Annotated in this window: 51 protein-coding genes, 3 tRNA genes and 1 pseudogene (1 of these 55 running past the window's edge); 30 read left to right on the plus strand and 25 right to left on the minus strand. The window is 71.4% G+C overall.

The annotated features are described in order from the left end of the window. The 11 genes and pseudogenes from dnaA to ACQPYE_RS00055 all read left to right on the plus strand — a co-directional run bounded on the left by dnaA (position 1) and on the right by ACQPYE_RS00055 (position 14,006). On the plus strand, positions 1-1,551 hold the full coding sequence (gene dnaA / locus ACQPYE_RS00005; RefSeq protein WP_498718434.1) for a chromosomal replication initiator protein DnaA: 1,551 nt from the start codon (positions 1-3) through the stop codon (positions 1,549-1,551). A gap of 1,169 nt (positions 1,552-2,720) precedes the next feature. After that, positions 2,721-3,857, plus strand: coding sequence for a DNA polymerase III subunit beta (gene dnaN, locus ACQPYE_RS00010; RefSeq protein ID WP_498718435.1), 1,137 nt, complete (start codon positions 2,721-2,723; stop codon positions 3,855-3,857). A 41-nt stretch (positions 3,858-3,898) separates the two neighbouring features. Then, positions 3,899-4,813 (plus strand): phosphogluconate dehydrogenase (NAD(+)-dependent, decarboxylating), encoded by a 915-nt coding sequence (gene gnd, locus ACQPYE_RS00015; protein WP_498718436.1) that lies wholly within the window; start codon positions 3,899-3,901, stop codon positions 4,811-4,813. 4 nt (positions 4,814-4,817) lie between these two features. Beyond that, entirely contained in the window at positions 4,818-5,933 is a 1,116-nt protein-coding gene (recF, locus tag ACQPYE_RS00020; RefSeq protein ID WP_498718437.1) for a DNA replication/repair protein RecF, read from the plus strand. 118 nt (positions 5,934-6,051) lie between these two features. Further along, a complete protein-coding gene (locus tag ACQPYE_RS00025; protein ID WP_498718438.1) occupies positions 6,052-6,552 on the plus strand; it encodes a DciA family protein in 501 nt (166 codons plus the stop codon). A 236-nt stretch (positions 6,553-6,788) separates the two neighbouring features. After that, the gene (gene gyrB / locus ACQPYE_RS00030; RefSeq protein ID WP_498718439.1) at positions 6,789-8,759 is read left to right on the plus strand and encodes a DNA topoisomerase (ATP-hydrolyzing) subunit B; all 1,971 of its coding nucleotides are present in this window, start codon (positions 6,789-6,791) and stop codon (positions 8,757-8,759) included. 103 nt (positions 8,760-8,862) lie between these two features. Next, positions 8,863-12,729, plus strand: a complete 3,867-nt coding sequence (gene gyrA, locus ACQPYE_RS00035) for an intein-containing DNA gyrase subunit A (RefSeq protein WP_498723091.1) — start codon at positions 8,863-8,865, stop codon at positions 12,727-12,729. Positions 12,730-12,757: 28 nt separating this feature from the next. Continuing rightward, a complete protein-coding gene (locus tag ACQPYE_RS00040; RefSeq protein WP_498718441.1) occupies positions 12,758-13,609 on the plus strand; it encodes a DUF3566 domain-containing protein in 852 nt (283 codons plus the stop codon). A gap of 63 nt (positions 13,610-13,672) precedes the next feature. Continuing rightward, a tRNA-Ile gene (locus ACQPYE_RS00045) sits at positions 13,673-13,746 on the plus strand. 35 nt (positions 13,747-13,781) lie between these two features. After that, positions 13,782-13,895: pseudogene (locus tag ACQPYE_RS00050) on the plus strand (DLW-39 family protein); the annotation flags it as partial. A gap of 38 nt (positions 13,896-13,933) precedes the next feature. Continuing rightward, positions 13,934-14,006 (plus strand) — tRNA-Ala (locus tag ACQPYE_RS00055). 363 nt (positions 14,007-14,369) lie between these two features. Here the strand turns inward: ACQPYE_RS00055 and ACQPYE_RS00060 are convergent. Next, the gene (locus ACQPYE_RS00060; protein ID WP_498718442.1) at positions 14,370-14,786 is read right to left on the minus strand and encodes a DoxX family protein; all 417 of its coding nucleotides are present in this window, start codon (positions 14,784-14,786) and stop codon (positions 14,370-14,372) included. Between the two features lie 126 nt (positions 14,787-14,912). Here ACQPYE_RS00060 and ACQPYE_RS00065 point away from each other — a divergent pair, with 126 nt between their 5' ends. Then, positions 14,913-15,467 carry a DUF2020 domain-containing protein gene (locus ACQPYE_RS00065; RefSeq protein WP_498718443.1) on the plus strand — a complete coding sequence of 185 codons (555 nt, stop codon included), beginning with the start codon at positions 14,913-14,915 and terminating at the stop codon, positions 15,465-15,467. 57 nt (positions 15,468-15,524) lie between these two features. Here the strand turns inward: ACQPYE_RS00065 and ACQPYE_RS00070 are convergent, their stop codons facing one another. After that, positions 15,525-16,121 carry a hypothetical protein gene (locus ACQPYE_RS00070; RefSeq protein ID WP_498718444.1) on the minus strand — a complete coding sequence of 199 codons (597 nt, stop codon included), beginning with the start codon at positions 16,119-16,121 and terminating at the stop codon, positions 15,525-15,527. A gap of 96 nt (positions 16,122-16,217) precedes the next feature. Here ACQPYE_RS00070 and ACQPYE_RS00075 point away from each other — a divergent pair, with 96 nt between their 5' ends. Next, positions 16,218-16,766: a peptidylprolyl isomerase gene (locus ACQPYE_RS00075; protein ID WP_498718445.1), complete on the plus strand. Its 549-nt coding sequence runs from the start codon at positions 16,218-16,220 to the stop codon at positions 16,764-16,766. Further along, on the plus strand, positions 16,767-17,651 hold the full coding sequence (locus tag ACQPYE_RS00080; protein WP_498718446.1) for a rhomboid family intramembrane serine protease: 885 nt from the start codon (positions 16,767-16,769) through the stop codon (positions 17,649-17,651). Positions 17,652-17,745: 94 nt separating this feature from the next. Here the strand turns inward: ACQPYE_RS00080 and ACQPYE_RS00085 are convergent, their stop codons facing one another. Further along, positions 17,746-18,159, minus strand: a complete 414-nt coding sequence (locus ACQPYE_RS00085; RefSeq protein ID WP_498718447.1) for a PH domain-containing protein — start codon at positions 18,157-18,159, stop codon at positions 17,746-17,748. Positions 18,160-18,375: 216 nt separating this feature from the next. Next, on the minus strand, positions 18,376-18,642 hold the full coding sequence (crgA, locus tag ACQPYE_RS00090) for a cell division protein CrgA (RefSeq protein WP_053714567.1): 267 nt from the start codon (positions 18,640-18,642) through the stop codon (positions 18,376-18,378). 138 nt (positions 18,643-18,780) lie between these two features. On the opposite strand from crgA, the gene ACQPYE_RS00095 reads away from it, so the two are divergent. Both ACQPYE_RS00095 and ACQPYE_RS00100 read left to right on the plus strand, forming a co-directional pair. After that, a complete protein-coding gene (locus tag ACQPYE_RS00095) occupies positions 18,781-20,856 on the plus strand; it encodes a class E sortase (protein ID WP_498718448.1) in 2,076 nt (691 codons plus the stop codon). Then, positions 20,856-21,014 carry a hypothetical protein gene (locus ACQPYE_RS00100; protein ID WP_170185175.1) on the plus strand — a complete coding sequence of 53 codons (159 nt, stop codon included), beginning with the start codon at positions 20,856-20,858 and terminating at the stop codon, positions 21,012-21,014. The genes ACQPYE_RS00095 and ACQPYE_RS00100 overlap by 1 nt, the downstream gene beginning before the upstream one ends. A gap of 35 nt (positions 21,015-21,049) precedes the next feature. Here ACQPYE_RS00100 and ACQPYE_RS00105 read toward each other — a convergent pair whose 3' ends face one another. Further along, complete coding sequence (locus ACQPYE_RS00105) at positions 21,050-22,405, minus strand: FAD-dependent oxidoreductase (RefSeq protein WP_498718449.1); 1,356 nt, start codon at positions 22,403-22,405, stop codon at positions 21,050-21,052. A 65-nt stretch (positions 22,406-22,470) separates the two neighbouring features. On the opposite strand from ACQPYE_RS00105, the gene ACQPYE_RS00110 reads away from it, so the two are divergent. After that, complete coding sequence (locus tag ACQPYE_RS00110) at positions 22,471-23,115, plus strand: aminodeoxychorismate/anthranilate synthase component II (RefSeq protein WP_498718450.1); 645 nt, start codon at positions 22,471-22,473, stop codon at positions 23,113-23,115. A gap of 63 nt (positions 23,116-23,178) precedes the next feature. Here the strand turns inward: ACQPYE_RS00110 and pknB are convergent, their stop codons facing one another. From pknB to ACQPYE_RS00145, 7 genes are all read right to left on the minus strand, one after another. Next, positions 23,179-25,191, minus strand: a complete 2,013-nt coding sequence (gene pknB / locus ACQPYE_RS00115) for a Stk1 family PASTA domain-containing Ser/Thr kinase (RefSeq protein WP_498718451.1) — start codon at positions 25,189-25,191, stop codon at positions 23,179-23,181. 71 nt (positions 25,192-25,262) lie between these two features. Continuing rightward, positions 25,263-26,708: a serine/threonine-protein kinase gene (locus ACQPYE_RS00120; protein WP_498718452.1), complete on the minus strand. Its 1,446-nt coding sequence runs from the start codon at positions 26,706-26,708 to the stop codon at positions 25,263-25,265. Then, positions 26,708-28,171: a peptidoglycan D,D-transpeptidase FtsI family protein gene (locus ACQPYE_RS00125; RefSeq protein WP_498718453.1), complete on the minus strand. Its 1,464-nt coding sequence runs from the start codon at positions 28,169-28,171 to the stop codon at positions 26,708-26,710. Before ACQPYE_RS00125 ends, ACQPYE_RS00120 begins: the two co-directional genes overlap by 1 nt. After that, positions 28,168-29,631 (minus strand): FtsW/RodA/SpoVE family cell cycle protein, encoded by a 1,464-nt coding sequence (locus tag ACQPYE_RS00130; protein WP_498718454.1) that lies wholly within the window; start codon positions 29,629-29,631, stop codon positions 28,168-28,170. The genes ACQPYE_RS00125 and ACQPYE_RS00130 overlap by 4 nt, the downstream gene beginning before the upstream one ends. 4 nt (positions 29,632-29,635) lie before the next feature. Continuing rightward, on the minus strand, positions 29,636-31,036 hold the full coding sequence (locus ACQPYE_RS00135) for a PP2C family protein-serine/threonine phosphatase (RefSeq protein ID WP_498718455.1): 1,401 nt from the start codon (positions 31,034-31,036) through the stop codon (positions 29,636-29,638). Continuing rightward, positions 31,033-31,494 carry an FHA domain-containing protein FhaB/FipA gene (locus tag ACQPYE_RS00140; protein ID WP_073897742.1) on the minus strand — a complete coding sequence of 154 codons (462 nt, stop codon included), beginning with the start codon at positions 31,492-31,494 and terminating at the stop codon, positions 31,033-31,035. Before ACQPYE_RS00140 ends, ACQPYE_RS00135 begins: the two co-directional genes overlap by 4 nt. Positions 31,495-31,568: 74 nt before the next feature. After that, the gene (locus tag ACQPYE_RS00145; protein ID WP_498718456.1) at positions 31,569-32,762 is read right to left on the minus strand and encodes an FHA domain-containing protein; all 1,194 of its coding nucleotides are present in this window, start codon (positions 32,760-32,762) and stop codon (positions 31,569-31,571) included. Between the two features lie 116 nt (positions 32,763-32,878). On the opposite strand from ACQPYE_RS00145, the gene ACQPYE_RS00150 reads away from it, so the two are divergent. From ACQPYE_RS00150 to ACQPYE_RS00160, 3 genes are all read left to right on the plus strand, one after another. Beyond that, a tRNA-Leu gene (locus tag ACQPYE_RS00150) sits at positions 32,879-32,964 on the plus strand. A gap of 445 nt (positions 32,965-33,409) precedes the next feature. Continuing rightward, complete coding sequence (locus ACQPYE_RS00155; protein ID WP_123744805.1) at positions 33,410-34,027, plus strand: hypothetical protein; 618 nt, start codon at positions 33,410-33,412, stop codon at positions 34,025-34,027. Positions 34,028-34,041: 14 nt separating this feature from the next. After that, positions 34,042-34,674, plus strand: a complete 633-nt coding sequence (locus ACQPYE_RS00160; RefSeq protein ID WP_498718457.1) for an SDR family oxidoreductase — start codon at positions 34,042-34,044, stop codon at positions 34,672-34,674. Here ACQPYE_RS00160 and ACQPYE_RS00165 read toward each other — a convergent pair. Genes ACQPYE_RS00165 through ACQPYE_RS00175 form a run of 3 tightly spaced genes read right to left on the minus strand, consistent with a single transcriptional unit; the run spans position 34,629 to position 37,154 of the window. Continuing rightward, positions 34,629-35,171, minus strand: coding sequence for an anthrone oxygenase family protein (locus tag ACQPYE_RS00165; RefSeq protein ID WP_498718458.1), 543 nt, complete (start codon positions 35,169-35,171; stop codon positions 34,629-34,631). The genes ACQPYE_RS00160 and ACQPYE_RS00165 overlap by 46 nt on opposite strands. A gap of 46 nt (positions 35,172-35,217) precedes the next feature. Then, the gene (locus ACQPYE_RS00170; RefSeq protein WP_498718459.1) at positions 35,218-35,835 is read right to left on the minus strand and encodes a TetR/AcrR family transcriptional regulator; all 618 of its coding nucleotides are present in this window, start codon (positions 35,833-35,835) and stop codon (positions 35,218-35,220) included. Positions 35,836-35,876: 41 nt separating this feature from the next. Then, a complete protein-coding gene (locus ACQPYE_RS00175) occupies positions 35,877-37,154 on the minus strand; it encodes a D-arabinono-1,4-lactone oxidase (RefSeq protein ID WP_498718460.1) in 1,278 nt (425 codons plus the stop codon). 73 nt (positions 37,155-37,227) lie between these two features. Here ACQPYE_RS00175 and ACQPYE_RS00180 point away from each other — a divergent pair, with 73 nt between their 5' ends. After that, positions 37,228-38,415: an amino acid deaminase/aldolase gene (locus ACQPYE_RS00180; protein WP_498718461.1), complete on the plus strand. Its 1,188-nt coding sequence runs from the start codon at positions 37,228-37,230 to the stop codon at positions 38,413-38,415. 28 nt (positions 38,416-38,443) lie between these two features. On the opposite strand, the gene ACQPYE_RS00185 is transcribed toward ACQPYE_RS00180, so the two are convergent. Further along, the gene (locus ACQPYE_RS00185; RefSeq protein WP_498718462.1) at positions 38,444-39,358 is read right to left on the minus strand and encodes an IS982 family transposase; all 915 of its coding nucleotides are present in this window, start codon (positions 39,356-39,358) and stop codon (positions 38,444-38,446) included. 61 nt (positions 39,359-39,419) lie between these two features. Further along, a complete protein-coding gene (locus ACQPYE_RS00190; RefSeq protein WP_498718463.1) occupies positions 39,420-40,034 on the minus strand; it encodes a TetR/AcrR family transcriptional regulator in 615 nt (204 codons plus the stop codon). 119 nt (positions 40,035-40,153) lie between these two features. Between ACQPYE_RS00190 and ACQPYE_RS00195 the strand changes: the two genes are divergently transcribed. The 3 genes from ACQPYE_RS00195 to ACQPYE_RS00205 are packed head-to-tail and all read left to right on the plus strand — an operon-like array spanning position 40,154 to position 43,435. After that, positions 40,154-41,413, plus strand: a complete 1,260-nt coding sequence (locus ACQPYE_RS00195; RefSeq protein ID WP_498718464.1) for a family 1 glycosylhydrolase — start codon at positions 40,154-40,156, stop codon at positions 41,411-41,413. Positions 41,414-41,460: 47 nt separating this feature from the next. Then, positions 41,461-42,633, plus strand: coding sequence for an MFS transporter (locus ACQPYE_RS00200; RefSeq protein ID WP_498723092.1), 1,173 nt, complete (start codon positions 41,461-41,463; stop codon positions 42,631-42,633). Positions 42,634-42,643: 10 nt separating this feature from the next. Continuing rightward, positions 42,644-43,435 carry an SDR family NAD(P)-dependent oxidoreductase gene (locus ACQPYE_RS00205; protein WP_498718465.1) on the plus strand — a complete coding sequence of 264 codons (792 nt, stop codon included), beginning with the start codon at positions 42,644-42,646 and terminating at the stop codon, positions 43,433-43,435. Between the two features lie 268 nt (positions 43,436-43,703). Here ACQPYE_RS00205 and ACQPYE_RS00210 read toward each other — a convergent pair whose 3' ends face one another. Together ACQPYE_RS00210 and ACQPYE_RS00215 are read right to left on the minus strand one after the other, a co-directional pair. After that, positions 43,704-44,066, minus strand: coding sequence for a hypothetical protein (locus tag ACQPYE_RS00210; protein ID WP_053714584.1), 363 nt, complete (start codon positions 44,064-44,066; stop codon positions 43,704-43,706). 13 nt (positions 44,067-44,079) lie between these two features. Next, the gene (locus ACQPYE_RS00215) at positions 44,080-44,427 is read right to left on the minus strand and encodes a hypothetical protein (protein WP_498718466.1); all 348 of its coding nucleotides are present in this window, start codon (positions 44,425-44,427) and stop codon (positions 44,080-44,082) included. Positions 44,428-44,679: 252 nt separating this feature from the next. On the opposite strand from ACQPYE_RS00215, the gene ACQPYE_RS00220 reads away from it, so the two are divergent. From ACQPYE_RS00220 to ACQPYE_RS00230, 3 genes are all read left to right on the plus strand, one after another. Beyond that, on the plus strand, positions 44,680-46,002 hold the full coding sequence (locus ACQPYE_RS00220; RefSeq protein WP_498718467.1) for an NsdA family TPR-like regulatory protein: 1,323 nt from the start codon (positions 44,680-44,682) through the stop codon (positions 46,000-46,002). Continuing rightward, positions 45,968-46,912: an aminoglycoside phosphotransferase family protein gene (locus ACQPYE_RS00225; protein ID WP_498718468.1), complete on the plus strand. Its 945-nt coding sequence runs from the start codon at positions 45,968-45,970 to the stop codon at positions 46,910-46,912. The genes ACQPYE_RS00220 and ACQPYE_RS00225 overlap by 35 nt, the downstream gene beginning before the upstream one ends. Positions 46,913-47,008: 96 nt before the next feature. Beyond that, complete coding sequence (locus tag ACQPYE_RS00230; RefSeq protein WP_498718469.1) at positions 47,009-47,293, plus strand: hypothetical protein; 285 nt, start codon at positions 47,009-47,011, stop codon at positions 47,291-47,293. Between the two features lie 132 nt (positions 47,294-47,425). Here the strand turns inward: ACQPYE_RS00230 and ACQPYE_RS00235 are convergent, their stop codons facing one another. From ACQPYE_RS00235 to ACQPYE_RS00255, 5 genes are all read right to left on the minus strand, one after another. Further along, positions 47,426-48,448 (minus strand): CopD family protein, encoded by a 1,023-nt coding sequence (locus ACQPYE_RS00235; RefSeq protein ID WP_498718470.1) that lies wholly within the window; start codon positions 48,446-48,448, stop codon positions 47,426-47,428. Then, positions 48,445-49,005 carry a copper resistance CopC family protein gene (locus tag ACQPYE_RS00240; protein ID WP_498718471.1) on the minus strand — a complete coding sequence of 187 codons (561 nt, stop codon included), beginning with the start codon at positions 49,003-49,005 and terminating at the stop codon, positions 48,445-48,447. The genes ACQPYE_RS00235 and ACQPYE_RS00240 overlap by 4 nt, the downstream gene beginning before the upstream one ends. Next, positions 49,002-49,757, minus strand: a complete 756-nt coding sequence (locus ACQPYE_RS00245) for a YcnI family copper-binding membrane protein (RefSeq protein WP_498718472.1) — start codon at positions 49,755-49,757, stop codon at positions 49,002-49,004. The genes ACQPYE_RS00240 and ACQPYE_RS00245 overlap by 4 nt, the downstream gene beginning before the upstream one ends. 49 nt (positions 49,758-49,806) lie before the next feature. After that, positions 49,807-50,331 (minus strand): hypothetical protein, encoded by a 525-nt coding sequence (locus ACQPYE_RS00250; RefSeq protein WP_498718473.1) that lies wholly within the window; start codon positions 50,329-50,331, stop codon positions 49,807-49,809. A 256-nt stretch (positions 50,332-50,587) separates the two neighbouring features. Next, positions 50,588-51,019: a DUF6474 family protein gene (locus tag ACQPYE_RS00255; protein WP_498718474.1), complete on the minus strand. Its 432-nt coding sequence runs from the start codon at positions 51,017-51,019 to the stop codon at positions 50,588-50,590. Between the two features lie 106 nt (positions 51,020-51,125). Here ACQPYE_RS00255 and ACQPYE_RS00260 point away from each other — a divergent pair, with 106 nt between their 5' ends. Next, entirely contained in the window at positions 51,126-52,760 is a 1,635-nt protein-coding gene (locus tag ACQPYE_RS00260; protein ID WP_498718475.1) for a TM0106 family RecB-like putative nuclease, read from the plus strand. A gap of 75 nt (positions 52,761-52,835) precedes the next feature. On the opposite strand, the gene ACQPYE_RS00265 is transcribed toward ACQPYE_RS00260, so the two are convergent. Beyond that, on the minus strand, positions 52,836-53,588 hold the full coding sequence (locus ACQPYE_RS00265) for an SDR family NAD(P)-dependent oxidoreductase (protein ID WP_498718476.1): 753 nt from the start codon (positions 53,586-53,588) through the stop codon (positions 52,836-52,838). Between the two features lie 281 nt (positions 53,589-53,869). Here ACQPYE_RS00265 and ACQPYE_RS00270 point away from each other — a divergent pair, with 281 nt between their 5' ends. Continuing rightward, positions 53,870-55,168, plus strand: coding sequence for a UDP-glucose dehydrogenase family protein (locus ACQPYE_RS00270; protein WP_498718477.1), 1,299 nt, complete (start codon positions 53,870-53,872; stop codon positions 55,166-55,168). 85 nt (positions 55,169-55,253) lie between these two features. Beyond that, on the plus strand, positions 55,254-56,681 hold the 5' portion of the coding sequence (locus ACQPYE_RS00275) for a gamma-glutamyltransferase family protein (protein WP_498718478.1). The gene runs 369 nt beyond the window's last position; 1,428 of the gene's 1,797 nt are visible here — the first part of the coding sequence; the start codon lies at positions 55,254-55,256; its stop codon lies beyond the right edge, outside the window.

Below are 56,681 nucleotides of genomic sequence, written 5' to 3' on the forward strand. Positions count from 1 at the left end.
GTGTCCGACCACCAGACCGATCTGGGTCTCGTGTGGGAACAGGTCGTGCAGGAGCTCGCAGCCAGCACGTTGTCCCCCCAACAGCGCGCGTGGATGCGCGTGACCCGACCCATCGGGCTGCTCGACGGGACCGCGCTGCTCGCCGCGCCGAGTGACTTCGCCAAGGAAGCCATCGAGCGCGCGCTGCGCGAGCCCATCACCGCGGCCCTGTCCCGCCGGCTGGGCCGAGCCGTCTCGCTGGCCGTGAAGGTCGACTCGCCCGATCCTCCGACGGCGCAGATCCCGGTGCCGGTGCCGATGCCCGCACCTGTTCCCGGACCGCCGCCGGGCGCGATCTCCCTCAACGGCAGCCTCGCCGTCGAGGCGGAGACCGAGGGCGACACCGAGGACGAGGTCGACGAGGAGGGCGAGGCGCTCGCCGCCGTCACCGAGATCTGGCCGACGTACGGCGGTGGTCACGCCGCGCCGAGCGGCATGCCCTACACCCGGCCGGCCAACCCGGTGGCCTCGCAGACCAGGCTGAACGAGAAGTACAACTTCGACACGTTCGTCATCGGCGCGTCCAACCGCTTCGCGCACGCCGCCGCGGTGGCCGTCGCCGAGGCGCCCGCCCGCGCGTACAACCCCCTGTTCATCTGGGGCGAGTCCGGGCTCGGCAAGACGCACCTGCTGCACGCGGTCGGGCACTACGCCCAGCGGCTGTTCCCCGGCATGCGGGTGCGGTACGTGTCGACCGAGGAGTTCACCAACGACTTCATCAACTCCCTGCGCGACGACCGCAAGGTCGCCTTCCAGCGCCGGTACCGGGACATCGACGTGCTGCTGGTCGACGACATCCAGTTCCTGGAGGGCAAGGAAGGCACGCAGGAGGAGTTCTTCCACACGTTCAACACGCTGCACAACGCGAACAAGCAGATCGTGGTGTCCTCCGACCGGCCGCCCAAGCGGCTGGAGACGTTGGAGGACCGGCTGCGGACGCGGTTCGAGTGGGGCCTGATCACCGACATCCAGCCGCCCGAGCTGGAGACGCGCATCGCCATCCTGCGCAAGAAGGCCGCGCAGGACCGGCTGGCCGCGCCCGCCGAGGTGCTGGAGTTCATCGCGGCCCGGATCGAGCGCAACATCCGCGAGCTGGAGGGCGCGCTCATCCGCGTCACCGCGTTCGCCTCGCTCAACCGGCAACCGGTCGACGTGCAGCTGGCCGAGATAGTGCTGCGGGACCTGATCCCGGACTCGCACGCCCCGGAGATCACCGCGCCCACGATCATGGCGGTCACCGCGGAGTTCTTCTCCGTGTCCATAGACGATCTGTGCGGCCCCGGCAAGACGAAGGTCCTGGCCCAGGCGCGGCAGATCTCCATGTACCTGTGCCGCGAGCTGACCGACCTGTCGCTGCCGAAGATCGGCCAGACGTTCGGCGGACGTGACCACACGACGGTCATGCACGCGGACAAGAAGATCCGCAAGGAGATGGCCGAGCGCCGCCGCGTGTACGAGCAGGTGCAGGAGCTGACGTCGCGCATCAAGCAGCGCGCCCGCCACACCCCCTGACCCGCAAACGCTTGCGCCTTCGCCAACGCCGCGCCCGGCATCGTCCGGGCGCGGCGTTCGACGTTCCCCGGCTCGAACGGCCGGGCACCTACGCCGCCGCCGACAACGCCGCCGCCGGGCTGGTTCGGCGACCCCTGCACCCCCGGCTCCGGTTCCTCACTCAGTTCCGCCATTTCCGGCACCCGCACTCCGGCGCGCCCGGTACCTCACGCCCGGCATCCCGGCACCTGGCGCCCGGCATCCCCGGCCGGCCGTCGCTCGCACGGCCGCGCCGGCACCCCACGGCGTCCCGGCGCGGCATCCGGCACACACCCGGACGAAGGGGCGGCCGAGCGCAGCCGCCGTCGGAGCGCGCCTCCGGTCGACCCGGGACCCGCTCCTCCCCGCACCCGGGTGCCGCCGCCGGCACCCGGGTGCGACCCGCGCCGCACCCGGGTGCGATCCGGCCCCGCCGCCGGCACCCGGGTGCCGCGCCCGCGCCGGCCCACCCGCACGTGCTCAGGCGGCCGCATCACCCGGGCGTGGCGCCCGGGGCCGGCGGGGGTCGTTTCGCATCACCCGTATGAGGTACCCCCGCCCCACGTGGACCGGGAAGAGGGCGTTCCCGGTGCGGCCCAACGGTCCCGTCGCACGTCCCGACGCTGGTGGACAGCGGGCCACGAGTTGTCCACAGCCTCAGAAAAGTGGCCCCTCAGGGGAGATTCGGCCCACCGTCACCCTGTGCAGCACCCGGGTACAACTCGGCCCACACCCGGGGATTAACCCGGGGACAACTCGGCCTTCCTGTGGACCGAACGGAGGAGCCCGCGAGTTGTACCCGGGTGCGCCGAGTTGTCCCCGGGTGACACCCCCCCTTCATCCACAGCTCCGGACGGGCGGCACGCTGCGAAAACCGGGGTTGTCCACACAATCCACAGGCCCTACTGCTGTTGCTGTTGTCTTTCCTTGAAGAGAAGAACAAAGAAAAAACAGCCGGCGGTCGAGCCCGGGGACGAGCGCTCGGCAGCGCCTCGTCCCCGGGCAGCCCCGACGTGACGAAGTCCGCCCCGACGCTCTACGGTGGGGAGCCTCCGCGCCGAGGGTCGGAAGATCCGGCGAGGCCGCGGCTCCCCAACCCCCACCGCAACGCATGCTGTTGTTGGTCATGCCGACTTGAGGAAGGACGCCTCATGAAGATCCGCGTCGAGCGCGACGGCCTGGCCGACGCCGTCGCCTGGGTCGCCCGCAGCCTGCCGTCCAGGCCGCCTGTCGCGGTGCTCGGCGGCATCCTGCTCGACGCCGGGGCGGAGGACGGCTCCGGCGAGGCGCTGACCGTCTCCGGCTTCGACTACGAGGTGTCCGCCCAGTGCGGCGTCCCGGCCACGATCGCCGACGGCGGCAAGGCGCTCGTCAGCGGCCGGCTCCTGGCCGACATCACCAAAGCCCTGCCGAACCACCCGGTCGAGATCGCGGTCGACGGCTCCCGGATGACGATCTCCTGCGGCAGCGCCCGGTTCAGCCTGCCGACCATGCCGGTCGAGGACTACCCGCAGCTGCCGTCCATGCCGCAGCTCGCCGGCGAGCTCCCGGGCGAGCTCTTCGCCGAGGCCGTGACCCAGGTCGCCGTCGCGGCGGGCAAGGACGACACGCTCCCGATGCTGACCGGCGTCCGGCTGGAGATCGGCGAGGGCAAGGTGACCCTGGTCGCCACCGACCGCTTCCGGCTCGCCATGCGCGAGTTCCCGTGGGAGCCGAACGAGTCCCTCGGCGAGGTCGCCGTGCTCGTCCCGGCCAAGACCCTCAACGACTCGGCGAAGACGCTCGGCGCGTCCGGCGCGAAGGTCGAGCTGTCCCTCGCCGCGAACGACGGCCTGCTCGGGCTGTCCGGCAGGGCCCGCCGCACGACCACCCGCCTGCTCGACGCCGACTTCCCCAAGTACCGCCAGCTGCTGCCCACCGAGCACTCGGCCGCCGCGATCATCGAGGTCGACGCGCTGGTGCAGGCGATCAAGCGCGTGTCGCTGGTCGCCGAGCGGGGCACGCAGGTCCGGCTGGAGTTCGTGGACAACAGCCTGCGCCTGTCCGCGGGCGGCGACGACGAGGGCAGCGCCGAGGAAGAGCTCCCGGTCGAGTACACCGGCGACGCGGTCACCATCGCGTTCAACCCGACGTACCTGCACGAAGGCCTCCAGGCCGTCCGCACGTCGCGGGCGCACTTGTCCTTCACCACACCCAGTCGACCCGCGCTCCTCAAGCCGGTGGACGAGGATGGGAACGTGGCGCCGGGCTACCTCTACCTGCTGATGCCCGTGCGCCTGCCCGGCTGATCCACCACGCCATCCACAGACGCTAGGGAAGAGGAACGACCGTGCAGCTCGGACTCGTCGGCCTCGGCAAGATGGGCTTCAACATGCGCGAGCGGATCCGCCGCGCGGGGCACGAGGTGGTCGGCTACGACCGCAACCCCGAAGTCTCCGACGCCGACTCGCTCGCCGACATGGTCGGCAGGCTCGCCGCACCGCGCCTGGTGTGGGTGATGGTGCCCGCCGGTGACATCACCCGGCAGACGATCGCCGAACTCGGCGACCTGCTCCAGCCGGGCGACCTGGTGATCGACGGCGGCAACTCGCGCTTCACCGACGACGAGATCAACGCCAAGGCGCTGGGCGACAAGGGCGTCGGCTACCTGGACGCCGGCGTGTCCGGCGGCGTGTGGGGCCTGGAGAACGGCTACGGGCTGATGGTCGGCGGCGACGCCGAGCACGTCGAGCGCGCCATGCCGATCTTCGACGCGCTGCGCCCGGAGGGTCCGCGCGAGGAGGGCTTCGCGCACGCGGGCTCCGTCGGCGCCGGCCACTTCGCCAAGATGGTGCACAACGGCATCGAGTACGGCCTGATGCAGGCCTACGCCGAGGGCTTCGAACTGCTGGAGGCCTCGAAGCTGGTGGAGAACGTGCCCGCCACGATCAAGGCGTGGCAGCGGGGCACCGTGGTCCGCTCCTGGCTGCTGGACCTGCTGGTGCGCGCGCTGGACTCGGACCCGGAGCTGGACGACCTGCGCGGTCACGTCGAGGACTCCGGCGAGGGCCGGTGGACCGTCGAGGAGGCGATCAAGCACGCGGTGCCCGCGCCGGTGATCTCCGCCGCGCTGTTCGCCCGGTTCGCGTCCCGGCAGGACGACTCGCCGGCGATGCGCGCGGTCGCGGCGCTGCGCAACCAGTTCGGCGGTCACGCCGTGCAGACCGCGGGTCCTTCGTCCGGTTCCGGCTCGACCCAGAGCTGACGAGTTGTACGTCCGGCACCTGCAAGTCGCGGACTTCAGGTCGTGGGAGCACGCGGACCTGGCGTTCGAGCCGGGCGTGAGCGTGCTGGTGGGGCGCAACGGCCAGGGCAAGACGAACCTGGTCGAGGCGCTGGGGTACGTGGCCACCCTCGGTTCGCACCGGGTGGCCACGGACGCGCCGCTGGTCCGGCACGGCGCCGCGCGCGCGGTGGTCCGCACGGCGGTGGTGAACGAGGGGCGCGAGCTGCTGGTCGAGCTGGAGATCACGCCGGGCAAGGCGAACCGGGCGCGGATCAACCGCGGCCCGGTCCCCCGCCCGCGCGACGTGCTCGGCATCCTGCGCACGGTGCTGTTCGCGCCGGAGGACCTGGCGCTGGTGCGCGGCGACCCCGGTGAGCGCCGGCGGTTCCTCGACGAGCTGCTGACGACGCGCGCCCCGCGGTACGCCGGGGTGCGCGGCGACTACGAGCGCGTGCTCAAGCAGCGCGGCGCGTTGCTCAAGAGCGTGCGCGCCGCGCGCAACGCCGACATCAGCACCCTCGACGTGTGGGACGGGCACCTGGCCCGGCACGGCGCGGAGCTGCTGGCCGCGCGGCTCGACCTGGTCGCGGACATCGCGCCGCACGTGGCCGCGGCGTACGCGGAGGTGGCGCCGGAGTCGCGGCCCGCGCGGATCGCGTACCGGTCGAGCCTCGGCGAGGCGTTCCCGGGGTCGCACGACCGGGACGTGCTGGAGGACGCGCTGCTCGCCGAGCTGCACCGGGTGCGCCCGCAGGAGGTCGACCGGGGCGTGTGCCTGGTCGGGCCGCACCGCGACGACCTCGACCTGGCGCTCGGCGACCTGCCCGCGAAGGGCTACGCCAGTCACGGAGAGTCATGGTCCTTCGCGTTGGCCCTGCGGCTCGGCGGGTACGAGCTGCTGCGTGTCGAGGGGGCCGAACCGGTCCTCGTGCTGGACGATGTGTTCGCCGAGCTGGACCGCGGCAGGCGTCGCCAGTTGGCGAAGGTGGCCGCCGGCGCGGAGCAGGTGCTGATCACGGCGGCGGTCGCGGAGGACGTGCCCGAGGAGCTGGACGGGCTGCGGTTCGACGTTCGCCACGGGGAGGTGCGTCGTGTCTGAGGAGATGCCCCGAATGGGTGTGACCCGACACACAGCTGGGGATAACCCTGTGGATGGTGTGGATAACTCGTCTCACGAAGCGGACATATCCACAGTCGGTGCCACTCAAGAGGGTGGATTGCGGGGATCGGACCTCGCTCGCGCCGCCCTGGAGGCCGCCCGCGCCTCCGCCAAGGAACGCGGTGTGCGGGGTGTGCGCAAGGGCGCGGCGGGTGCGACCGGCCGTCGCCGGCGTCGCCGCTGGTCCGGTCCCGGGCCCGACGACCGCGACCCGCAGCCGCTCGGCAGGCTCGCGTCGAGGATGGCCGCCGATCGCGGCTGGATCGAGCGGCTGGCGGGTGGCCAGGTGTTCGCCCGGTGGCCGAAGCTGGTCGGCGAGGACGTGGCCGAGCACGCGCGGCCGGTAGCGCTGAGTGACGGTGAACTGACCGTCCAAGCCGACTCGACGGCCTGGGCCACGCAGCTGCGGCTGCTCCAGCGCGACCTGCTCAAGCGGATCGCGGCGGGTGTCGGCCACGGCGTGGTGAAGCAGTTGAAGGTGCAGGGCCCGGCGGCGCCCAGTTGGCGCTACGGCCCCAGGCACGCTCCGGGTCGCGGACCACGTGACACCTACGGGTGACGAGCGACAGGGCCGCAGCGGCGATCCTGTGGCGCGGTGAGCGCTCACCAGTCGATTTTGATCCGGTGACCAGCGGTCCGGCCACGACCGCGTTCACTTCGGGCCGCCTGTGAGCAAACCAGGGGTGTCCTAAGTGGGTTTCTGTCGGTCTGCCCCGGTAGAATCGTGGGGTAGCGCAACCCAGCGTCGCCCGGCGACGGTCCCAGTCGCGTGAAGTCCGAGGAGACACCAGGCCCGTGGCAGCCAAGAAGAATGAGTACAACGCGTCCTCGATCACCGTCCTGGAGGGTCTGGAAGCGGTCCGCAAGCGGCCAGGCATGTACATCGGTTCCACCGGCGAGCGCGGTCTGCACCACCTGATCCAGGAGGTCGTGGACAACTCGGTCGACGAGGCCATGGCCGGCTACGCGACGGTGGTGGACGTGACGCTGCTGGCCAACGGCGGCGTCCGGGTCATCGACGACGGCCGCGGCATCCCGGTCGGCATGCACCCGGTCGAGAAGCGGCCCACGCTGGAAGTGGTGCTGACCAAGCTGCACGCGGGCGGCAAGTTCGACAGCGACTCCTACGCGGTGTCCGGCGGTCTGCACGGCGTCGGCATCTCCGTGGTGAACGCGCTGTCGACCGCCGTCGACGTCGAGGTCAAGACCGAGGGTTTCACGTGGAACCAGCGGTTCGAGAACACCAAGCCCGCGCACGAGCTGACCAAGGGCGAGCCGACCGACGAGACCGGCACGGCCATCACGTTCTGGGCCGACCCGACGATCTTCGAGACCACCGACTACAACATCGAGACGATCTCCCGCCGGTTGCAGGAGATGGCGTTCCTCAACAAGGGCCTCACCATCATCCTGCGCGACGAGCGCGTCCAGGAAGGTGACGAGGAGGCCGACGCCGAGGGGCACGTCGCGGCCGTGCGCGAGCGCACGTTCCACTACCCCGGCGGCCTGGAGGACTTCGTCCGCCACATCAACCACACCCGCGAGGCCGTGCACCAGAAGGTCGTCTCCTTCGAGGCCAAGGGCGAGGACCTCGAGGTCGAGGTGGCGATGCAGTGGAACACCGGCTACACGCCGTCGGTGTACACGTTCGCCAACACGATCAACACCCACGAGGGCGGCACGCACGAGGAGGGCTTCCGCGCCGCGCTGACCCGCGTGGTCAACGAGTACGCGCGCGAGAAGAAGCTGCTCAAGGAGAAGGACACCAACCTCACCGGCGACGACATCCGCGAGGGCCTGGCCGCGATCATCTCGGTCAAGCTCAAGGAGCCGCAGTTCGAGGGCCAGACCAAGACCAAGCTGGGCAACAGCGAGGCCAAGTCGTTCGTGCAGAAGTCGACCAACGAGCACCTGGCCGACTGGTTCGAGCGCCACCCCAACGAGGCCAGGGCGATCGTCACCAAGTCGGTGTCGTCGGCGCAGGCCCGCATCGCCGCCCGCAAGGCCCGCGAACTCGTCCGCCGCAAGGGCGCCCTCGACATCGGCGGCCTGCCCGGCAAGCTCAAGGACTGCCGCTCCACCAACCCGGAGGACTGCGAGATCTACGTCGTGGAGGGCGACTCCGCGGGCGGCTCGGCCAAGGAGGGCCGCGACTCCATGTTCCAGGCGATCCTGCCGATCCGCGGCAAGATCATCAACGTGGAGAAGGCGCGCATCGACCGCGTGCTGAAGAACAACGAGGTCCAGGCGCTGATCACCGCGTTCGGCACCGGCATCCACGAGGACTTCGACCTCAGCAAGCTGCGCTACCACAAGATCGTGCTGATGGCCGACGCCGACGTGGACGGCCAGCACATCCGGACCCTGCTGCTGACCCTGCTGTTCCGGTTCATGCGCCCGCTGATCGAGCACGGCCACGTGTACCTCGCGCAGCCGCCGCTCTACAAGATCAAGTGGCAGCGGCAGGAGCCGGAGTACGCCTACTCCGACCGCGAGCGCGACGGCCTCATGAAGGCCGGGCTGGCCGCGGGCAAGAAGATCGGCAAGGAAGACAACATCCAGCGCTACAAGGGCCTGGGCGAGATGAACGCCTCCGAGCTGTGGGAGACCACGATGGACCCGGCCCACCGGGTGCTGCTGCAGGTGACGATGGACGACGCCGCGACGGCCGACGAGCTGTTCAGCGTGCTGATGGGGGAGGACGTGGAAGCCCGCCGGTCCTTCATCACCCGCAACGCCAAGGGCGTGCGGTTCCTCGACGTCTGATCCCCGCCCGGCCCTTTCCTAAGGAAGTAGAACTGTGAGCGAGACGACGCTGCCCCCGGCCGGTGGTGGAGACCGCACCGAGCCGCGCGACATCCAGCAGGAGATGCAGAACTCGTACATCGACTACGCGATGAGCGTGATCGTCGGACGAGCCCTGCCCGACGTGCGCGACGGCCTGAAGCCCGTGCACGTCCGCGTGCTGTACTCGATGTTCGACTCCGGCTTCCGCCCGGACCGCAGCTACAACAAGTGCGCCCGCGTGGTCGGCGACGTGATGGGCAACTACCACCCGCACGGCGACTCGGCCATCTACGACGCCCTCGTCCGCCTCGCCCAGCCGTGGTCGCAGCGCTACCCGCTGATCGACGGCCAGGGCAACTTCGGCTCCCCGGGCAACGACCCGGCAGCCGCGATGCGTTACTGTCTGTCACCGGACAGTCGCATTCGGTTGGCAGATGGCTCGACGCCGCGCATCGGCGACATCGTGCCGGACGCCAAGCCGAACAGCGACAACCCGATCGACCTCAAGGTGCTCGACCGCAACGGCAACCCGGTGCGCGCCGACATGCTGTTCCACTCCGGCGAGCACCCCACGCTGAAGCTGCGCACCAAGAACGGCTACGAGCTGACCGGCACGCACAACCACCCGGTCCTGTGCCTGGTGACCGTGCTCGGCGTGCCGACCCTGCTGTGGAAGCTGCTGGAGGAGATCCAGCCGGGTGACCGCGTGGTCATGCAGCGCACGCCGCAGGAGCAAGAAGAGCCACTGCACCCGGAGAGCTATGCGGCCGCGATCCTTGCTGGTGGCCTGATTTCCGAGGGGTACCTCTCCGAGAGAGTCGTCCAGTTCGCCAACACCGACACCGAGTACTTCGAGTCGGTGCTGGTCGCCTACAAGTTGCTGGTCGGCCCGAAGGTGCGTCGGTACGCCGAGGTCACCAGCACCGGTAAGACCCTGCACAAGTTCAGTGCTTACCCCAAGGGGCTCCGACGAACCGGGCTGGCGAAGTCCCTCGGCGTGCTCAGCGCGGCCAAGTGCGTGCCCGAGTTCGTGTGGCAGGGCGATCCGACGATCAAGCGGGCGTTCCTGTCCTCGTTGTTCACCGGTGACGGCTCAGCCTCGGCGCTGCCGCGCAACTCCGTGCAGGTCAGCTACTCCACGCGCAGCGCGCAGCTGGCCCGTGAGGTGCAGCAGTTGCTGCTGGAGTTCGGCGTGGTCAGCACGCTGGTGGACTACGAGGACGGCGAGATCAAGGTCGTCATCACCAACCGGCGTGACGCGCGCCTGTTCGCCCGCAACGTGGGCTTCCTCGGCGCCAAGCAGGACAAGCTGGACGCGATCCTGGCCGCCGTCCCGCTCGAGAGCCGGGCGATGAGCAGCGACCACGTGCCGTTCGTCGGCGACTACATCCGTGCCCACGGCGCGACCCGCTGGACCGAGCGCGACTGGCTGCGCCGGCACAACGTGGACCGCGTCGAGCGGTGGGAGCGGGACTACGAGGAGATCGCCGCGCGGATCACGAACCGCGAAGTGCTCGACGTGGTCGAGCCGCTGGTCGACGGCCGGTTCTACTACGCGTCCGTCGAGTCGGTCACCGACGCGGGTGTGCGGCCGGTGTTCAGCCTGCGGGTCGACACCGACGACCACGCGTTCGTCACCGACGGCTTCGTCAGCCACAACACGGAGTGCCGGCTCACGCCGTTGGCCATGCAGATGCTGGCCGACATCGAGGAAGACACGGTCGACTTCCGCGACAACTACGACGGTCGCATCCAGGAGCCGACGGTCCTGCCGTCGCGCGTGCCGAACCTGCTGATCAACGGCAGCTCGGGCATCGCGGTCGGCATGGCGACCAACATCCCGCCGCACAACCTGCGCGAGGTCGCGGACGGTGTGGTGTGGGCGTTGGACAACTGGGAGGCGTCCGACGAAGAGACCCTTGAGGCGATGATCCAGCGCATCAAGGGGCCCGACTTCCCGACCCACGGCCAGATCCTGGGCACGGTGGGCATCGAGGACGCGTACCGCACCGGGCGCGGCTCGGTGAAGATGCGCGCGGTCGTGGAGATCGACGAGGACGCCAAGGGGCGGACCATCCTGGTCGTCACCGAGCTGCCCTACCAGGTGAACCCGGACAACCTGGTGGAGAACATCGCCACCCTGGTCCGCGACCAGAAGCTCACCGGCATCGCGAACATCGCCGACGAGTCCAACCGCCGCTCGGGCATGCGCATCGTGGTCACGCTCAAGCGCGACGCGGTGGCCAAGGTGGTGCTGAACAACCTCTACAAGCACACCCAGCTGCAGTACTCGTTCGGCGTGAACATGCTGTCGCTGGTCGACGGCGTGCCGCGCACGTTGCGCCTGGACCAGATGATCCGGCACTACGTGAAGCACCAGATCGAGGTCATCGTCCGGCGCACGCGCTTCCGGCTGCGCAAGGCCGAGGAACGCGCCCACGTGCTGCGCGGCCTGGTCAAGGCGCTCGACCAGCTCGACGAGGTGATCGCGCTGATCCGCCGGTCGGACACGCCCGACGTGGCGCGCACCGGCCTGATGGAGCTGCTCGACGTCGACGAGATCCAGGCCAACGCGATCCTGGAGATGCAGCTGCGCCGGCTGGCCGCCCTGGAGCGGCAGAAGATCGTCGACCAGTTGGCCGAGATCGAGCTGGAGATCGCCGACTACCGGGACATCCTGGCGAAGCCGGAGCGGCAGCGCGCGATCGTGCGCGAAGAGCTGCTGGCGATCGTCGACAAGCACGGTGACGACCGGCGCACCAAGATCGTGCCGTTCGACGGCGACGTGTCGATGGAAGACCTGATCGCGGTCGAGGACGTCGTCGTCACGATCACCCGGACGGGTTACGCGAAGCGCACGAAGACGGACCTGTACCGCTCGCAGAAGCGCGGCGGCAAGGGCGTGCAGGGCGCCCAGCTCAAGCAGGACGACATCGTGCAGCACTTCTTCGTGTGCTCCACGCACGACTGGATCCTGTTCTTCACGAACAAGGGCCGGGTGTACCGGGCGAAGGCGTACGAGCTGCCCGAGGCCAACCGCAACGCGCGCGGCCAGCACGTGGCGAACCTCCTGGCGTTCCAGCCGGAGGAGGAGATCGCCCAGGTCATCCAGATCAAGAACTACGAGGTCGCGCCGTACCTGGTGCTCGCCACGAAGAAGGGCCTGGTCAAGAAGTCGAAGCTGTCCGACTTCGACTCCAACCGGTCCGGCGGCCTGATCGGCATCAACCTGCGCGACGACGACGAGCTGGTCGGCGCGGTGCTGTGCTCGGCGGAGGACGACCTCCAGCTGATCTCGGCCGACGGCCAGTCGATCCGGTTCCACGCCAGCGACGAGGCGCTGCGCCCGATGGGCCGGGCGACCTCGGGCGTGCTGGGCATGCGCTTCAACACCGGCGACGAGCTGCTGTCGGTGGGGGTCGTCCAAGAGGGTCTGTTTGTTTTGGTCGCCACCGACGGTGGGTACGCCAAGCGCACGCCGATCGAGGACTACCCCGTCCAGGGTCGTGGTGGCAAGGGTGTGCTCACCATCCAGCACGACCGCAGGCGTGGCAGGCTGGTCGGCGCGCTCATCGTCGACGTCGACGACGAGCTGTACGCGATCACCTCCTCGGGCGGGGTCATCAGGACCAGCGCCAAGGAGGTGCGCAAGGCAGGGCGGCAGACGAAGGGCGTCCGGTTGATGAACCTCGGCGAAGGGACCACCTTGATCGCGGTGGCGCGCAACGCCGACGAGCCCGCGGACGTCACCAGTGATGACGGCGGTGTCGTGGTCGACCCCACCGACGTGGGTCAGGTCGTCGACTCCGCCGAAGCGGGTCAGGTCGCCGACTCCGCCGAGGAGGGTTCGACCGTCGACTCCGCCGACGCGGATCCGGTTGTCGACTCCGTCGACGCCGATCCGGTTGTCGACTCCGTCGACGGTGACCAGGCTGAGCCTGCCAACTAGCGCGCGAACGAGAGGTTGAGGACTGCTCGTGACTCCACCCGAGAAGCCAGAGGACAAGACCGCGGTGATCACCCGGCCCGGCGCCGAGCCGACACCGAAGGCCGGCGATGAGCCCACCGGCGCCGAGAAGCCGGCGGTCGACGCCTCGGGGGCGTCCGAGCAGCCCGAGACGCCCGCCGCCGAGGCGGCGCCGGCCGACGGCAGGACCGAGAAGGTCGAGCGGCCGGCCGCCGAGAGTGACGGTCACCACGCCGCGGCGCCCCCGCCGTGGCAACGGGTGACGAGCGACACGCAGTACGGCGAGGCGCAGCAGGTCGGTCCGGCGGACCTGATGTCCGCGCCGGAGCCGGCCGAGGCGTCGCAGCCCGCGTACCCGGCCAGCGACCCGGACACGGTGGCGGTGGCCCGTCCCGTGGCGCCGGGCGCGGCGCCGTCGGGTGCCCGGACGCAGGTGAACCTGGGTGCGGCGAACGGTCGTCCGGCGGCCTCCGCGCCGTCGGCCCGCCGTCCGGGGCGCGGGCCGCGCCGGGCGAGCCTGCAGGTGAAGCGGGTCGACCCGTGGTCGGTGCTCAAGCTCGCCCTGGTGCTGAGCGTGGCGCTGTTCTTCGTGTGGCTCGTGGCGGTCGGCGTGCTGTACGGCGTGCTGAACGGCATGGGCGTGTGGGACAAGATCAACAACACCGCCAGCGACCTGTTGCAGGGCAACGAGACCGGCAGCGACCCGCTGATCAGCGCCGGTCGCGTGTTCGGCGTGGCGGCGATCGTGGGCGCGGTGAACATCGTGTTGTTCACCGCCCTGGCGACCGTCGGCTCGTTCGTCTACAACGTCTCGGCCGACCTCGCCGGGGGCCTGGAAGTGACCTTGTCCGAGCGCGAGTGATCCACTACCAGCCGATTTGGGGCGACGACGGCAGGTGCTGTAGTCTTGCCGTCGTTGCCCCGAGGGCCTATAGCTCAGACGGTTAGAGCGCTTCGCTGATAACGAAGAGGTCGGAGGTTCGAGTCCTCCTAGGCCCACCGGAAGTTCACAGGTGTTGCAGAGGGGAATCGCCGTGAAGAAGATCATCGCACTTGTCGCAGTCGCTGGTGCGGTTCTGTTCTTCGTCAAGCGCAGCCGCTCGGCCAAGGTCGACGCGGACCTGTGGCGCGAGGCCACTGCTCCCACCGTCTGACCCGCGAGGGCGGTAGGTCTGCCGCCCCGTGAGGGGACGTAGCTCAATTGGCAGAGCACCGCCTTTGCAAGGCGGGGGTTAGGGGTTCGATTCCCCTCGTCTCCACTCGCTCTGGGCGAGGTGTGCCGACGGAAGGCGTCGGCCGCCTCGCTCGTCGTGTTTGTGGGGGTGCGACCCCCACGCCCCGCCCGGGTGGCTTCGCCCCCGGACCCCCATTCGGGGCCGCGGGCCCCGGACCCCGCGGGGATCGTGCCACCCGCCTGGTGATCGAGTCGCAGAGCGCTATGTGCCCGTGAGTCTGGATTGTCGGGGTTGGGGTTGGGGTGCGAAAGTTTCGCTTTTCGTGTTTTACTGGGTGGTGACTGCGGGATCATCCGATGGGTGGTCCGGTGGTGGCTTTCGCGGTAAGGCGACAAGTGAGGGCCCGCACCCAATGCCGCTGGGTGCGGGCCCTCGTCTTGCCCACTGCTATGCGTTGACGAGCGCTTGTTCCTGCTTCCGTGCGGCGAGCACCTTGTCCACGGCCCAAGCGCCGGGGCCGGTGAACGCCAACAGCAGGAACACCCACGCGTACACCGCGGCCAGCTCGCCCTTGTTCTGGATGGGCAGGAGCCCGGCGGGCTGGTGGACCACGAAGTACGCATAGGCCATCGCACCGGACGAGATCAGCGCGGCGATCCTGGTGCCGAGGCCGATGATGATCAACACACCACCGACGAACTCGATCAGGCCGGCTGGGCCGGACGGCCAGTCGGTGATCGACACGGCACCCTTGGAGCCCAGCACGCCGAACAACTTCTGCGCGCCGTGGCACACGAACAACACGCCGATGACAATCCGGAACACAGCGATGGCATGGTCTCGACCGCGGTCGAAGATGTTCATCTTGACTGAGTCCTCACATTGCAGGGGCGGCCGGCAGGGTGAGACAACCGTAATGCGGATTACGTTGCGTGCCTAGGTGGTCACCATGTCGATTCGCTGTCTGCCATCTGATTGACTGGCTGCCCTATGAACCGAGTGCTGCTCACCGCCCTGCCCTCCCTGCTGGTCCTCGGCGCGCTGACCGCCTGCGCCGCCGCCGAACCCGCCTCGGCCCCCGCCGCCGGGACCACCACCAGCGCAGTGGCGAAGACGACGACGACCACGCCCGCCGGGCCGCCGCCCGTGCCGGAACCCGCCACCGACGGCCAGTGCCCGTACCTGGCGTCCTCGGTGGTGCAGGAGGCGAACGGGCAGCTGGTGCGGAAGGTTCGGCTGTCCGCAGACCAGCCGGACCCCGCCTGCTTCTTCTACGCCGACGCCACGGACGTGCAGCTGTCCGTCTGGGTGTTCCGGGGTGAGCCGGCGACCGCGAAGGCGGTGGTCGACCGGGCCGCGCCGGTGGCCGACTCCAGCCCGGCGTCCGTGCCCGCCGGGTGGAGCGGCGGCTCGCTGACCACGGGGACGGGCGCGGTGTACGCCGTGGCCAAGGGCGGTGACGCGGTGGTCGTGACCAGCAACCAGAAGCAGACGATCAAGACCCGTCGGATCGCCGAGACCGTGGTCGGCAACCTCGGGCTGTGAGCGCGCACGACTTCGCGCCCGTCCCCTGGAGGGGCGGGCGCGAAGCGCTTCTTCCGGTCAGCTGCGGCTGTGCTGGTCGGAGACCTGGCCGTTGCGGGCCGCCTGCGGGCGGATGGGCTCGGCGGTGCCGTTGGTGGTGGTGGTGGTGGTGGACTCGGGCGTGATCTCCACGTCGTCCTCCTCCAGGTGCACCTCCTGCGGCCGCTTGGTCAGCGCGATGTACCCCGCCACCGCGGCGGCGGCGAACACGCCGAGCACCCACGGCCAGCGACGGCTCTTGGGGTGCCGGCTCGCGGCCATCTCCTTGCGCGCCTGCTTCGCACGTGCCTTGGCCTCCTTGCGCGCCCGCTCGGCGGCCTTCACCACGTCCTTGCGGACGCCCTTGGCCCTCTTCGCGAGCTGCTTGCGGCCGCGCCGGGTGGACTTCTCGTACGCCTCGGCCTTCTCCACCAGCGTGCCCGCCTTGTCGGCGACGACACCTCGGACGTAGTCCCTGGTGACGCCGCGCTCGGCGAGCTTGCCCTCGGCGCGCTCCGCGAGTTGAACAGCCGCGTCCGCACCGACGTGACCAGCGCGGACGGCGTTGCGGCGAACAGCCCGCACCGCCTTGCCGACCGACTCCCCGGCCCGGGTCATGGCGTCTACCTCATCCATATCGCGCTCCAGAAGCTGTCGGTCAGTCACGTTCCGAGCAATACCCATCGTGCCCCTTCCCCAACCCCCTCGCCCGGTGATGGCACGATGGGTGGTGTGGCAGACAGCAACGAATCGTTCGTCGGGACCAAGGTGACGGCGACCCTGCACACCTCGCAGGGCGACATCCGCATCAACCTCTTCCCCGACCACGCACCCAAGACGGTGGCCAACTTCGTCGGCCTCGCCGAGGGCACGAAGAGCTACTCCGATGCCAACGCGAAGGGCGAGCCGACCGGTCCGTTCTACGACGGCGCGATCTTCCACCGGGTGATCCCGGGTTTCATGCTCCAGGGCGGTGACCCCACGGGCACCGGGCGCGGCGGCCCGGGCTACAAGTTCGCCGACGAGTTCCACCCGGAGCTGCAGTTCAACAAGCCCTACCTGCTGGCGATGGCCAACGCCGGGCCCAACAGCAACGGCTCGCAGTTCTTCATCACGGTCGCGCCGACCACCTGGCTGAACTTCAAGCACACGATCTTCGGCGAGGTCGCCGACCAGGACTCGCGCAACGTGGTGGACGCGATCGGCGCCGCACCCACCGGTGCCGGTGACCGCCCGGTCACCGACGTGGTGATCGAGAAGGTCTCGGTGGAGCGGGCCTGAGTGGCCGACTCGCCGATCTCCCCGCCGCCCGGTGAGCCGATCGGGGCGCGACCAGACCTGCCGGTCTGCGTGCGCCACCCCGACCGGGCCACCGGGCTGCGGTGCGTCCGCTGCGACCGGCCGGCGTGCCCGGAGTGCCTGCGCGAGGCCTCCGTCGGCCACCAGTGCGTCGACTGCGTGAACGAGGGCCGGGCCGCGGTGCGCCGGCCGCGCACGTTCGTCGGCGCGGAGTTCTCCCAGCGCATGGTGGTCACACCGGTGCTGATCGCGGTGAACGTGCTGATGTTCGCGATCACCGCCGCCCAGGCGGGCAGCGTGTCGACCAACCAGCGGTCGGCGCTGTTCCTCGACCTGGTGATGTACACGCCGGCGGTCGCCGGGAACGGCGAGTGGTGGCGGCTGGTGACGTCGGGGTTCCTGCACTTCGGGCCCGTGCACCTGGCGTTGAACATGATCGCGCTCTACGTGCTCGGCCGTGACCTGGAACCCGTGTTCGGCAAGCTGCGGTTCTCCGCGGTGTACGGGGTGTCGCTGCTCGGCGGCGGCCTCGCGGTGTACCTGTTCGGCGGGATCGGCACGCTGGTGGCCGGCGCGTCCGGCGCGGTGTACGGCCTGATGGGCGCGATGCTGGTGGCCGTGCTGCGGCTCAAGCTCAACCCCGGTCCCGCCCTGGGCGTGATCGGCTTGAACGTCGTGCTCAGCTTCACCCTGCCGGGCATCTCGCTGCTCGGGCACTTCGGCGGGCTGGTGATCGGCGCGGCGCTGACCGCCGGGCTGGTCTACGCGCCGGCCGCGAAGCGGGACACCTGGCAGCTGACGGCCGTGATCGGCGCGGTCGTGCTGCTCGTGGTGCTGGCGGTCGTGCGGACCGGGCAACTGGTCTGAGGTGCGGCGCCCGGGACCGCCGAGCCGACCTCGACCCGTTGCTTCGGGCCCGTGCGCCCGCTCCTTCGGTCCCACGGGCCTGCGGGCCCGGTGGTCACGGGCGCAGGGCGTGCAGGACGTCGACCACGTCGCGGGGGTCCGTGCCGAGGTCCAGCGGGGTGAGGACGAACAGCTGCTCGTCCTCACCCCGGTGCCAGTCCAGCTCCAGCGTGGCCGTCTCGCGGCCGAGCCGGCGGGTGCGGGCCAGGCGCACCTTCACCTCGTGCCACGGCAGCTGCCGCGCGCCGTTGAGGGTGCGCACGGTGAGCCCTGAGTCGTCCACCAGCAGCCTGGGGCGCACGAAGGTGCCGTAAGCGCCCAGCGCGAGCTGGATGAGCGTGGCGAGGCCCAGGAAGGCCCGGCTCACCGGGTCCGAACTGAGGATCGTGACCAGCAGGAACACGGCGGCCAAGCCCCAGGCGAGGCCGACGAGGCCGGGCTGGGGCGACCAGGTGCGCGGTGGGTTCACGCTTTCGAGTCTGCCGCACTTGTGGACAACTGGGGCCTCCGACCGGGGCTTGTGCAAATTGGCGCAAAGTTGTCCACAGGAGTTGTCCCCATTGGGGATGACTTACAGCCGTGTGCTTCGGTGACCGTCGGGTGAACCCGGTGAACTACCGGGTAACGCGGAACGACCCGGACGTGGAGCACGTCCGGGCCGTCGGCCACTTGGCGTAGCGCGTGGTCAGCGCCATTTCATGGTCATCAGCAAGCCGACGATCATCAGGGCGAATCCGATGCCGAAGTTCCAGGACCCGAGGTCCATCATCACCGGGACCTTCTCGCCCGCGATGTAGTTGACCACCAGCCACGCCAGCCCCAACAGCATCATGCCGAGCATCACGGCGACGTAGACGGGGTGCGACGGCCCCGCAGCCTTGACCTTGACCGGGGTGCGGCGATCGGCAGGCGCCGTGTAGACGGCCTTCTTGCGGACCTTGGACTTGGGCATGCTGTCCTCGCCTGACGGGTGGATAGGCCTCCAGTGGCCGCGAGTTCACGTCCACTGCTGGATGAACACGTTAACGTAACCGAGCAGGTCCCTGAAGCACCGTGTAGTCCTGGAACGTTCGGCTTGGGAGGTTTTCCGGTGAGCTACGACCCGCCCCCGCCGCAAGGCGGCCCGCCGGGCCGACCGCCACGACCCAGGCCACAACCGCCCCAGGTCACCGGCGAACCGCCGCTCACCGGCCACCGCCCGCCCACGCCGCCCGGCGGTTTCAGCAGGCCACCGACCCCTTCGGGTGAGATCGACCGCCCCGGCGGCCCGGACCGGCCGGTCACGCCGCCCGGTGGCGCCGACCGCCCACCGACGCCACCGGGCGGGTTCGACCGCCCCGCCGGCCACACCGGCGATCCCGACCGGCCGGTGACGCCGGCCGGAGGTTTCAGCCGTCCGGGGGAGTCCTACCCGCCCCGGGCCGAGCCGCCGCCGACGGGTCGTCGGGCGCGTCGTGACGACGTGCCGCCACCGGTCGAGCCGCCGCACGTCGAGCCGCACCGGCCCGGGACCCGGCAAGCCGAGCCGTACCCCGCCGAGCCGCCGGCCGGTCGCCGTGCCCGTCGCGACGACGTGCCGCCGCCGGTCGAGCCGCCACCGACCGGCCGCCGCGCTCGCCGGGAGGACGTCCCGCCGCCGGTCGAGCCCCGGGGCGAGCCGCCGGTCGCCCGTCGCGCGCGCCGCGACGACGTGGTGCCGCCGGTCGAGCCGCCGGTGGTCCGCCGTGCCCGCCGGGACGACGTACCGCCGTACGCCGAGCCGTCACCGGTCGAGCCGCCGGTCGCCGGTCGCCGCGCGCGCCGTGACGAGATGGGGCCGCGCGTCGAACCGGTCGCCGGCCGCCGTGCCCGCCGCGACGACGTCCCGCCGCCCGTGCCGACGGACGCCGAGGAGACCTCGTACGTCGAGCCGGTCCGCGTCGAGCCGGTCCGCGCCGAGCCGGTCCGCGCCGAGCCGGTCCGCGCCGAGCCGGTCCGCATCGAACCGGTCCGCATCGAACCGGTCCGCGTCGAGCCGTCACCCACCGGCCGCCGCGCCCGGCGTGACGACGCGCCGCCCCTCCCGCCCGCGCCCTCCGCGGTGGCCGCCCGGCTCGGCGCCGCGGCCCCACCGCCGGCCCCGGCGCCGCCCGGCGCGCAGCGCCCCCGGCCCGCGCCACCGGAAGCCGACGCGACCCGCTACACCAACGCGTTCTCCGGCAGCCTCCCGCCGCCTCCGGGCGGACGCCCGCCCGCGCCGCCGCGCCGTCCCCGCCCCGTCGACCCGCCCACCGAGGTCATCGCACCCGTGGACGACTACGACGACGAGGACTACGAAGACGAGTACTACGAGGACGACGACTACTACGACGACGAGGACGACCAGCCCGCGCCGCCGCCCGACAGCACGGCGCGCAAGGCGGTCCGAGCGGTCGGCGAGCTGCTGATCACGGCGGGCCTGGTCATCCTCCTGTTCGTGGTCTACGAGGTGTACGTCACCGACCTCATCTCGGCAGGCAAGCAGGACGACGCCACCCAGGCGCTGGACAACCAGTGGAACTCGAACACCGTCGAGGCCGAGGAGCAGCGCGAGGTCCAGTACGACCTGCTGGACGGCCAGGCGTTCGCCAAGATGTACATCCCGGTGTTCGGCCCGGACTACAAGTTCTCCATCGTCGAGGGCACCACCGACAAGGACCTGGAGGTCGGTCCCGGCCACTACAAGGGCACCGCGCTGCCGGGCGACCCGGGCAACTTCGCCGTGGCGGGCCACCGGGTCGGCAAGGGCGCGCCGTTCAACGACCTCGACCTGCTCGGCTCGTGCGACGCGATCGTGGTCGAGACGCAGACCCGGTGGTTCGTCTACCGGGTGCTGCCGAAGTCCGGCGAGGTGGCGGACTGGGCGGGACGGCAGTCCCAGCCCCAGTGCGCCAAGGTCTCGCCGCTGGGCGCGCCGTACGACAAGACGGTCGGCCAGGAGATCGTGCTGCCGACCCAGGGCGAGGTGATCAGCCCCGTGCCGCACTTCGACGGCGAGGTGCCCGTGGCGCAGCAGGCGTCGCTGATGACGCTGACCACCTGCCACCCGCGCTTCTCCGACAAGCAGCGGCTCATCGTGCACTCGGTGCTGACGATGAGCTACCCCAAGGCCCCCGGCTTCGTGCCCGAAGAGATGAAGGAGCAGTGATGTACGGGTGGATCTGGCGGCACCTGCCCGGCCCGCTGCCCGTGCGCGTCCTCGAAGCGCTGGTGCTCGTGGCCGGCGTGGTGGCGCTGCTGATGTTCGTGGTGTTCCCGTGGGCGGAGCCGAAGCTGCCGTTCAACAACGTGACGACGCCCCAGTAGCCCTGACGCCCCAGTAGCCCGGCGCCCCGGCAGCCCTAGGACCGGCAGATGTCGGTCATCTCCGCCCGGTCCACGACCTTCACCCGGTCACGGCCGCGCGCGGCGCCGAGGGCGAGTTCGTGCGCGTCCAGCTTGCGCCACCCCTCCACGGTGGTGAACGGCACGGCGCGCTGCTCCAGGAACCGGACCACGGCGTCGGGCGCGCGGCTCGGCGCGACCGGCAGCAGCGGGGCGTCCGCGAGCAGGCTGGTGACCGTCTCCAGCGCGTCGCCCTTGGTGTGGCCGATGAGCCCGACCGGGCCGCGCTTGATCCAGCCGGTGACGTAGACGCCGGTCATCGCCTGCTCGTCCAGGTCGAGCACCCGCCCCGCCTGGTGCGGCACGGTGCCGGAGGTGTGGTCGAACGGCAGGTCGACCAGGTGCGTGGACAGGTAGCCGACGGCCCGGTAGACCGCCTGCACCGGCCAGTCGGTGAACTCGCCCGTGCCGCGCACGCCACCGTCGCCGGTCAGCTCCATCCGCTCGGTGCGCAGGCCGCTGACCGACGAGGACCCCAGCACCTCGACGGGCGCTTCGAGGAAGTGCAGGTGCAGCCGGCGGGGCCGCGTGCCGACGTCGCGGATGGCCCACTCCTGCAACGTCCTGACCACCATCTCGACCTGCTTGTTCGACCGGATCGACGCCATGCTGGCCGCGTCGAAGTCGATCCCCTCGGGGTGCACCACGACCTCGACGTTGGGGGAGTGGTCGAGCTCGCGCAGCTCCAGCGGGGTGAACTTGGCCTGCGCCGGACCGCGCCGGCCGAACACGTGCACGTCGGTGACCGGGCTCTGCGCCAGGCCCTCGTGCACGGTGTCCGGGATGTCGGTGCTCAGCAGCTCGTCGGCGGTCTTGGCCAGCACGCGGGCGACGTCGAGCGCGACGTTGCCGACACCGAGGACGGCGACCTGGCGGGCCCGCAGCGGCCAGGTGCGCGGCACGTCGGGGTGGCCGTCGTACCAGGAGACGAACTCGGCCGCGCCGTAGGAGCCGTCCAGGTCGATGCCGGGGATGTCCAGCGGCCGGTCCTTCTCCGCACCGGTGGAGAAGATCACCGCGTCGTAGAAGTGCCTGAGGTCGTCGAGCTTGAGGTCGACGCCGTACTCGACGTTGCCGAAGAACCTGATCCCCGGCCGGTCCAGCACGCGCTGTAGGGCGTTGACGATGCCCTTGATGCGCGGGTGGTCCGGTGCGACGCCGTACCTGATCAGGCCGTACGGCGCGGGCATCCGCTCGAAGAGGTCGACGGCCACTTCGGCGCCCGCCTCGGCCGCGGACTTGGTCAGGAGGTCGGCGGCGTAGATGCCGGCGGGACCGGCGCCGACGACGGCGACGCGGAGGGATCGGGTCATGACTTAAGGTTAGGTGAGCCTAAGCTCACTTCTGGCGAGAGGTTCGTCACGGCTACGCTGGCGCCATGCGCGTGCTCGTGGTCGACAACTACGACAGCTTCGTCTACAACCTCGTCCAGTACCTGGCCCAGCTCGGCGTCGAGTGCGTGGTGCGGCGCAACGACGCCGTCGAGCTGGACGAGGTCGCCGAGGTCGGTGGCGTCCTCGTCAGCCCCGGCCCCAGCACGCCGGACAAGGCGGGCCGGAGCATGGACGTCATCCGCCACTGCGCGGACCGGGGCGTCCCGGTGTTCGGGGTGTGCCTCGGCCACCAGGCCATCGGCGCGGTGTGGGGCGGCACGGTCGACCTCGCCCCGGAGCTGCGGCACGGCAAGACCAGCGTCGTGCACCACAACGGCGGCGGCGTGCTCAAGGGCGTGCCGAGCCCGTTCACCGCGACCCGGTACCACTCCCTGACCGTGCTGCCGGACACCATCCCGGCCGAGTTCGAGGTGACCGGGCGCACCGAGTCCGGCGTGGTCATGGCCATGCGCCACCGCGAGCTGCCGGTGGAGGGCGTCCAGTTCCACCCGGAGTCCGTGCTGACCGACGGCGGCCACCGGATGCTGGCGAACTGGCTCGCGGTGTGCGGCTTCGAGGTGCCCGAGGGCACCGTCTCGCAGCTGGAGAACGGCATGCGCGAACTCGCCGCGGCGGCCCACCGGGTCTGACCGCCCGGACCAGGACCGACAAAAGGCCCCCTCCGTCGTGGAGGGGGCCTTTTGTCGGTTCGGCTACCTGGTGGACGTGGGCACGCCGACCTTGAACTCGGCCACGGTCACGTTGATCCGCGCGTTCTTGCCCGCCGGCGCGTTCGGCTTGATCTCCTGGTCCGTGATCTTGTTGTTCTGGCTGATCTCGGAGACCGTCTCCTTCTCGGTGACGGTGAGGTCGTTGCCGGTCCACCCGGCCTGGCTGAGCTTGGTGCGCGCCTGGTTCTCGGTGAGGCCGCGCAGGTCGGGCATGATGAACTGGTTGTTCTTGGACACGCTCAACGTCACCAGCGTGCCCTTCTCCGCCCGGCTCGGACCCGGGTTCTGGGCGATGACCTCGTTCAGCGGCTCGGCGCTGTCGACGTCCTTGGTCTGCACCTTGAACCCGTTGCCCTCAAGGGTGGCGCGCGCGTTGTCCAGCGTCTGGCCGGTCACGTCCGGCAGCTGCACGGTGTCCGGCGCCTTGCCCAGCGACACCGTCACCGCGCTGCCCCTGGCCGCGGAGACGCCGGGACCCGGCGTCTGCGACAAGACCTTGCCGACCATGTTCGGGTCCTCGGTCTCGACGGTCTCGGTGGCCTGCTGGTAGACCCAGCCCTCGGCTTCCAGCTTCTGCTGCGCCTCCGCCGGGGTCAGGCCGGTCACGCCGGGCACCGGCACGTGCTCGGCCGGGGCGCCGATCGCCAGCTTGACGTCGGTGCGCTTGGCCACTTCCTGGTTCGCCGGCGGGTCGGTCGAGACGACCTTGCCGATCTGGTCCTCGGTGCAGAGCGGTTGCTTGCCCGGCTGCGGCTGGCAGGGGATCAGCTCGATCGTCGTGCCGAGCCCCTTGGCCTCCAGCTCGGCCCGCGCCGCGTTCTGCTCCTTGCCGATCAGCAGCGGCACCTTGACCTTGTCCGTGGTCGCGGCGGTGTTCTCGTCGTCACCGAGCAGCGTGGTGGTGATCCACGTGGCGAGCGCGAGCACGGCGACGCACAGCAGGACGACCAGGGCGACCATGATCGCCTTCTTGCGCCGGGCGCGCCGCTCTTCCTCTTCCTCGGCCAGCGGGTCGTACTCGGCGGGCTCGTCGCGCTGTGCCGACGGCCGGTGCCGACCACCCGTGCTCGGGGCGACCTCGGTGCGCGGCGACGACGTCTGGTTGAGCACCGCGGTGCGGTCCTCCGCCGTCATCACGGCGGGGGCCGAGGGCCGCTGACCGGACAGCACGCGCACCAGGTCCGCGCGCATCTCCGCGGCCGACTGGTAGCGGTTGGCCGGTCCCTTGGCCATCGCCTTGAGCACGATCGCGTCCAGCGCGGGCGTCACCTTCGGGTTCAGCTCCGACGGCGACTTCGGGTCCTCCCGCACGTGCTGGTAGGCCACGGCCACGGGCGAGTCGCCGGTGAACGGCGGCTCGCCGGTCAGCAGCTCGAACAGCACGCAGCCCGACGCGTACACGTCGGACCGGCCGTCGACGGCCTCACCACGGGCCTGCTCCGGTGACAGGTACTGGGCGGTCCCTATCACGGCGGCCGTCTGGGTGACCGCGGCCTGGCCGTCGTGCACCGCGCGCGCGATGCCGAAGTCCATCACCTTCACCGCGCCCGCGCGGGTGATCATGACGTTCGCGGGCTTCACGTCCCGGTGCACGATGCCGTGCCGGTGGCTGAAGTCCAGCGCGGCCGACACGTCGGCCATGACCTCCATCGCCCGCTTGCCCGACAGCGGCCCCTGCGTCTTCACGATGTCGCGCAGCGTGCGGCCGTCGACGAACTCCATGACGATGTAGGGCAGCGGGCCGTACTCGGTCTGGGTCTCACCGGTGTCGTAGACCGCGACGATGGCGGGGTGGTTCAGCGCCGCCGAGTTCTGGGCCTCGCGACGGAACCGTTCCTGGAACTGGGTGTCACGGGCGAGGTCGGCGCGCAGGACCTTGATGGCGACGTCCCGGCCGAGCCGGACGTCCCGGCCCTTGTGCACCTCCGACATGCCGCCGTAGCCGAGGGTCTCACCCAGTTCGTAGCGGTTGGAGAGCAGTCGCGGAGTGCTCATCAGTGCTTCGTCCCGCTCCTCGTCAACGGTCTCACCATCAAGCCTTCATTCGCTGTCGTGCCGCTTCGGCGTCAAGTCGGCACGCACGTCACCGTGACCCGTGAGCCGATCGCCACCTCACCGGTCGGCGCGAGGTCCGACACCAGGCACCGCTCGGGATCCAGCGGCGCGCCCCCGTCCTCGGAGTGCACCTCGGGTTCCAAGCCGTGCCCGGAGAGCTTCTTCGCGACTTCGTCCACCGGGTGGTCGACGTAGTCGGACTTCGTGATCGTCACCTTCGGCTTGCCGGGGAGGCGATCGGTCGAGTCGTCCAACGGGCGGGCGCTCGTGGTGCCAGTGCCCTGCTGGTTCGCACCACCGGGCACCTCGTCGTCCCTCAGCGCCCAGCGCAGGATGACCACGCCGAGCACCAGCAGCGCGACCAGCAGCACCGCGACCATAACCCACAGCACGGCGCGGTTGCGCCCCGGCGGCTGCGGGCCGGGTGGCAACGGACGGAAAGCGCCCGTGTGCGGAGTGTTCACGCCTGGTGGGACGGGTTGCATGGTCGGACGCGACCCGGGGTGGGTCACCGGGTTGCCCGGATGGGGGTGCTGGGGGTGGGCGTGCGGCGCGGGCGGCGTCATCGGTCCGGCCATCGGCGTGCCGACCGCCATGGCCAGGCCGGACGGCGCGGGCAGCGGCTGGCCGACGCGCACCGCGCCCACCGCGGACGCGAACTCGCCGCCGTTGCGGTAGCGCTGGCGCGGGTCCTTGACGAGGGTCGCCTCGATCAGCGCGCGCGGGCCCGGCGGCACGTCCGGCGGCAACGGCGGCGCGATGTCCCGGATGTGCATCATCGCGACCGTCACCGCGTTCTCCGACAGGAACGGCCGGTGCCCGGTCAGGCACTCGTAGCCGCACACCGCCAGCGCGTACACGTCCGAGGCGGGCTCGGCGGCGTGACCGAGGGCCTGCTCCGGCGCGATGTAGTGGGCCGTGCCCATGACCATGCCGCTGTGCGTGACCGGGGCCGCGTCGGCGGCCTTCGCGATGCCGAAGTCGGTGATCTTCACCCGGCCGGCCGGGGTCACCATGATGTTGCCCGGCTTCACGTCCCGGTGCACCAGCCCGCGCTCGTGCGCCGCCTGGAGCGCGTTGCCCGCCTGCTCCAGCAGGTCGAGCGTGCGGTCCGCGTTCAGCCTGCCGCGCGAGATGATCGCGGCCAGCGGCTCGCCCTCGACCAGTTCCATCACCAGGTAGGCGGTGTCCTCCGGCCCGTCCGGGATCGACGCGGTCTCGCCGTAGTCGTGCACCGCCGCGATGCCGGGGTGGTTGAGCGACGCGGTGGTGCGCGCCTCGATGCGGAACCGGTTCAGGAACTCGGCGTCGCCGCTGAGCTCCGCCTTGAGCACCTTCACCGCGACCTTGCGGTCGAGCCGGGTGTCGTCGGCCTCCCAGACCTCGCCCATGCCGCCGACGGCGATCCGCTTGCTGAGGCGGTACCGCTCGGCGAGCAACTGGCCGGAGGTCAGCATCAGCGTCCCCCGAGGTAGGCGCCGATGACCGCGCGACCGATCGGGGCGGCGACCCGGCCGCCGGTGGCCGACAGGCCCTGCTGGCCGCCGTTCTCCACGATCACCGCGATCGCGATCTCCGGCTTCTCGGCCGGCGCGAACGCCACGTACCAGGCGTGCGGGTTGGTCGAGCGCACGTCCTCGCCGTGCTCGGCGGTGCCGGTCTTGGACGCGATCGTCACGCCGCTGAGCTTGCCGCCGCCACCGGTGTTGTTCTCCGAGGCGATCATCATGTCGCGCAGCGCCTTGGCCTCGTCGGCCTCCATCGCCTCGTCGACCTCGTCCGGCTTGGTCTCGCTGATCACCTGGAGGTCGGGCGCCAGGATCTTGCCGACCAGGTGCGGCTGCATCCGCACGCCGCCGTTCGCGATGGTCGCCGCCATCACCGCGTTGACCAGCGGCGTCACCCGGACGTCCTTCTGGCCGATGCCGGTCTGGTAGATCGACGGCTTGTCCGACATCGGGCCGAGCGTCGAGGGCACCACCGACAGCGGGATCGACAGGTCCTGCTCGCCGATGCCGAACTTGGCCGCCTGGTCGCGCAGCTTGTCCGCGCCCAGCTCGGCGGCCAGCACCGCGAACGCCGTGTTGCACGACTTGGCCAGCGCCTCCTGGAGCGTGGCGACGACGCCGTTGCCGCACTGGGTGTCGTTGAAGTTCGGCAGCGGGGTGTTCGTGCCGGGCAGCGTGATCACCGGGCGGCCGTCGACCTCGGTGTCCTTGGTCTTGCCCTCGGCCAGCGCCGCCGCGGACACGACCAGCTTGAACGTCGAGCCGGGCGGGTAGTTCTCGTGCACCGCGCGGTTGAGCATCGGCTTGGACTCGTCGGCGTCGTAGCCCGTCCACGCCTCTTCCTGCACGTCCACGTCGTGGCTGGCGAGGACGTTCGGGTCGTAGGACGGCGTGCTGGCCATGGCCAGGATCTCGCCGGTCTGCGGCCGGATCGCGACCACCGTGCCGGTCACGCCCTGGAGCCGTTCGAACGCCGCCTGCTGGAGCTTCGCGTCGATGGTCAGCTGGAGGCTGCCGCCCTTGGGGTCGCGGCCGGTGATCAGGTCCGACACCCGGCGGGCGAACAGCCGGTCGTCCGAGCCGTTGAGCAGGTCGTCCTCGGCGCGCTCCATGCCGCCCGCGCCGTACAGCGTGGAGAAGTAGCCGGTCACCGGCGCGAACGCGGGACCTCCCGCGTAGGTCCGCAGGTAGCGCAGCCGGTCGTCCACCCGCTGCACGCTGGCCAGCGGCGTGCCGTCGGCGGCGATGATCTGACCGCGTTCGCGCGAGTACTGGTCCAGGATCACCCGGCGGTTCAGCGGGTCCTTGCGGTAGTCGTCGGCCTTGATGACCTGCACGTACGTCGCGTTGCCCAACAGCAGGAGCATCATCGCCATCATGGCGAGGCCCACCCGGCGGAGCGGTGTGTTCATTTCGGACGCTCCACCATGACTGTGAACTGGTCGGCGATGGCCGGCTGCTGCGGCCGGGGCTTCGGCGTCGACTTCGGCGCGCGCGCCGCGTCCGAGATGCGCAGCAGCAGGGCCACCAGGATGTAGTTGGCCAGCAGCGACGAGCCGCCCTTGGACAGGAACGGCGCGGTGATACCGGTCATCGGGATCAGCTTGGTCACGCCGCCGACGACGATGAAGATCTGGAACGCCACCGCGAACGCCAGACCGCCGCCGAGCAGCTTGCCGAACGTGTCCCGCACCGAGAGCGCGTTGCGCAGGCCCCGCATCGCGAGCACGGTGTAGATCAGCAGCACCGCGGCCAGCCCGACGAAGCCCAGTTCCTCGCCGATCACCGCGGTGATGAAGTCGGTGTTGGCCTCCGGGATCTGGTCCGGCCGCCCGCCGCCCAGGCCCGCGCCGAACAGCGCGCCGGTGCCGAGCCCGAACAGCGACTGCACGATCTGGTAGCCCGTGCCGGACGGGTCCGCGAACGGGTCGAGCCAGTTCTGCACCCGGATCTGGACGTGGCCGAACAGCTTCCACGCCACGAACGCGCCGACGCAGAACATCAGCACGCCCAGCACGACCCACGCGGCCCGCTCGGTCGCCACGTACAGCAGCACCAGCACGATGCCGAAGAACAGCAGCGAGCTGCCCAGGTCCTTCTGCAGCACCATGATGCTCACGCCGACCGCCCACGCGGCGATCAGCGGGCCCAGGTCGCGCGCCCGCGGCAGGTCCAGGCCGATGACCCGGCGGCCCGCGATGGTGAACAGGTCGCGCTTGGACACCAGGAACGCGGCGAAGAACACCATCAGCAGGATCTTCGCGAACTCGCCCGGCTGGATGGAGAACGCGCCGAAGCTCAGCCAGATCTTCGCACCGTTGATCTCCGGCGCGATGAAGCTCGGCAGCACGCCGGGCAGCACCAGCGCGACCAGGCCCAGCAGACCCGCGGTGTAGCCGTAGCGGGCCAGCGTGCGGTGGTCGGACAGCACCTTCAGCACGGTGCAGAACAGCACCAGCGCGATCGCCGTCCACAGCACCTGTTTGGGCGCGGCGGAGGACCACACCTGGCCGCCCGGCAGCTTCACGTCCGCCATGGCCAGGTCGATCCGGTGGATCATCACCAGGCCCAGGCCGTTGAGCAGCGCGACGCACGGCAGGATCACCGGGTCGGCGTAGGGCGCCCACGTGCGCACCGCGAGGTGCGCCACGGTCAGCAGCCCCAGGTACGCCAGGCCCAGCCACAGGATGCTGAGGCTCAGCTCCTGCTCCTGGTTGGCCTCCACCAGGATCAACGCGCCCGTCACCAGGACGGCGGCGAACGCGAGCATGAACAGTTCCGTGGTGCGTCGCGTGGGCGGCCTCAACCCGGGCGACGTGCTGCTCGCCGCCGCGAGCGGTGTGCCCTCAGCGCCGGTGACCGGCGAACCCATGCGACTACTGGCCCTTTCGACAATCCGTGCCCGGCTGCTGCACGGGCGTGGTGAGGGGAGTCCCCTCCACCGTGGTGGTGGCCGGCGCCTCGGTCGAGGACGCCGTCGGTGGTGCGGCGGTGGTGGACGTGACCGTGCCGGCCGATCCGGGGTTCTTCCCGGCGGTGTCCTTCGGGCAGAACGGCAGCGTCTGCTCGGTGCGCAGCCTGCGGATCGCCTCCCGGGCGCCCTCCAGGCCGTCCACGTCGGTGATGCCGTTGCGCACCACGTCCCGGGTGGCGACCTTCAGGTCCTCCACCGTGATCGCCTCGCACGCCTGCGCGCCCGGCGGGCACGAGCCCTCCACCTTGCGGTGCAGGTCGAAGCCGAACACGCTGCCGGTGACGCCGCGGAACACCGACACCTCGCCGTTGTCGCCCTCGCCGACGTAGTACTGGCGCAGCACGTACCAGCGCGTGCCCAGGCCGGCGGCGACCACCAGCAGGAGCAGGAAGACCACCAGCGCGAGCGCCTTGAGCCGGTTGCCGCGCGCCCGCCGGGGGTCCGGCTGGGGCATCGGCTCGACCCGCGGCGGGACCGGTCGGGGCCCGGTGATGGAACTCGCCCGCGAGGCGGGCGAGTCGGGTGGTGGTGGGTCTTCGCTGCCGTCACCGGCCGCGCCGCCCACTATGGGCGCGTCCTCCCCGAAGTCGACGTCGACCACGTCGGCGACGACGACCGTCACGTTGTCGGGGCCGCCGCCCTTGAGCGCCAGCTCGATCATCCGGTCCGCGCACGCCTGCGGGTCCGGGATGCGGATCGCCTCGTCCAGCGTCTCCATGCTGACCACGCCGGACAGGCCGTCCGAGCACAGCAGGTAGCGGTCGCCCGGCCGGGCTTCGCGCACCATCAGCCTCGGCTCCACCTCGTGGCCGGTCAACGCGCGCAGCAGCAACGAGCGCTGCGGGTGCGTGGCCGCTTCCTCCTCGGTGATCCGTCCCTCGTCGATCAACGACTGCACGAACGTGTCGTCGTGGGTGATCTGCGTGAACGTGCCGTTGCGGAGCATGTAGGCGCGCGAGTCGCCGATGTGCACCATGCCCAGCCGCGAGCCCGCGAACAGCACGGCGGTGAGCGTGGTGCCCATGCCGTCGAGGTCGGGATCGCTCTGCACGAGCTCGGAGATGGCGCCGTTGCCGGCGATCACCGCGTCGCGCAGCTGGCCGAGCAGGTCGTCGCCCGGCTCGTCGTCGTCGAGCGGCGCCAGGGCGGCGATGACGACCTTGCTGGCCACCTCGCCCGCGGCGTGGCCGCCCATGCCGTCGGCGAGCGCGAGCAGGCGCGGGCCCGCGTACACGGAGTCCTGGTTGTTCGATCGGACCAGGCCCCGGTCGCTGCGGGCCGCGTATCGGAGGACGAGAGTCATGAGCGCAGCTCGATCACCGTTTTGCCGATTCGGATCGGGGAGCCGAGCGGAACCCGGAGTGGGGCCGTGACCTTCGCCCGGTCGAGATAAGTGCCGTTCGTGGAGCCGAGGTCCTCCACGTACCAGTCGGTTCCGCGCATCGACAGCCGCGCGTGCCTGGTCGACGCGAAGTCGTCGTCCAGCACGAGCGTGGAGTCGTCGGCGCGGCCGATCATGATCGGCCGGCCGTCCAGGGAGATGCGCGTGCCCGCCAGCGCGCCGTGCGTCACGACGAGCTGTCGGGCAGCCTTGTTGCCCCGGGCGGCCTTGCTAGCCCCTCTGCCGAACTTGGGCGTCGGGACACGGAGCCCCGACGCCGCGTACAGGTCGGAGCGGACCACTCGAAGCGCAGCCAATACGAACAACCAGAGCAGGACGAGGAAACCTGCTCTGGTCAGCTGCATCACCAGCTCTGGCACCGGTTGTAACCGCTCCTGACTTGAGTGCCGTCACGCCTTCGCCCGGATCGACCCGTCCGAGGACGACCCGGAGGTCAGCCCTGGGTGCGGTAGACCAGCGAGGAGTGGCCGATGCGGACGACGTCGCCTTCCGCGAGCTGCCAAGTCTGCACTGGTGTGCCGTTCACCGTGGTGCCGTTTGTCGAACCGAGATCAGCGAGCATGGCACTGTGCCCGTCCCACGTGATCTCCAGGTGCCTCCTGGAGACCCCGGTGTCGGGAAGTCGGAAGTCCGCTTCCTGGCCGCGGCCGACCACGTTGCCGCCCTGCTTGAGGTTGTAGGTGCGGTTGGAGCCGTCGTCCAGGTGCAGCGTCGCGTTCAGCTGCCGGGGGCCCGACTGGACCGCCGGCGGCGCGTAACCGCCCTGCGCCGGGTCGCCGTAGCCCTGCTGCCCGTAACCGGGCTGCTGGCCGTAACCCTGGTCGTAGCCGGGCTGCTGCCCGTAACCCTGGTCGTAACCGGGCTGCTGGCCGTAACCCGGGTCGTAGCCGGGCTGCCCGTAGCCGGGCTGCTGCTGGCCGTAACCCTGGTCGTAGCCCTGCTGCTGGCCGTAGCCCTGCTCGTAGCCGGGCTGCTGCTGGCCGTAGTTCTGGTCGTAGCCGGGCTGCTGGCCGTAGCCCTGGTCGTAACCGGGCTGCTGCTGCTGGCCGTAGCCCTGCTCGTAGCCGGGTTGCTGCTGCTGACCGTACCCCTGCTGGTCGTAGCCCTGCTGCTGCTGGCCGTAGCCGCCCTGTGCATAGGGGTCGTAGGCGGGCTGGCCCTGTCCTTGTCCGTAGCCGGGAGGCTGGCTCATGGATCCGTCTCCTGCAGTGCGAGGTGGTGCTGACCGTCGGCTGGCAACTTTCACGTCGGGGTCGACGGACGAGCTGGTTCGGAACTGTCCCGTGTGCAGCGCGTCGGAGCGCTCCAGGGAGACTACGACGTCACCATAGGTGTCCCATCCGCTCTCTTCGAGGTGCTCCCGGATGGAGTCCCCCAGAAGCTGGGTGATGCGTAGTTCATCCTGCCCGTCCCCGGCAAGCCGATCGTGGTCCTGCGGACCCAGCAGGACCGTGAAGTGGTTCGGAGCGAGCAACCTGCCACCCGCCAACTCGCGGATGCTGCTCTCCGCCTCCCGCTGCAGTGCCTGGGCCACTTCCTGCGGTACGACGTTGCCACCGAACACACGCGCGAAGGTGTTGCCGACGATGCCTTCGAGACGGCGCTCGAAGCGCTGTACGAGGCCCACGGCAACCCTCCGACCCGGTCGACTTCTAAGACCGATCGTATCCGGGCTGACGTGGTGGGACACGGGGCAGTTGGTAACCCGGACGGGGACCATGCTAGTGTTCTCCACGTCGCTCCGGGCGAGTGGCGGAATGGCAGACGCGCACGGTTCAGGTCCGTGTGTCCGAAAGGACGTGGGGGTTCAACTCCCCCCTCGCCCACCAAAACCATGAAGTCCCATCCACGGTCGTGGGTGGGACTTCATGGTTTTTCGACTTTTCGGCCCCGGCGGACGCGTGATGTCTGTCACCCGCACGGCCGCGGCCGAACGTGGTGGCTCCAGGGCGGTCGGTCGATTTCACGCGGCGAGCGGTCGTGCTGCGGTGGGCGGGGCGGTTGCCGGGCCCGGTCCGGCGGTCGTTCCAGGCGAGCGACGCACACGCTGAGCAGTCTTCCGGGCTTCGCGGACCGCCGGGGTCACCCAGACGGCAGCACCGCCGGACCGAAGTTCCCCCGGCGGTCGCCGACCGGTTACCGACCGCTCGACGCCGCCGATCGCAGGACGCCTTTTGCCCTTGGGGTGCGACCGGTCCCACCTGGTACGCCTTACCCAGAGCACGAGTCGAAACGCGGCGGACAGCCCGTCGTGGTTGCCGAGGAGGCCCTGGCGTGAGCAGCACACCAGCACGGATCGCGGACACCGATGACACCAGGGCGCTGTCGGCGACCGCTGTTCCGGTTCCCGAACTGCCCGGTTCCGTCGAGGAGCTGGCCGCCTCCGCGGCGGTGCGCCTCGGCTGGCACGGCGTGGTGCTGCCCGAGATGGTCCTCATGGGGCGCAAGGTGATCGTGGTGGCGGAGCTGCTGGCCGACGCGCACGCCGAGCGGCTGTGCCTCGGGGCGGCGCCGGAGACCGACCGCGCCACGGTGTCCACCTGGGTGTGGCCGGAGATGGACGGCCGCGTGCCGCCGTCCGCCGTGCGGATCGTCGGCGTCCTGGCGGTGGCCCGGCACTGGCGGACCGCGCTGGCCTCGGCGGTGCCGTTCGCCCGCTTCGGCAACGCCGCCGCCGTCCTGCCGACGTCGGTCGTCTTCACGCACGACTACCTGGCCAACTGCCTGCCCCGGGTGCGCCGCTACGGCGTCTCGGTCCTGCTGGCCGACGAGGAGCTCCAGCTGAGCACCGACGTCGCCGGCCGCAACGAGACCGTGCCGGTCGAGGACACCGCGACCACCCGTTGGGTGAACGAACTCGTGTACGAGCGGGTGCTGGCGACCGCGTCCTGACCTACGGTCGGACCATGCGGGTAGTGATCGCGGGCGGACACGGCAAGATCGCGTTGCGGGTGGAGCGGCTGTTGGCCGCGAGGGGGGACGGCGCCACGGCGCTGGTGCGCAACCCCGACCACCACGCGGACGTGCTGGACGTGGGCGGTGTCCCCGTCCACTGCGACCTGGAGGCGGCCGACGTCGCCTCGGTCGCGGAACTGCTGACCGGCGCGGGCGCGGCGGTCTTCGCCGCCGGCGCCGGACCGGGCAGCGGGGTGGCGCGCAAGGACGCGGTGGACCGGGCCGCGGCGGTGTTGTTCGCGGAGGCGGCGCAACGGGCGGGCGTGCGCCGGTTCGTCCAGATCAGCGCCACCGGCATCGGCCGCACCACCGGTGACGAGGTGTTCGACGCCTACCTGGCGGCGAAGGGCGCCGCCGAGGAGGACCTGCGCGAGCGCGATCTGGACTGGACGATCCTGCGGCCGGGCCGGCTGACCGACGACGAGCCGACCGGCCACGTGGAGCTCGCCGAGAAACCGCTACGGGGTTCCGTACCGCGAGCCGACGTGGCGGCCGTCGTCGTGGCCCTCCTGGACCGCCCCGGCACCGTCCGCCGCACCTACGAGCTGATCTCCGGGGACACCCCGATCGCGGACGCCTTCTGACCGTCCCCCGCGCCCGGCCGTGAGCGGGTGGCGACCCAGATGACCAGGAGGAACGCCGCCAGCGCGGTGAGGGTGCGCACGACGTTGAACGCCTCCCACCGGTGCAGGGCTTCGGCGTGGTCGGCCGGTGGGGTCGTCACGGCCCACTCCTTGATCCGGCCGTTGATGGGCACGTTGCCGAACCGCGTGACCAGGAACGAGGTCACCACGAGCGCGCCCGCGGTCGCGGCGGCCCGGCGTGCCCCGCCCCGGGTCAGGACGGCCAGGGCGATCGAGCCGACCGCGGCCAGCGCCATGGTGCTCTGCACGACCGGGCCGTTCACCCGCATCAGGGCCGAGTGGAACGTCAGCCGCACGTCGAGGGGCACGGTGTTGAACGTGCTGACGAGGTTGACGGCGCCGTAGCCGAAGGTCCCGGCCAGCAGCCCGGTGGCCAGCAGTGCCAGTCGCGCGGTGAGCCTGGTGGCGCAGGCGTTCCCTATTTGCTGAGTAGTCACTCAGTAAATGTAGCCCGGGAAGCCGCGACTCGTCCGCGACGAGCGGTCAGGGGGCGAGCAGGGCCGGCAGGAGGGTGTCGGCGATGCGCGCGCTGTCCACGGCCGGCGCGTCGGCCCCGCTCAGGTGCCGGAACACCGCCCGCTGGTAGGCGGCGCCGACGATGACCAGGGCGGCCGGCGCCAGGTCCAGGTCGGCGCGCACGCGGCCGAGCCGCTGTTCTTCGGTGAGGTAGTCGACGATGGGCAGGAGCGCGCGTTGCGGCCCGACCGCGCCGTCGGCGCCCCGTTCCGCGAAACGCGCGCGCAGGTCGCCGTCGGCCTGCACGGCCGCGAGGATCGGCGCGATCCGGCGGTAGTACGCGTCGAGCCCGTCGAGCAGGCGGGCGAGGTTGTCGCGCAGGCTGCCGTCGCCGGCGTGGCGCAGGACCTCCTCCGCCACGTCCCGGTACAGCGGCAGGTGCAGCCGCACCACGGCCTGGAGCAGCCCGAGCCGGTCGGTGAAGTGGTAGAAGATGCTCGACTCGGCCGCGCCCGCCCGCCGGGCGATCTCCCTGGTCGACAACCGGGCGACGCCCGCCTCGGCGAGGATCGCCTCGGTCGCCGCCAGGATGGCCTCGCGCACGCCCGTCCCGGGACGCCCGCGTCCCCTGTTGCCGCCGGTCACCCGGTCATCCTGCCCGAGGCCGGCCGGTGTCCCGTCGCCGGTCAGCCGAGGACGCGGTCGAGGTAGGCGTTGGTGAACTTGCCGGTCGGGTCGACCTCGTCGCGGACCCGGCGGAAGTCGTCGAAGTGCGGGTAGCGGTCGCGGAGGGCGTCGGCCCGGAGACCGTGCACCTTGCCCCAGTGCGGTCGCCCGCCGACCGCGCCCGCGATCCGCTCGAAGGCGTCGAAGTACCGCCGGTACGGCATCCCGAGGTACTGGTGCACGGCGATGTAGGCCGTGTCGCGCCCGTGCGCCGTGGACAGCCAGATGTCGTCGCCCCGGGCCACCCGCACCTCGACCGGCACGATCACCCCGTGCTCCAGGCCGCCGACGGCCGCCCGCAGTTCCCGCAGCACGTCGTGCAGCGCCGCCCGCGGCACCGCGTACTCGGCCTCCACGAACCGCACCCGCCGGGGCGTGACGAACACGCGGTGCGACACGTCCCGGTAGTCGCGCTCCGACAGCAGCGACCCGCACACCCGGTTGAGCGCCCTGGTGGTCGACGGCACGGCCTTCGCCAGCTTGCAGACCAGCCCGAACGCGCCGTTCTCCATCACCTCGTACTCGTAGAACCGGCGCAGCGCCGACAGCGGCGCGGCCGGTTCGTCGACCCGGTTGTTCCGCTTCACGATCACCCGGTCGGAGTGCGGGAACCAGTGGAACTCCACGTGGTCCTCCACCGCCGTCAGGTGGTCGAACTCCTCCAGCACCGCGTCCAGCCGGCCGGGGGACTCGCGGGCGTGCAGCACGAACGAGGGCACGCACCGCAGCGTGACCGTGCTGATGACGCCCAACGCGCCGAGCCCGACCCTGGCCGCGTGGAACAGCTCGGGCCGCTCGTCGGCCGAGCACCGCGCCGACGACCCGTCGGCGAGCACCAGTTCCAGCGCCACCACCTGCGTCGCCAGCCCGCCGAGCTTCGCCCCGGTGCCGTGCGTCCCCGTCGAGATCGCGCCCGCCACGGTCTGCGCGTCGATGTCCCCGAGGTTCGCCATGGCCAACCCGAGCACGTCCAGCAGCGCGTTGAGCTGGTGCAACGTCGTGCCCGACCGGACCGTCACCAGGGGGCCGGCCACGTCCACGATCCCGGTCCACGCGTCGAGGTCGAGCGCCACGCCGGGCGCGACCGCGATGCCGGTGAACGAGTGCCCGCTGCCGCGCGGGCGGACACTGGGAGCGCCCACCACGACGGAGGCGATCTCGTCGACGCTCGCCGGGTGCTCGACCCGGTGTGGGTTCGCGGACGCCGTGCGCGCCCAGTTCGTCCACGGGGTCGCCATGCACACCTCCGGATGTGACGCGGTCCACGAACCGTAGGTGAAAGCTATTCACCTTTCAAGTACGGTGAGGCCCATGCAGCACCGCACGCGCCTGGACGTCGCGACGGAGGAGCACGACCCCCCGTTCGCGATCGTCGACCTGGACGCCTTCGACAGCAACGCGGCCGACCTCGTGCGCCGCGCGGGCGGGCGGCCGATCCGGGTGGCGAGCAAGTCCGTCCGGGTCCGCGCGCTGCTGGAACGGGTGCTCGCCCGGCCCGGTTTCGCGGGCGTCATGTGCTACTCGCTGGCCGAGGCGCTGTGGCTGTCGTCGGTCGACCTCGCCGACGACCTCCTGGTCGCGTACCCGACCGTCGACCGGGCGGCGCTGGCCGAGCTCGCCGAGGACGACAAGGCGCGGGCGAGGACCACGATCGTGGTCGACTCGACCGAGCACCTCGACCTGGTCCACGCCGTGCTCGGCCCCGACCACCCCGAGATCCGGGTGTGCCTGGAGCTGGACGTGTCGTGGCGACCGGTGCCCGGCCTGCACATCGGTCCGCGCCGGTCACCCGTGCACACGGCACGTGAAGCGAGCGCCCTGGCCGAGGCGATCGCGCGCCGGCCGGGGTTCCGGCTGGTCGGCGTGATGGCCTACGAAGGCCAGATCGCGGGCCTGGGCGACCAGCCGCCGGGCAAGCCGTTGCGCGGCGCGGCCCTGCGCTGGATGCAGCGGCACTCCGCCGCCGAGCTGGTCGAGCGCCGCACCGCCGCCATCGCCGCCGTGCGCCGGGTCGCCGAGCTGGAGTTCGTCAACGGCGGCGGCACGGGCAGCCTGGAGATCACCGCCGCCGACCCGTCGGTCACCGAGGTCGCGGCCGGTTCCGGGCTCATCGGCCCGACCCTGTTCGACGGCTACCGCGGCTTCCGGCCCAAGCCTGCCGTGCTGTTCGCGCTGCCGGTCGTGCGCAGGCCGAAGCGCCACGTGGCCACCCTGTTCTCCGGCGGCTACATCGCCTCCGGCACCGCGACCCCCGACCGCCAACCCAGCCCGTACCTCCCGGTCGGGCTGAAGCTGCTGCCGATGGAGGGCGCCGGCGAGGTGCAGACCCCGGTGGTGGGCCGGGCGGCCGACTCGCTGCGCGTCGGCGACCGCGTGTGGCTGCGGCACGCCAAGGCGGGCGAGCCGGCCGAGCGGTTCACCCACTACCACGTCGTGCGTGGCGACGTGGTCGAGCGGACCGTGCCCACCTACCGGGGCGAGGGGCACTCGTTCGGCTGAACTCCGCCTAGATGATTGATTCCAAGGGTTAGTGGTCGTAGGCGGTCAGTGATCGTTTGACGGGTTGGCCGGTGTGGTCGTTGTGCCAGATGGCGGCGGTCAGGGCGAGGATGCGTTGCAGGACGCGGACGATGACCCCTGCGGGTGTGCGTCCGCCGTGTCGTTCGAGGTCGAGTTGGGCCTTGAAGGTCTGGTTGATCGACTCGATGGTCTGGCGCAAGGGCTTGAACAGTGCCGCGCCGGGCCGTTCTGCCTCGCTTTTGCGGGCGGGGCGCAGCAGCCGGAGGCCGGTGTCGGCCAGGTGCTGTTCGAAGTCGCGGCCGTAGTACTGCCGGTCGGCGATGAGGACCTGGCCGGGACGCTCGGCCGCGAGCGCGGGGTCGGTGTCGAGGATGTCGAGCAGGGTGGTGCGTTCGTCGGCCTTGGCGCCGGTCAACGCGAAGGCGACCGGCAGCCCGCCCAGGGTGCAGACCAGGTGCAGCCGCAGGCCCCAGAAGAAGCGGGAGTGGGAGGCGCAGTAGCCGTATTCGGCCCATCCGGCCAGGTCGGAGCGTTGCGTGGTCTCCCGGGAGCGTCCGCACTCGACCGGTGTGGAGTCGGCGACCCACACGTCGTCGGTCCACAGCGTGGTGTCGACGGCCAACAGCCGGATGACCGCCTTGACCAGGCCGGACGCCTTGCGCAGCCGCTTGTTGTAGCCGGGCTGTAGGGGCAGGTAGCGGAACAGGTGCCCCAGGTGGGCGCGGGCGTGGCGTAACCAGCGGGCCTCGCTGGTGAAGCCGAGCAGGGCCTGCATCACCGCCAGGGTGACCAGTTCCGCGTCGGTCAGGACGGGTCGCAGGCCGACCTTCGGACGCCACGGTGCGAGGTGCGGCGCGGCCTTCAGCAGGTCGTCGGTTCTGACGTAGAGTGCGGTCGCGAGGGTGTCAATGTCGGTCGTCACAACCCGTACATCGACACCCTCGCCCCGCATCTCCAGGTGCCTACCCCTTGGAATCAATCATCTAGCTGGGGAGCCGGGTCGACAGGTACCCGCGGACCAGCGCCTTGGCCTCGTCCAGGATCCGCTGGTCGCCGGCCGGGTCGCGGCGGAACGCCAGGTTCAGCACGCCGTCCGCGGCCTCGACCGCGATCGAGATCGGCAGCTGGAGCTCGGCGAGCGGGATGTCGAACTTGGCCGAGATCATCTCCGCGAGGCTGTCGGAGATGACCGTGTTGTTGTCGCGCCGGTCGTCGAGCAGCCGCATGTCGACCACGTCGCCGAAGTGCAGCTTCGAGAACGCGGGCACCTCGCGGTGCATCGAGACGTACACGTCGAAGATCGAGTCGACGGCGTCCCACCAGTGCGCGAGGGTCGTCGAGGTGAACCGGCCGTCCACCGTCTGGATGAACTTCTCCAGGTTGCGCAGGGTCAACGCCTGCACGACCGCCCGTTTGTCGGGGAAGAACTGGTAGAGCGAGCCGACCGCGACACCAGCGCGCTCGGCGATCAACGTCGTGGTGACTCCGTCGTAGCCGACCTCCTCGATGAGCTGTGCGCAGGCCTCGAGCATCCGCTCGACGCGCTTGGCGCTGCGCTGCTGCACCGGCTGACGGCGCAGCGGGGTCGTACTGGTCACGGCGACTCCTGCTGAGTGGGTGGCGGGTCTCCATAGTGCCCGGTAATGGACCTTTCCACTTCACTTCGCGGTGCAACACGCCTACGATCCGAATGACTTTCATGTTCTGGGAGGCTCGTGTGACCGTGTCCGATGACTTCCCGGGTGTCGACTTCCTGGGCGCCGACGGCCTCCTCTGGGGTGTGTCGACCTCCGCCTTCCAGATCGAGGGCTCGTTCACCGCCGCCGGCAGGCGACCGTCCACGTGGGACGCGTTCCCGGCGTTCGAGGGCCACGACGCCGCCGCGGCGTGCGACCACTACCGCCGCTACCGCGAGGACGTCGGCCTGATGCGGTCCCTCGGCGTCGGCGCCTACCGGTTCTCCGTGTCGTGGCCGCGGGTGCTCGCGGGCGACCTGGTGTTCTACGACCGGCTGGTGGACGAGCTGCTGGAATCCGGCATCGCGCCCGTCGTGACGCTGTACCACTGGGACACGCCGCTGGCCGTGGAGGAGGCGGGCGGCTGGCTCGACCGCGACACCGCGCACCGGTTCGCCGAGTACGCCGAGCGGGTCGCCGCGCGCCTGGCCGACCGGGTCGCGATGTGGATCCCGATCAACGAGCCCGCGATGGTGACGCTGCTCGGGTACGCCACCGGGCAGCACGCGCCGGGCAAGGCGCTGCTCTTCGACGCCCTGCCGACCGCCCACCACCTCAACCTGGCCCACGGGCTCGCCGTGCAAGCGCTGCGTTCCGCCGGAGCGCGCGCTGTGGGCACGGCCAACAACCACACGCCCGCCTGGCCCGCCTCCCCGGCCGACGCGTCCGCCGCCGAGGCCTACTCCGACCTGCACAACTGGCTCTACGCCGACGCGCAGCTGGCCGGCCGCTACCCGGACTCGCTGGCCGACCGCTTGCCGATCGTGGACGGCGACCTGGCGATCACCTCCGCGCCGCTCGACTTCTACGGCATGAACTACTACAACCCCACCCGGCTGCGGCTGCCGGCCGAGGGCAACCCGCTGCCGTTCGAGCTGGTGGAGGTCGAGGAGTACCCGAAGACCGGCTTCGGCTGGCCGGTGGTGCCGTCCGGGCTGTCGGAGGTGGTCTCTTCGTTGCGGGATCGATTTGTCGACCTGCCGCCCGTGTACGTGACGGAGAGCGGGTGCAGCTACCCGCACTCGCTCGACGACACCGAGCGGATCGCCTACCTCGACGCGCACATCGCGGAAGCCCTGAAGGCGGACGTGCGCGGGTACTTCGTGTGGTCCTTGATGGACAACTTCGAGTGGGACTCGGGGTACTCGCAGCGGTTCGGCCTCGTCCACGTCGACTACGACACCCAGGAACGCACCCCGCGCGCCTCGTACGAGTGGTACCGCGATCGGATCGGGAAGTGACCGCGGAGGCGTTGGCGGAACCGGTCGTCCCGGTCCGCCGGTCGTGGATGACCTGGCTGTTCCTGGCCAACCTCGGCCTCTGGCTGGCGATCTACGCGCCCATCCAGGTGCTGCTGCCGCAGCAGGCCGAATTGCTCGACTCCACCGCCAAAGAAGCGGTGTTCGGCCTGGTCACGGGCGTGGGTGCGCTCGTGGCGCTGGTCGCGAACCCGGTGATCGGGCTGTCGTCGGACCGCACCACGTCCCGGTTCGGCCGGCGGCACCCGTGGACGCTCGCGGGCGCGCTCCTCGGCGCCGCCGGCCTGGTGGTGCTGTCGTCCGCGTCCTCCGTCGGTGTGCTGGTGACCGGGTGGTGCCTGGTGCAGGCCGGGCTGAACGGGATGCTCGCCAGCCTCACCTCCGCCGTGCCCGACCGGGTGCCCGTGCGGCAGCGGGCCAAGGTGGGCGGGTTGGTCGGCGTCTCCCAGATGCTCGGCACGGTGCTCGGCGCGGTCGTGGTGACGGTGCTGGTCAGCGGTCTGGCGAACGGGTACCTGGCGTGCGCGGCGCTGGTCGTGGCGGGCGCGCTGGCGTTCGTGCTGATCACCCCGGACGTCCGCTTGCCGCCCGCCGCCCGCCCGGCGCTGCGGTGGCGCGAGCTGTGGGTGTCGCCGAGGCGGCACCCGGACTTCGCCTGGGCGTGGTGCGCGCACTTCATGATCAACCTGGGCAACGCGTTCGGCACGCTCTACCTGCTGTACTTCCTCGGCGACGTGGTCCGGCACCCGGAACCCGAGAACGGCCTGCTGGTGCTGATGCTGCTCTACGGCGTGGCGCTGGCGATCGGCGCGTTCGCCGTCGGCGTCCACTCCGACCGCACCGGCCGCCGCAAGCCGTACGTGCTGGTGGCGGCCGGCGTGATGGCCGGCGCGGCGTTGCTGCTGGTGGCCTGGCCGACGTGGGCCGCCGCGCTGGTCGCCGCGCCGCTGCTCGGGTTCGGCTTCGGCGCGTACTGGGCGGTGGCGCTGGCCCTGCTGACGCAGGTGCTGCCCGCCGCGTCGGACCGGGCCAAGGACCTCGGCGTGCTCAACACCGCCAACTCGCTGCCCCAGGTGATCGCACCGCTGCTGACGACGTTCGTGCTGGCCTCCCTGGGCGGGTACCGGGGGTTGTTCGCCGTGTCGGCGGTCGCCACGCTATGCGCGGCGGTGTTCGTGACCAGGGTTCGTTCGGTGGCTTAGGGGGAGTCCGTTGCGGTTGGCGGGTAAGGCGGTCGTGGTGACCGGCGCGTCGCAGGGCATCGGCGCGGCGACGGCCTCGACGCTCGCGAGGCGCGGATCGGTTGTCGTGCTCGTGGCACGCGGCGCTGAAGCGCTGGATGAGCAGGTCGAACGGATCACGGCGACCGGTGGGCGTGCGCTCGCCATGACGGCGGACCTCGCGGACGTCGACCAGATCCACGCGCTCGCCGATCGGGTGCTCGCCGAGGTGGGCGTGCCGGACGTGCTGGTCAACAACGCGGGGGTGGGCCGCTGGCTGTTCCTCGACGAGACGCCGACGCCCGAGCTGACCGGCATGATCGCCCTGCCGTTCACCGCGGCGCTGCACCTGACCAGGGCGTTCCTGCCCGGGATGCGGGCGCGCGGCTCCGGCCGGGTGGTCAACGTCAACTCGCCGGTGTCCCGGCTGCCGATCCCCGGCGCGACCGGGTACGCGGCGGCCCGCTACGCGCTGCGCGGGATGACCGCGGCGCTGCGGATGGACCTGCGCGGCACCGGCGTCGGGGTGAGCGAGGTCGTGCCCGGCAAGGTCAGCAGCCGGTACTTCGTGAACAACCCCGGCGCGGAGGAGCGCATACCGGCGCTGGCCAGGGTGATCCCGACCGTGACGCCGCAGGACGTGGCCGCCCGGATCGCCGAGGTGGTGGAGCGGGAGCGCGACGAGGTGGTGTTCCCGTGGCAGCTCAAGGCGTTCGACGTGGCCGGCCGGCTGTTCCCCGGGCTGACCGGCTACCTGACCTGGCGCACCGGCACCCACCGCTGAACGCCCTCTCACGTGCCAACGGCCCCGATGTCCGCGCGGGAGGTGCGGACATCGGGGCCGAAGTGGTGCCCGCGGACCAGTGTCGGTCGGGGAGGGAAGGTGTGCACAACACCGGCCCGCGGCTGTCTGTGTAGTTGTCGAGCGGCGGAGCTTGAGCTGGCCGGCGGTCCGTTCGTCGCGGTCGGGGGTTCGCACGTCCCGGACCGCCGGCCAGTAGGCGGGTGCTCGACCTGGTCGCGTCGGGGGAACGACAGGTCGGGACCGCCCGTCAGTGGGCTCGAACCACCATTCCCCGGCGCGAACGCGTGACAGGAGGCGTCACCGGCGCCGATCGGAGGTGTCGAGCCGGGCGCGGGGCCAAACCGCCCGCGACCAGGTGTTCGTACGCGGCGCGCCACACCGAGCAGGGACTCTTCTGCTGCCGCCACCGCCCGGAGCACTCGGGGCAGTTGCCCTTCTCGTCCGGTTCGTGCGCGGCGAGCAGGGCCCGCCACCCCTCGGTCAGCCGAGGGAGCTCGGAACGTGCCACCGACAGGAGGGACGGGGCGTCGGCCTCGTTGGCCAGCTCTGTGAGCAGGTCCAACCGCTCCCACACCGCGTTGCGAAGAACTTGTCCGAGGATCTCGTCCACCGAAACGTCACCGTCACCTTTCCGCCTGCTCGGCGGCCTCACGTAGCGCGGCCCTGAGTTGTACGAGTTGGTCGGCCGAGAGGACCGCCGTCTCGCCGGGAGGACCGACCAGGACCACGCGGCCCCGGTCGACCATCACGGTGAGGCAGCGCTCCCGGTCGACCACGTCGCTGCAGCGAATCCGCCACCAGCGACGGTGCCCGGTCGTGCCGCGCCATCCGGAGCCGAGGTCGGTCGACTCCTGGACGGACTGGGGTGCGGGAGAGGAGTGGGTCGCGGCGACGGCAGGCGCTGCCGGCCCACCCGGGGTGGTCACCGCCCGCTCGATCAGGTCCACAACCACGTTCCTCTCCGTGCTCACTCGCTTACCGGAACTCAGATTGCGATGATTCAACCCGGATCGGGACGTCATAGCGCTGGCCGGTGGTCGTTCCACGGTAAGCGGTCAGTGGAGTTCGGCAGGGCCGATCAGCCTCGCCGATCGGTACTTCTCGCAGTCGGGGGAGTGCCCCTACTCTGCCGTTGACGCCCAAAGGACTGTGAGGGGGCGCAATTGAACACCATCGGTTCGCCAAGCTCTCCTGTTACCCCAGACGTCTGGGACCAGCAGGAGATGCGTGACGCCCTGGCCAGACGAGAGATCAGCGCGGTCTACCGGCTGCTCCGACGGCACGGTGTCTCGCAGCGCCAGATCGCGGCGCTGACGGGCCAGTCGCAGTCCGAGGTCTCGGAGATCCTCAAGGGACGCCAGGTCATGGCCTACGACGTCCTGACGCGGATCGCCACCGGCTTGGGCGTCCCAAGGGGGTACATGGGTCTCGCTTACGACGAGGCCACGGCAGTGAGGGTGGCCGCAACGGCGGAGTCACCCCATTCTGAGGAGGACGAGTCGGTGAAGCGAAGGAAGTTCCTCGCGCACGCCGCCGCCATCACCGTCGGCGCGGCCGTGTTCGGTACGGACTCCGGGTCTTGGGCTTCGTCGCCCGCGCAGACTCCGGCCCCTGGCCGCATCGGCATGACCGACGTCCGACAGGTCGAAGCGGCCACCAGGGCGTTGCGCACGCTCGACTACCAGTACGGCGGCGGCTCGTGCCGCGACGCGGTGGTCGCCCAGCTCTCGTGGGGCCAGCAGATGCTCGGCGCGAACGCGACCGACCTGGTCAAGGAACGCCTCTACGTCGCGCTCGCCGACCTGCACAACCTGGCCGGGTGGACCTCGTTCGACACCGGCCTGTACGACTCGGCCCGCAACCACTTCGGCCAGGCGCTGGGCCTCGCGAAGCAGGGGCGCAAGGAAGAGCTCGTGGCGAACATCCTGTACCGGATGGGTCGCGTCTACCTGCACCAGAACGCGCCGGACGACGCGTTGAAGGTGTTCCAGCTCGGCCAGCTGGCCGCGCAGAACTCCGGCTCGGAGCTCGCCGTCGGCATCCTGTGCGCCAACGAGGCGTGGGCCTACGCGAAGATGGGCTCCGACGACCAGGCGTTGAAGCTGCTCGGCCGGGCGCGCGACGAGTTCGCCCGCGCCAACATCGGCGAGGCGCCCGCGTGGGCGAAGTTCTTCGACGCCAACGACCTGTCCGCGATGATCGGCACCGTGCACACGGAGCTGGCGCAGACCGTGGACTCGAAGTACACGCGCACCGCGGTGCCCGCGTTGACCAAGGCCATCGGCGGCTACGGCGAGGACATGACCCGCAGCCGGTCGTTCAACCTCACGGCCCTGTCGATCAACCACCTGCTGGACGGCGACATCGACCACGGCGCGCGGCTCGGCCGGCAGGCGATCGAGCTGTCCGAGGGCCTGAAGTCGGTCCGCACGAAGGACCGGATGAAGCCGTTGCAGCACGAAGCCGAGAAGCGCCGGAACAACCCGGACGCCCGCGAGCTGGCCGATCGCCTTGCCAAGTTCACCGGCAACGACAGCGCGGCCTGAGCCGCGGGGAGCCGACGTCCTGGACGGCAGGTTCACCTCCGCCGCGCTGACCGCCGTGCTGGAGCGGCTGTGCGCCGAACTGGGGTTGGCGCACCGAGGCGCGCGGCTGGTGAAGTTCACCAGCAACGCCGTGTTCGAGCTGCCCGTCGACCGGGTGGTGGTGCGGATCGTCGGCTCGACGACGCTGCGCCACCGCGCGGCCAAGGTGGTCGAGGTCGCGCGGTGGCTCGCCGCGCACGACGTGCCCGCCGTGCGGCTGGTAGAGGACGTGCCGCAGCCGTTGGCGATCGGCGACCACCTGGCCACGCTGTGGCACGCGGTGCCGTCCGGCGGCAGGCCCGTCGACGGCCGCGACCTGGGCCGGGTGCTGCGGCAGGTGCACGCGCTGCCCGCGCCGGGGTTCGAGCTGCCGCGCTGGACGCCGCTGGACGACGTGCGCCGGCGCCTCGCGGACGCCGAGGAGCTGTCCGCGCCGGACCGCCGGTTCCTGGAGGAGCGGTGCGCCGAGGCCGCCGACCGGCTGGCCGGGCTGCGGTTCGCGCTGCCGCCGGGCGTGGTGCACGGCGACGCGCACCTGGGCAACCTGATCCCCAGCCCCGACGGCCCGGTGATCTGCGACTTCGACTCCACCAGCTTCGGGCCGCGCGAGTGGGACCTGAGCACCCTGCCGGTCGGCGTCGCCCGCTTCGGCCACCCCGCCGAGTGGTACCGGCAGCTGGCCGACGAGTACGGCTTCGACGTCGTCCGGTGGGCCGGTTTCCGGGTGTTGCGCGAGGTCAGGGAGTTGAAGCTGACCACGAGCGTGCTGCCGATCATGCGCAGCCACCCCGGTGTGCGCGACGAGCTGCACAGCCGGCTCAAAGCGTTGCGCGTGGGCGACACCACGACCCCCTGGACCCCTTACCGCTGACCGCGTGGGCGTGGGGGAACGAATCGGTAACACCCGGCGCGCTCGTGACGACTGAGGCATCGAGGGATGGCGTGACGGGGTCGGCGAGGTGTGCGAGTGGTCGGGAATCTGCCGGTGTTGCGGCGAAGGCGAGCCCTGCGGGCCGCCCGCATGTTGGACGAGGTCGTGGACACCCAATTGCCGTTCCTGGCGTCGTTCGACGAGCAGCGGCGGCGCCGCTCGGCGACCTACCTGGCCGAACTGGTGAAGCTCGCGCGGGACTACCGGTACTTCGCCAACGGGTGGATCGACGCCAAGGAGCTCGAACGGCGCGGCCAGGACGCGATGGCGGCGCTGACCCTGCTGCGCGAGGACACTTCCGCCCGACCGATCACCGACTAGCGCGTTCGGCGCAGCTCATCGCACCGAACGGACCACTCGCCGACGGTCGGCCGCGCCAGGCGCGCGGCGTGCCCCGCGGCCGTGATCGAACCGCCTGCCGGCGGCCCCGGCAGGAACGCCGGGGCCGCCGGGTCAGGTGACCGGCGCGCGGGAGAGCACGACCGCCAAGCCGAACGCGATGCCCATGATGGCCAGTTCCACCGCGGCCCAGCCGACGATCGCCGTCGTCTTGTGCTGCGCGATGTGCGGCAGGAACCGCCACCGGATGTTCGCGCCCAGCACGGCCAGCAACGCGGCGCACACGACCTTGCCGATCAGGATCAGGCCGTACGACGTGGTGAACAGCGAGCCCGGCAGGCCGATGACCGGGTTGAGCGCCAGTTCCAGCAACCCGTTGAACAACCCGGTCACCGACACGAGGACCAACGCGATCGTGGCCAGCTTCGAGAACTTCGGCAGCGCCTCGGCCAACAACCCCCGGCGGTGCGCGACCAGCACGACCAACGCCGCCAGGCCGCCGGTCCACGCCGCCGCGCCGAGCACGTGCAGCTCCATCGAGATCATGGAGTAGTCGTGGTACTTCCAGTTCGACGCGTGCCCCGTCACCGGCAGCGGCAGCAGGCCGAACATGGAGATCAGGATGCGCAGCTCCGCCGGCACCGACTCGCCCCGGCGCACCGCCATCACGCCGATCCACAGGTACACCAGCGCGCACACCGCGCTGAACAACAACCCCTGCCCGGCGCCGACGCGCTGCACGTAGTCCACGACCATCGGCATGGTCAGTTCCGCGTCCGGGCGCGTTTCGTACGCCCGGATCACGATCGACAGCAACGCGGTGAACGCCCACACCGCCGCCGCGACCACGGCGGCCGGCCGGGCGAGGCGCATCACCGGTTCGGTGAGGGCGGGCCGGCTGAACCCGAGCAGCTTCGGCAGCAGCGAGAGGCCGACGACGATGGTCGCGGACAGGTCCAGCAGCGTCCGCACCAACGGGTGCGCGAACCGGAACACCACCCCCGGCTCGGCCACACCCACCGCTTCCGGCGTGGTGGACAGGCCCAGGCCCAGGAAGGCGCCGACGGCTCCGCCCGCGAGCAGGCCGCCGACGACCCAGTACCTGTTCGCGGTGGTGGTGGTCCGGTTCACGGTCATCGTCCGGTGTTCTCCTTGGCGTCGCCCGCGCCGCCGCGCAGCGCGAGGAACGCGCCACCGCCCAGCAGCACCGCCGCGCCGACGATCCACACCCAGATCGGCACGCCGCCCCCGCCGGACGACGTGGAGCCGGAGCCCTCGGCGTTCGACGCGGCGGGCGCGGGCGTGCCGTCGCCCGCCGTCGTCAGGGTGAACTTGAGCGAACCCGTCACCGGGTGCCCGTCTGCGGAGAGGATCCGGTAGCCGACGGTGTACTCGGCGGCCGGGCCCAGCGGGCGGACCGGGAAGACGACGCTGGTGTCCTTGACCGTCGGCTCGCCGTCCGCTTCCCAGCGCGTGCCCTCGGGCCCGGTCACGGTGACGGTGTTGAACTTCTCACCGGCCTGCACGGGCTGGTCGAAGGTCAGCGTGATCGTCGCGGGTCCGGCCGCCAACTGCGATCCGTCCTTGGGATCGCTGCTGACCAGCACGTTGTGCGCGAACGCCGGTGCGGCCGTGCCGAGCGCGACCGCGCCCGCGACGAGGCCGGTCAGCAGCAGCGAGACGACGCGCCTCATGCCGTCGGCTTGCCCGCGCGACGGGACCGCAGCACGGCGCCCGCGCCCAAACCGAGCCCCAGCGCGCCGACCACCAGGCCGGCGCCGCCCAGCCAGCGGGCCGTGTCGTCGGTCGAGCCGGCCGCCGCCGCGTCGTGGTCGTCGGCGACCGCCGTCGCGGTGGCCGTGCCGTGCGCGTCGCCGCCGGTCTTGGCGACGAGCTTCAGCACGGGCGCGGGGCGTTCCGGCTCGTCGGCGCCCTCGGCGGGCGGCGGCGCGTTCCAGTCGACGACCTCACCGCTGTCGTAGGTCTGCTTGGTGGGCAGGATCAGCTGGTCGGTGTTGTCCGGCAGCGGCCCGATGGACAGGTCGAACTCGTTGAACTGGTTGGGCTCGATGCGGCTGCCCGGGTCCGCGGTCCAGGTGACCGTGCGGACGGCCTCGGTGACCTCGCGGCCGTGGCTCTTGACCGGCGTGGCCAGCTTCTCCTTGACCGCCTCGACCTTCCAGCCCGGCGTCGGCTTGGTGCTGACCGAGGCCAGCGGGTACTCGGCGGGCAGGGTCAGCTCCAGCTTGACCGTGCCCGCGTCGGGGCGTTCGTTGGGCACGCGCAGCGTGACCTTGGTGTACCCGCCCTGCACGGCGTCCTTCGGCGTGGACGCGGTGACGTGGGCGGACGCCATGCCCGCGGTGGTCAGCGCGAGGATCGCGGCGGCGCCGAGCACGGCGCCGCCCTTGGCGAGCGTGCGCGCGCCAAATCGCTTTGTCGACATGAAGTTGTGGCTCCTGAGACCTGAGGTGGTGTAGCGGGGACCCGGGTGATCAGGAACGAGGGGGACCGCGGCGGCCGTGCACCCGCCGCAACACCACGTCGACCAGCATGTCCGCCGTCGACGAGGGGGTGGGCGCCCACAGCGCCCCGGCCGGCACGGCCGGCGAGTGGGGCGGCGGCAGCAGCCTGGTCACCAGGCCGGTGAGCGCGTGCAGCGCGGCGTCGGCGCGGGCCAGCAGCAGGCCGGTGAGCAGGGCGGCGACCACGTGCGCGGCGGTCATGGCGGTCGGGCTGAACCCGAGGCCGGGCCCGTCGGCGACGTGGTGGCCGAGGTTGAGCAGCGCGTGCTGCCCGAGCTGCGCGGCGCCCAGCGTGGCCAGGATCGACCACGGTCGCCGGCCGCGGTCGGCGACGGCCGTGCCCGCGAAGGCGACCAGCAGCGTCAGCGGCAGGGCCGGCGCGAACTCGGTGACCGAGCCGCCCGCCGCGCCGTGCGCGGTGACGCTGAGCGCGGCGGAGGTGACGGCCAGCAGAACGGCCCGCGCGAGGCGGTGCGGTGCTGGCCGGTCGGTCACACCCCAGAGCGTAGGAGGTCGCGCCGCCCCGGCGGCAGCCCCCACGGTCGAGGGTGGGTTCGCGCTGCTCCGAACGGGGGTTCGGGTTACCCGTGACGGCCGAGGGCGGACAGGCCGAAGAGCTTCTGCCCGGGGTTCCGAAGGCGGATCGACCGGGCGGCACGGACCGCGTGGTGTCCGGTGCCGCTACGGCCGCAGCCCGCTCGGCCGTGACGACGAGCCGCCGGCCCGTGGGCGGTCCACGCCGTCGAGGAGCTCACACGCCGAGGCGTTTGAGCAGGTCGGCTTCCATCGCGTCCAGGTCGACCGAGACCGCGCGGTGCGCCGCCTTGCGCCGCGGCGCGGGCATCCGCTCCGACGCCCGCACCGCGGCCAGCAGCTGCGACAGCCGCTTCTCGGTGTCCTGGACGTAGGTCGGCTCGGTGTCCCGGAGCTGGGCGAGCGCGTCGGCGAACCCGACGATCCGGGCGTGCAGGCGCGCGCCCTTGCCCGAGTACCTGGTCAGCTGGTCGACCGGCACGCCGAGCCGGGAGGCCCGGTAGCGGTCGTAGCGGTCGCCCAGGAGCGCGGCGGCCCGGGCCGCGACCGGCGCCATCACCGGGATCAACGTCGGCGCCAACACCTTGGCCACGCCCACGAGGTTCTTCGCCCTGCTCGGGGTGAACCCCTTGCCCTTCTCACGCGCCATGGCCGGACCTCCTCACCCTGAACCCTAGAGCCGTTCCGGCAAAAGATCGACTCGACTCCGCGAGGTTGCCGGTACGAGGGCGCGCCCGGCGTCATACGCTGCACCGGTGACTTCCCAGGTGCAGCTCGACGCCGGCGTGGTCACTCGTTGCCGGCGGCGGGTGCACCTCGAACACGATCCGACCATGCGCGACGTGCCCAGACTGCCGCCGGACCCCACCGGTCAGCAGCGCAAGGCCGACGCGAACGACCACCGGCGCGCGGTCGCCACCGCGCTGGGCCGGTTCGTCGGGTCCGACCTGATGGAGATACCGCAGGACGTGCCGTCGGCCGACCGCGAGCGCGTCACCGCCGCCGCGATGCAGGCGGGTGTGCCGTACATCTGGGGCGCGGCGCTGCCGCGCGACCCGCTGGGCGGCCGGCGCGGCGGCATCGACCTGCTGGTGAAGGAGACGACCGGGTACGTGCCGGTGCTCGTGGTCCGGCACAAGGTCAGCGACCCCGGCCAGGGCGCGCGGACGTCGCCGCTGTCCTACCCGCTGCCGGGTGGCGCGCGGGTCGACCCGCTGCGCAAGGTCCGGCCCCAGCCGCGCGACCAGCTCCGGCTGGCGCACGCCCAGCGGCAGCTCCAGGCGTCCGGCTTCGCCGCGCGGGGCCGGTCGACCGGCGGCGTGATCGGCATGGACGCCGACGTCGTCGTGTGGCACGACCTCGAAGCGCCCACGTGGCCGGGCGGCAAGAACGCCCTCGCCGAGTACGACAGCCGGTTCGCCGACCGGCTGGCCGTGGCGTCCGCCGCCGCCACCGGCGCCGACCCGCAGGCCCGCCCGTCCCGGATCGTGGAGTGCCGCAGCTGCCCGTGGTGGCCGGTGTGCGAGGCCGACCTGAAGACCGCGCGCGACGTCAGCCTCGTGGTGCGCGGCGAGGACGCCGTGGCGCTGCGCAAGGCCGGCGTCCACACCGTCGACGAACTGGCCGCGCTGGACCCGGGCGCGCAGGTCGTGCCCCTGGTCGGGATGCTGCACCCGGACGCGGTGATCCTCGCCCGCGCCTGGCTGCGCGACCTCACGGTGGTGCGCCGCGTGTCCCGCATGGAGGTGCCGCGCGCCGACGTCGAGGTCGACGTGGACATGGAGAGCTTCGGCGACCTCGGCGCGTACATGTGGGGCTGCTGGCTGTCCGGGCAGGACGTCGGCGAGGAGCACGGCTACCGCGCGTTCGCCACCTGGGACCCGCTGCCGTGCGCGGACGAGGCCCGGTCGTTCGCCGAGTTCTGGGGCTGGCTGACGGGCGTCCGGCTGCGCGCCCGCGCGCGTGGCCTGTCGTTCAAGGCCTACTGCTACAACGAGCTCGCGGAGAACCGCTGGCTGCTCGGGTCGGCCGAGCGGTTCAAGGGGCAGCCCGGCATCCCCACCGTGGCCCAGGTGCGGGAGTTCATCACGTCCGACTCGTGGGTCGACCTGTTCGGCATCGTGCAGGAGCAGTTCCTGTGCGCGCACGGCAAGGGCCTGAAGACGATCGCCCCGGTCGCCGGCTTCCGCTGGCGCGACCCGGAGGCGGGCGGCGAGAACTCGATGCGCTGGTACCGCGACGCCGTGGGCATGGACGGCCACCCGCCGGACCCCGCCCAGCGCCGCCGGCTGCTGGAGTACAACGAGGACGACGTCCGCGCCACCCACACCCTGAGGCTGTGGATGACGTCGGACGCCATGGACGACCTCCCCTTCGCCGGGGATTTGTAGTCCCCGCCTACCGCACCACCACGCGAGGTCGCGACTTCCAGGCGACCGAGCCGCCGTCTGCGGGGCAGCGGCACTTCAACGGGGCGCCATCCGCAGCGCGCCGTCCATGCGGATGACCTCGCCGTTCAGGTAGTCGTGCTCGACGATCGACACGGCCAGCCGGGCGTACTCCTCCGGCAGCGCCAGCCGCTTCGGGAACGGCACGCCCGCCGCCAGGCCCGCCCGGAACTCGTCCGACACGGTGGCCAGCATCGGCGTGTCCACGATGCCCGGCGCGATCGTCATCACCCGCACGCCCACCGACGACAGGTCCCGCGCGGCGGGCAGCGTCATGCCGACCACCGCGGCCTTCGAGGCCGCGTACGCGACCTGGCCGATCTGCCCGTCGAACGCCGCGATCGACGCCGTGTTGACCACCACGCCCCGCTGGCCGTGCTCCAGCGGCTCGGTCTTGCCCATCGCCGCCGCCGCCAGCCGCAGCACGTTGAACGTGCCGACCAGGTTGACGTCGATGACCTTCCGGTACAGGTCGAGGCTGTGCGGGCCGGACTTGCCGACCGTCCGCGCCGACGGGCCGATGCCCGCGCAGTTCACCACGACCCGCAGCGGCGAGCCGGAGCCGGCGGCCGTGTCGACGGCGGCCTGGACGTCCTCCTCGGAGGTCACGTCCGCCGCCAGGTAGGTGACGCCCTCGACGTCGGGGGCGTCGTCGGTGGCGAGGTCCAGCGCGAACACCGCCGCACCACGTGCCGCCAACGCCCGTGCGGTCGCGAGGCCAAGCCCGGACGCGCCGCCGGTGACGATCGCCGCGGTACCCGAGATCTCCATACATCCTCCTGTCCGTGGGACCAGGAGGTTAACGGTCGTTCAGCCCCCGGCGCTCGGAGAAGTGGAGCAATGCGACCAACGGCACGGCCGCCAGCACCGCCATGCCCACGAAGAGCAGGGAGAACAGGACGAGTTCCATACCCATGACCTTGCCTCCAGCCAGGCGAAACCGCGTCCGCCGCGAGGGGTGTTTCCCCGTACACCCGGGGGACTACCCACCTCACTCTCCGCATACGCCTGGTGTTTGACCCACGGTCAACTCCAGGTGTCACCGTCACCCCATGTTCGTCCGGCGGATCGCGGTCGTGGGAACGGGTTACGTGGGCCTGACGACGGGGGCGTGCCTCGCCTCCCTCGGGCATCGGGTCGTGTGCGCGGACGTGGACGCGCTGAAGGTCGCCCGGCTGCGCGCCGGGCAGGTCGACATCCTGGAACCGGACCTCGCCGACCTGGTCGTGGCCGGGCAGTCCGCGGGACGGCTCGCGTTCGTGGAGGGCGCGCGGCACGCCGTAGGTGACGCCGAGGTGGTGTTCCTGTGCCTGCCGACACCCATGGGCGTCGGTGGCGCGGCCGATCTCGGCGCGGTCGAGGCGGTGGCCCGGGAGATCCGCGACGTCCTCCCCCACGGCGCGGTCGTGGTGTGCAAGTCCACCGTTCCGGTCGGGACGTCCACCCGGGTCGCGGCCCTGCTCGGGCGGGAGGACGTCGCCGTCGTCTCCAACCCGGAGTTCCTGCGCGAGGGCAGCGCCGTGCGCGACTTCCTGCACCCCGACCGGATCGTGGTCGGCTCCGACTCGCCGCAAGCCGCCGAACGCGTCGGCGCGCTGTTCAGCAGGCTCGGCGCGCCCACCGTGCTCATGGACGCGGCCAGCGCCGAGCTGGTTAAGTACGCCGCCAACTGCTTCCTGGCGATGAAGCTGTCCTACGTCAACGCGGTCGCCGAGCTGTGCGAGCTCGTCGGCGCGGACGTCACCTCCGTCACCGAGGGCATGGGCTACGACAAGCGCATCGGCCAGTCGTTCCTCCAGCCAGGCCCCGGCTGGGGCGGGTCGTGCCTGCCCAAGGACACGCACGCCATGGTGCGCATCGCCGAGGCCGTCGGCGTCGACTTCCCGCTGGTCAAGGCCACCATCGAGACGAACGCCCGGCAGCAGCGGCGGGTGGTGGAGAAGCTGCGCCGCGCCATCGGACCGCTCGCCGGCGCCCGCATCGGCGTGCTGGGGCTCGCGTTCAAGGCGGGCACCAACGACCTGCGCGACTCGCCCGCGCTGGCGGTGGCGGAGCTGCTCGCGTTCGAGGGTGCGGAGCTGGTCGCCCACGACCCGGAGATCAGCCGGCCGCTGGTGGGGATGACCGTGGTCGACTCGCCGTACGCGGCGGTGCGCGACGCGGACGCGGTCGTGCTGCTGACCGAGTGGCCGGAGTTCCGCGCGCTGGACTGGGCGCTGGTGGCGTCGGCGATGTCCGGCTCGACGGTGCTGGACACGCGCAACCACCTCGACCCGGACGCCTTGGCGCGGGCGGGGCTCGTGCTGCACGGCCTGGGGCGTGAGCTGCGGGTCCCCGACCAGGCGAGGTGAGGGTGGTTCGGGTTCAGCGGATCTTCAGGACACGGTCTCGTTAGCCGGGGTAACAAAATCCGGCGGGCCGACGTAGGTTGTCGAAATGTTCACCACGCGTCCTGAACTCGTCGGCACGCACGGAATGGTCGCGTCCACGCACTGGCTCGCCTCCAGCGCGGGCATGGCCGTCCTGGAGGACGGCGGCAACGCCTTCGACGCCGCGGTCGCGGTCGGCTTCGTGCTGCAAGTGGTGGAACCGCACCTCAACGGGCCGGGCGGCGAGGTGCCCGTGGTGTTCGCCGCCGCCGGCGAGACCGCGCCCCGCGTGCTGTGCGGTCAGGGCGTGGCGCCCGCCGGTGCGACGATCTCGCACTACACGGGCCTGGGGCTGGACCTCGTGCCGGGCAGCGGGCTGCTGGCGGCCACCGTGCCGGGCGCGTGGGACGGCTGGCTGACGTTGCTGCGCGACTACGGGACCAAGTCGCTGCGCGAGGTGCTGGGGTACGCGATCGGGTACGCGCGGGACGGGTTCCCGCTGCTGGAACGGGCGGCGTTCACCATCGCGACGGTCGCCGACCTGTTCCGGGAGCACTGGACGTCGTCGGCGTCGCTGTGGCTGCCCGGCGGGAAGCCGCCGGTGGCCGGCGCGCGGTTCCGCAACCCCAAGCTCGCGGACACCTGGGAGTGGCTGCTGGCCGCCGCCGAGGCCGCCGGGTCGGACCGGGAGGCGCAGCTGGAGGCGGCGCGCCGGGCGTGGTCGCAGGGGTTCGTGGCGGCGCAGGTGGACGAGTTCTCCCGGATCGCGCACCGCGACGACTCGGGGGTCGACCACGCCGGCGTGCTGACCGGTGCGGACATGGCGTCGTGGGAGGCGTCGTACGAGGACGCCGTGTCGGTGGACTTCGGGTCGTGGAGCGTGGTGAAGCCTGGGGCCTGGACCCAGGGACCGGTGCTGTTGCAGCAGTTGCTGCTGCTGGAGGGCTTCGCGGACCGGCTGTCCTACGCGGGCGGCGTGCCGTCGGCGGAGACCGTGCACCTGGCGGTGGAGTGCGCGAAGCTGGCGTTCGCCGACCGGGAGGCCTGGTACGGCGATCACGGCGACGTGCCGTTGGACGTGCTCCTGTCGAGGGAGTACGCGGACCGCCGCCGGCGACTCGTCGCCGATCACGCGTCACTCGACCTGCGACCCGGTTCACCCGGATCGGTGGAAGCACGCCTTCCCGGGCACGTCCTGCGCGGCCCGCGCGTCGCGAGCCGACAGGACGGCGGCGGCGCGCTCGGCGAACCCACCGTGTCGAGCGCGGGCACGGTCAAGGGCGACACGGTCCACGTGGACGTGGTCGACCGCTGGGGGAACATCGTGTCGGCCACCCCGTCCGGCGGCTGGCTCCAGTCCTCGCCGGCCATCCCGTCGCTCGGGTTCTGCCTCGGCAGCCGGGCGCAGATGTTCTGGCTGGACGAGGGCCTGCCGAACTCCCTCGCGCCGGGCAAGCGCCCCCGGATCACCCTGTCCCCGACCCTGGCCCTGCAC

The sequence above is a fragment of the Actinosynnema sp. CA-299493 genome (genome assembly GCF_050946825.1).
In the GTDB taxonomy this organism is placed as follows: Bacteria; Actinomycetota; Actinomycetes; order Mycobacteriales; family Pseudonocardiaceae; genus Actinosynnema.

What these genes read in the sequence shown, in the direction of transcription:
- dnaN (WP_498718435.1), top strand. Translation starts at nt 2,721, where the DNA reads ATGAAGATCCGCGTCGAGCGCGACGGCCTGGCCGACGCCGTCGCCTGG.
- gyrA (WP_498723091.1), top strand. Translation starts at nt 8,863, where the DNA reads ATGCAGAACTCGTACATCGACTACGCGATGAGCGTGATCGTCGGACGA.
- ACQPYE_RS00060 (WP_498718442.1), bottom strand. Translation starts at nt 14,786, where the DNA reads ATGAACATCTTCGACCGCGGTCGAGACCATGCCATCGCTGTGTTCCGG.
- ACQPYE_RS00065 (WP_498718443.1), top strand. Translation starts at nt 14,913, where the DNA reads ATGAACCGAGTGCTGCTCACCGCCCTGCCCTCCCTGCTGGTCCTCGGC.
- ACQPYE_RS00070 (WP_498718444.1), bottom strand. Translation starts at nt 16,121, where the DNA reads ATGGATGAGGTAGACGCCATGACCCGGGCCGGGGAGTCGGTCGGCAAG.
- crgA (WP_053714567.1), bottom strand. Translation starts at nt 18,642, where the DNA reads ATGCCCAAGTCCAAGGTCCGCAAGAAGGCCGTCTACACGGCGCCTGCC.
- ACQPYE_RS00100 (WP_170185175.1), top strand. Translation starts at nt 20,856, where the DNA reads ATGTACGGGTGGATCTGGCGGCACCTGCCCGGCCCGCTGCCCGTGCGC.
- ACQPYE_RS00105 (WP_498718449.1), bottom strand. Translation starts at nt 22,405, where the DNA reads ATGACCCGATCCCTCCGCGTCGCCGTCGTCGGCGCCGGTCCCGCCGGC.
- ACQPYE_RS00110 (WP_498718450.1), top strand. Translation starts at nt 22,471, where the DNA reads ATGCGCGTGCTCGTGGTCGACAACTACGACAGCTTCGTCTACAACCTC.
- pknB (WP_498718451.1), bottom strand. Translation starts at nt 25,191, where the DNA reads ATGAGCACTCCGCGACTGCTCTCCAACCGCTACGAACTGGGTGAGACC.
- ACQPYE_RS00120 (WP_498718452.1), bottom strand. Translation starts at nt 26,708, where the DNA reads ATGCTGACCTCCGGCCAGTTGCTCGCCGAGCGGTACCGCCTCAGCAAG.
- ACQPYE_RS00125 (WP_498718453.1), bottom strand. Translation starts at nt 28,171, where the DNA reads ATGAACACACCGCTCCGCCGGGTGGGCCTCGCCATGATGGCGATGATG.
- ACQPYE_RS00130 (WP_498718454.1), bottom strand. Translation starts at nt 29,631, where the DNA reads ATGGGTTCGCCGGTCACCGGCGCTGAGGGCACACCGCTCGCGGCGGCG.
- ACQPYE_RS00135 (WP_498718455.1), bottom strand. Translation starts at nt 31,036, where the DNA reads ATGACTCTCGTCCTCCGATACGCGGCCCGCAGCGACCGGGGCCTGGTC.
- ACQPYE_RS00160 (WP_498718457.1), top strand. Translation starts at nt 34,042, where the DNA reads ATGCGGGTAGTGATCGCGGGCGGACACGGCAAGATCGCGTTGCGGGTG.
- ACQPYE_RS00175 (WP_498718460.1), bottom strand. Translation starts at nt 37,154, where the DNA reads ATGGCGACCCCGTGGACGAACTGGGCGCGCACGGCGTCCGCGAACCCA.
- ACQPYE_RS00180 (WP_498718461.1), top strand. Translation starts at nt 37,228, where the DNA reads ATGCAGCACCGCACGCGCCTGGACGTCGCGACGGAGGAGCACGACCCC.
- ACQPYE_RS00200 (WP_498723092.1), top strand. Translation starts at nt 41,461, where the DNA reads ATGACCTGGCTGTTCCTGGCCAACCTCGGCCTCTGGCTGGCGATCTAC.
- ACQPYE_RS00220 (WP_498718467.1), top strand. Translation starts at nt 44,680, where the DNA reads ATGCGTGACGCCCTGGCCAGACGAGAGATCAGCGCGGTCTACCGGCTG.
- ACQPYE_RS00235 (WP_498718470.1), bottom strand. Translation starts at nt 48,448, where the DNA reads ATGACCGTGAACCGGACCACCACCACCGCGAACAGGTACTGGGTCGTC.
- ACQPYE_RS00240 (WP_498718471.1), bottom strand. Translation starts at nt 49,005, where the DNA reads ATGAGGCGCGTCGTCTCGCTGCTGCTGACCGGCCTCGTCGCGGGCGCG.
- ACQPYE_RS00245 (WP_498718472.1), bottom strand. Translation starts at nt 49,757, where the DNA reads ATGTCGACAAAGCGATTTGGCGCGCGCACGCTCGCCAAGGGCGGCGCC.
- ACQPYE_RS00255 (WP_498718474.1), bottom strand. Translation starts at nt 51,019, where the DNA reads ATGGCGCGTGAGAAGGGCAAGGGGTTCACCCCGAGCAGGGCGAAGAAC.
- ACQPYE_RS00265 (WP_498718476.1), bottom strand. Translation starts at nt 53,588, where the DNA reads ATGGAGATCTCGGGTACCGCGGCGATCGTCACCGGCGGCGCGTCCGGG.
- ACQPYE_RS00270 (WP_498718477.1), top strand. Translation starts at nt 53,870, where the DNA reads ATGTTCGTCCGGCGGATCGCGGTCGTGGGAACGGGTTACGTGGGCCTG.